The organism is Pseudomonas sp. EA_65y_Pfl2_P78, from assembly GCF_963970495.1.
Classification (GTDB): Bacteria; Pseudomonadota; Gammaproteobacteria; order Pseudomonadales; family Pseudomonadaceae; genus Aquipseudomonas; species Aquipseudomonas baetica_A.
Genome location: NZ_CAXAON010000020.1, coordinates 1 through 57,671, shown reverse-complemented (window position 1 = coordinate 57,671; position 57,671 = coordinate 1). Strand labels below are relative to the sequence as shown.

Below are 57,671 nucleotides of genomic sequence, written 5' to 3'. Positions count from 1 at the left end.
TTCACCGCGTGATGCACGAAATTAAACGTCGCAAATTGCAAGTGCTACGGGTGGTCAACCTGACCCCGCGCATGCGCCGCATCACCCTGGGCGGGCCGGAACTGGCCGGGTTTATCAGCCTGGGCACGGACGACCACGTCAAACTGTTGTTCCCCCAGACCGCCGAACAAGCAGCGGCGCTGGAAACCCTGGAACTCGGCGCCGGCAAGGACAACGGCCCGATGCCCGAGATGCGCGACTACACCCCGCGCCGCTATGACCCCGACACACTGGAACTGGACATCGACTTCGTCCTGCACGGCGACGGCCCTGCCTCGACCTGGGCCGAACAGGCTGTACCCGGGCAGTACCTGCACATCGGCGGGCCGCGCGGTTCGATGATCGTGCCGGACATCTTCGACAGCTACCTGCTGATCGGCGACGAAACCGCCCTGCCCGCCATCGCCCGCCGCCTAGAAGGCCTGGCAGCCAATCGCAAGGCGCTGGTGGTGATCGAAGTGGAAAACGGCAGTGAGCAACAAGTGCTGGAAAGCCCCGCGCAGGTCAATGTGATCTGGGTACTGCGTGAGGGCGGCAAGGACAACCTGATAACCACCGTCCAGCAATTGCAGGTGCCCAAGGGCAATCTGTATGCGTGGGTAGCGACGCAGAACAAGGTCTCAAGGCAGATCCGCCGGGTGCTGCTTGATGAGCACGGGCTGGACGAGAAGCTGGTGAAAGCCGTCGGCTACTGGCGCGCCGAGGGTTCTGAAGAAGAGTGACATCGCCCTGTGTGGGGCTTGCCCGCTAAGGCGCAGCGTCAGTCAATAACAGTGACTGATTCACCGCGATCGCGAGCAGGCTCGCACCTACCGTGCTCGCCAGCGGTCGATGCCGATCACCGCCAACCCAGTCACCACAAACCCCACCAAAATCCCCCCGGCATTGAGGAACACCTGTGGATAACCCAACACCGCGACATCAATGAACGGGTACGCATACGCGCCCAGCAAATGCCCGCGCAGCAAGGCGTAAATGAAATACACCAGCGGGTAAATCAGCCACAACGGCAGATGCCACAAACGCAACGTGCCCTTCGGCACGCAAAACCACCAATAGCCCAGAAACACCAGCGGCATGACGTCGTGGAGCAATTCGTCAGCGATCAATTGCCAACCTTCGGGGTGCCATAAATGCCGCAGCAACAGGCTGTAGGCAAGGCCAACCACGGCGATGCTCACTGCCACTGCGCTACTCACCCAGGGTTGCAGAAACCAGCGACGCGCGGCGCCGTCACGCGGCGTGACGGCACAGGTCAGCACCGTCGCCACCAGCGTGTTGGTCAGCACCGTGAAATAGCTGAAGAAACTCACCAGCCCACCCAGCAAACCGGCATCGACGCTCAAACGGGCGAAGAAAATCAGATAGAGCTGAAGGCCCAACCCCGTCCAGCCGAGGATGGCAGCGAAAATGATCAGACGTCGCTGCAACGAGGCGTTCATCTCAGAGCGGTCGCTTGGTACGCGCAAGCTTGACGTACAGGCGCTCGACCTTCTCTCGGGCCCACGGTGTTTTACGCAAAAACGTCAGGCTCGACTTGATGCTCGGATCGCTTTTGAAACAACGAATGTCGATGCGTTCGGCCAGCCCCGGCCATTCGTAGTGGGCCACCAGCGCCGTGAGGATGTGTTCGAGGGTCACGCCGTGCAGCGGATCGGGGGAGTGTTCGTTCATGCCAGGCCTTTGGACGAAGTGAATATGCAGAAGCCGCGCACCTTAGCCGAGGGGGTGTTCGGGTGGAAGGGCTTGCTTCAAATGTAGGCCAACCCGAGAAGATCGCAGCCTGTGACCTGACTCGCCATGCGCCCGTTTGACGCACTGTTACCGAATCGGAAACGATCCATGTCAACAAAACCCCTTTGTCTTTTTGTTACAGATCATTATCCTGCCGCCCTTCCGCTGAATCGCTTCACTGCCTGCGTCAAATCGTAGCGCTCAGCTCATCCCCCAAAAAAGATCAAGAAAGACCCCTTTATGCCCGATTTTCCGTTTTTCCGAGACAGCGCTATCTCATCCCTGCGCCTGATCGGCGGCTGCACGGCCCTTGGCCTCGCCACCTGCGCCCAAGCGGCTCCCGCGTTCGACAGTGAATCACCTTACATGCTCGGTGACTGGAACGGCACGCGCACAGAACTCTCGGAAAAAGGCTACGACTTCAAGCTCGATTACACCGGTGAAATGGGCAGCAACCTGCACGGCGGCTACGACCACGACCGTACCGCGCGCTACAGCGATCAGTTCGGCTTGGGCACGCACCTGGACCTGCAAAAAATCCTCGGCTGGGACGACGCCGAGTTTCAGCTGACCATTACCAAACGCAACGGCAACAACATCAGCAACGACCGCATCAACGATCCACGTGTCGGTGGCTTCACCTCGGCTCAGGAAGTCTGGGGCCGTGGCCAGACCACGCGCCTGACGCAGATGTGGTATCAGCAGAAATTCTTCGATCAGAAACTCGACATCAAGATCGGTCGTTTCGGCGAAGGCGAAGACTTCAACAGCTTCCCGTGCGACTTCCAGAACCTGGCGTTCTGCGGCTCGCAGGTCGGCAACTGGGTCGGCGGCATCTGGTACAACTGGCCGGTCAGCCAGTGGGCATTGCGCGTCAAATATCACCTGACGCCGGAGCTGTACGCACAGGTCGGCGCCTACGAGCAGAACCCGTCGAACCTCGACCGCGGCAACGGCTTCAAACTCAGCGGCAGCGGCACCCAAGGCGCGATCCTGCCGATTGAACTGGTGTGGACGCCGAAACTCAACGGCCTGCCGGGCGAATACCGCGCCGGTTACTACTACAGCAACGCCAACGCCACCGACGTCTACAAAGACAACCATGGCCAACCGGCGGCCCTCAGCGGCCAAGCCTACCGCAGCGCGTCGAGCAAACACGGCGTGTGGCTGGGTGTTCAACAGCAAATCACCAGCATGGCCAGCGATAACAGCCGCGGCTTGAGCGTGTTCGCCAACGGCACGATGCACGACAAGAAAACCAACGCCATCGACAACTACGTGCAGGCCGGCCTCACCTACAAAGGCCCGTTCGATGCGCGCGCCAAGGATGACATCGGTTTCGCCCTCGCCCGCGTACACGTCAACCCGGCCTTGCGTAAAAACGCCGAAGCAAGCAACCGCGCCAACGCCGTCTACGACTACGACGACCCGTCGTTCCTGCCGCCGCAGGACACCGAATACAGCGCCGAACTGTATTACGGCGTGCATGTAACGAACTGGCTGACCGTACGCCCGAACCTGCAATACATCCGCCACCCGGGTGGCGTGGACAAGGTCGATGACGCCCTGATCGGCGGAATCAAGATCCAGTCCTCGTTCTAACCGACACCGCTGTACCCCTGTGGGAGGGGTTTTGCTCCCACAGAAAAAAATAGTTAGCCAGACAAGTTTTTATCTGAACCATGCCCACGTCCAATCGTCATCTAAAGTGACTACAGCGCGGGACTACATAAACGTCACGGAGATTCACACTATGAGCACCGAAAGTGCTTCGAGTCGAGGCCGTCTGCTACCGAGCCTGCTCGGCATTCTGCTTCTACTGATGGGCCTGGCCATGCTGGCCGGGGGAGTCAAACTGAGCATGCTGGGCGGCTCGCTTTACTACCTGCTGGCCGGTATCGGCATCGCCCTGACCGGCATTCTGATGCTGCTGCGACGTCGCGCAGCGCTGGGCCTGTACGCCATCGTGCTGTTCGCCAGCACTGTTTGGGCCTTGTGGGAAGTCGGTCTGGACTGGTGGCAACTGGTGCCGCGCCTGGCGCTGTGGTTTGTTCTGGGCTTCGTCATGCTGCTGCCGTGGTTGCGTCGTCCATTGCTGCTCGCAGGCCCTGCGCCGATGGGCACCGGCGGTTTGACCGTGGCCGTGGTTCTGGCCGGCGTCACCGCTCTGGCCAGCCTGTTCACCCACCCGGGCGAAACCTTCGGCGAACTGGGCCGCGACACTGCCGACATGACCAGCACCGCGCCAGCCATGCCTGATGGCGACTGGCAGGCCTACGGCCGCAGCGAATTCGGTGATCGTTACTCGCCGTTGAAGCAGATCACCCCGGCCAACGTCGGCAAGCTGCAAGAAGCCTGGCGCATCCAGACCGGCGACCTGCCGACCGCTGATGACCCGGTTGAGCTGACCAACGAAAACACCCCGCTCAAAGCCAACGGCATGATCTATGCCTGCACCGCGCACAGCAAAGTGCTGGCACTGGATCCGGACACCGGCAAGGAACTGTGGCGCTTCGACCCGCAGATCAAGAGCCCGGTCGGCTTCAAAGGCTTCGCTCACATGACTTGCCGTGGCGTGTCGTACTACGACGAAGCCGCTTACGCCAAGTCTGAAAACGCAGCCTCGGCGGTGATTTCCGAAGCCGGCAAAGCCGTTGCCCAGGCCTGCCCGCGTCGTCTGTACCTGCCAACCGCTGATGCGCGCCTGATCGCGCTGAACGCCGACACCGGCAAAATCTGCGAAGGCTTCGGTAACAAAGGTGTGGTCGACCTGACCCAAGGCATCGGCCCGTTCACCGCGGGTGGCTACTACTCCACCTCGCCTGCCGCGATTACCCGTGATCTGGTGATCATGGGCGGTCACGTCACCGACAACGAGTCGACCAACGAGCCATCGGGCGTGATCCGCGCCTTCGACGTGCGCGACGGGCACCTGGTGTGGAACTGGGACAGCGACAAGCCAGACGCCACCGAACCTTTGGCACCAGGCGAAACCTACAGCCGCAACTCGGCCAACATGTGGTCGCTGGCCAGTGTCGACGAAAAACTCGGCATGGTTTACCTGCCACTGGGCAACCAGACTCCAGACCAATGGGGCGCTGACCGCACCCCGGGCGCCGAGAAATTCAGCGCCGGTGTCGTTGCTCTGGACCTGGCCACCGGTAAAGTGCGCTGGAACTACCAGTTCACCCACCATGACCTGTGGGACATGGACGTTGGCAGCCAGCCAACCCTGCTCGACATGAAAACCGCCGACGGCGTGAAACCGGCGCTGATCGCTCCGACCAAACAAGGCAGCCTGTACGTCCTCGACCGTCGTGACGGCACGCCGATCATCCCGATCCGCGAAATCCCGGTACCGCAAGGCGCCGTGAAAGGCGACCACACCGCACCGACCCAGGCCCGTTCGGACCTCAACCTGCTGGCCCCGGAACTGACCGAAAAAGCCATGTGGGGCGCCAGCCCGTTCGACCAGATGCTGTGCCGCATCCAGTTCAAGGAACTGCGTTATGAAGGCCAGTACACCCCGCCGTCCGAACAGGGCAGCCTGATCTACCCGGGTAACGTCGGTGTGTTCAACTGGGGCGGCGTGTCGGTCGATCCGGTTCGCCAGATGCTCTTCACCAGCCCGAACTACATGGCCTTCGTTTCGAAAATGGTGCCACGCGCGCAAGTCGCCGCCGGCAGCAAACGCGAGAGCGAAACCGCCGGCGTGCAACCGAACACCGGCGCGCCTTACGCGGTGATCATGCACCCGTTCATGTCGCCACTCGGCGTACCGTGCCAGGCCCCGGCCTGGGGCTACGTCGCCGGTATCGACCTGACCACCGGCAAAGTCGTGTGGAAACGCAAGAACGGCACCAGCCGCGACAGCTCGCCCATCCCGATCGGCTTCACCCTCGGCGTGCCCAGCATGGGCGGCTCGATCGTGACGGCCGGCGGCGTCGGCTTCCTCAGCGGCACCCTCGACCAGTACCTGCGCGCCTACGACGTCAACTCCGGTAAAGAGTTGTGGAAAGCGCGTCTGCCGGCTGGCGGCCAAGCGACCCCGATGACCTACACCGGCAAGGACGGCAAGCAATACGTGCTGCTCGTTGTCGGCGGCCACGGCTCGCTGGGCACCAAAATGGGTGACTACGTGATTGCGTACAAACTGCCGGAATAAGATCTAGCGGCGGTAAAGAAAAGGCGATGTCCCAAACGGGGCATCGCCTTTTTCGTGCGTGCAATTTCTGAGCTCACCGGAGAAGCCTGGGCCGTCGGATCCGGGTTCAGAATATTTCGTATGGCTTTTCAGAAACGCCCTACAGCGTACCTGAAGCCCTTGCAATAGGATGTTCCGCTGACTACAAGGAGTATCACTTATGGCTAACCATGGTTACATGACCATCACCGGTAAGGCTCAAGGATTGATTTCGGCGGGTTGTTCAGCCCAGGATTCTATTGGCAACAAGTGCACAAAATGATCGTGTGGATTTTTCCGATCTTGGCTGTTGGCGGTATTTTTTTCGCGTACCTTTTAAAAATACGTCTCTCGGGAAATAACTTAAATAGCATTAAGTTTTTCTTCTGCCTGATATTCAATGGTTTCTTTGTTGTTCCTTATATAGATATCATTGAAAACAATGACTTTCTGTTTTTAGGACATAGACCAGAAATAATTGCAGAACACCCATTTATTGGCTGGATTGCGTTTTCTTGCATATTCATTCATTCACTTTCACTACCGGTTAAGCGGAAAATCAAGTGGTTATTTTCACGAAAGTGAACTCACACCCATTCAATACCCATAAACGCTTTTTCAAAACTGCGTCCTGGTAATCCTCACAGCCATCGTCTGAATTAAGCACTGGCCGCTCAGCGATCAGTTCGAACTTGACCGTCTGGCGGGCAAGTCCGTTGAGCTTGCCGTAAACCGCGTCCGGATGTGCACGCCAGGACCTGGTACCGCCAACGTGGACAGAAGTGATAAACAAGCAGACGGAACAATCCGAACACCTCATCACCGTAGGCGTCGGTATCGGTCACGATTTGTGTTGGCTGCAAATCGGCCTGCTGTGCCAGCACGACCGTGAGTAATACCATGCTGTAGGAACTGTGCTCGTCCTACAGATGCTGGTGATTGCGCGGAGATTTCCGACAAGTTGTGTCGGTTGTGCGTCGGAAGTCGGGTGGATAGGCTCGGAGGGTCGCTGCAAATACAGCGAACGGGCGTCGCGGCCCGATAACTGATGCATAATCGCCAACCTCACGGCACCTCGGTGCCTGTTGTTTGTCATGGCGGCTGTGCGCGGGATACCTTCTTGGAGGTATGCCGATTTCTCAGTTATCGGTCCGCGAACCCGCGTACAGCTGCCACCTCAGATTGCGTCGCGGCAATCGAAGGTAGCTCCACTTTCACCAACTGAGTATTCATCATGAAAAAACCGACACCGAATCCGCCCGAACCAAACAACACCTCGCCCTACGAATCCCCCGATTCGAAGAAATTCCACGAAGCCGCCGAACGCGCCCTCGACCACTACCTCAAACCTAACGTCGCCACCCTCAGATTCCACAAACCCAGCACCATGTTCCAGGTCGCGCCCGATCAGGACAGCGAAAGCCTGCTGGTGCATGCCTGCGAATCACTGGCACAAGCCAGCCTCATGACCAGCGACATCGCCGCCTACATCGACCTGCCGCAACGGCGGACGATTATGGCGATCCAACAGATCATCATGCTCGCCGAACTGGCGGTGAACCGCGTACTGGATAACCACGAAATCCCCCAACCTCCCGCACAAAACTGATCTCCCGTGGGAGCGAGCCTGCTCGCGAAGGCGTCAGCGCATTCAATATTTATGGTGCCTGACCCACCGCTTTCGCGAGCAGGCTCGCTCCCACAGTAGGATTTAGTGCATCCAGCAAGAGAATGGTCGGCTGCCCCGCCGCCATCGCTGGCAAGCCAGACTCCCACAGGGATTGAGTACTACCGATAGAGAATGGTCGGCTGCCCCGCCGCCATCGCTGGCAAGCCAGACTCCCACAAGGATTGAGTACTACCGATAGCGAATGGTCGGCTGCCCCGCCGCCATCGCTGGCAAGCCAGACTCCCACAGGGATTGAGTACTACCGATAGAGAATGGTCGGCTGTCAGCCCGCCAGCTTCAGCAGACTGGCCCCCACAGCGACCGAGTCAACCACTAGGCCGAGTGTCAGCTCGCCTGCTTTTGATCTTGATCCTCGGGCGACGTCGGAAGGCTGAGCGGAGGGATTGATCCGGGGGTGGGAGCGCAGCGACCGTTTGGCGCAGCCAAACACATCGAGAGGAGGTGCAGCGAAGCAAACCGTAGGCGATGCCCCCGGATCAATCCCGCAGCGAAGGAACCCCGAGCCCCAGCGAGTGGGCCGCACGTAGGAGCAAGCGTTTTTTGCTTACTTTTTTAGGCGCTTGTAAAAAAGTGAGTCGCCGTAAGGGCGAAACCCTAAGCCGCCGTTACCGAAGAAACGGATATACACACAAAACAACCACAACATGGTCGGCCCAAAGGCCGCCAAGTCAAAAAAGCCAACCCTGTCAAAACCCTGAACACACAAGCAGAAACACCAGCCCCCATTGAAACCACCCAAGCCCTGCCCCATCTAAGACCCATACCCCATTGCGCAGGTGCCCCATGAGCGACCAGCAAGAATTCCCGGACATCCCAGAAGACTTCACCGAAACCGACAACATCGAACACCACGCCGCCGGCAAAGGCCTGGCCCTGCCCGGCCAGAACCTGCCGGACAAGGTCTACATCATCCCGATCCACAACCGCCCGTTCTTCCCGGCCCAAGTCCTGCCGGTCATCGTCAACGAAGAACCCTGGGCCGAAACCCTCGAACTGGTCAGCAAATCCGAACATCACTCCCTGGCCCTGTTCTTCATGGACTCCCCCCAGGAAGACCCGCGCCACTTCAACACCCAGGCCCTCCCCGAGTACGGCACGCTGGTCAAGGTGCACCACGCCAGCCGTGAAAACGGCAAACTCCAGTTCGTCGCCCAAGGCCTGAGCCGTGTGCGCATCAAAACCTGGCTCAAACACCACCGCCCGCCGTACCTGGTCGAAGTCGAATACCCGCATCAGCCCACCGAGCCGACCGACGAGGTCAAGGCCTACGGCATGGCGCTGATCAACGCGATCAAGGAACTGCTGCCGCTCAACCCGCTGTACAGCGAAGAGCTGAAAAACTACCTCAACCGCTTCAGCCCCAACGATCCGTCGCCACTGACCGACTTCGCCGCCGCCCTGACCTCGGCCACCGGCCCCGAACTGCAAGAAGTGCTCGACTGCGTGCCCATGCTCAAGCGCATGGAAAAAGTCCTGCCGATGCTGCGCAAGGAAGTCGAAGTCGCGCGCCTGCAAAAAGAAATCTCGGCGGAAGTTAACCGCAAGATCGGCGAACATCAGCGCGAGTTCTTCCTCAAGGAACAACTCAAGGTCATCCAGCAGGAACTGGGCCTGACCAAGGACGACCGCAGCGCCGACCTCGAACAGTTCGAGCAACGCCTGGAAGGCAAAGTCCTGCCGGCGCAGGTGCAGAAACGCCTCGAAGAAGAAATGCACAAACTGTCGATCCTCGAAACCGGCTCGCCTGAGTACGCGGTCACCCGCAACTACCTCGACTGGGCGACCTCGGTGCCTTGGGGTGTGTACGGCGAGGACAAACTCGACCTCAAGCACGCGCGCAAAGTCCTCGACAAACACCATGCCGGCCTCGACGACATCAAGGATCGCATCCTCGAGTTTCTCGCGGTCGGTGCTTATAAAGGCGAGATCAGCGGCTCCATCGTGCTGCTGGTCGGCCCGCCGGGTGTGGGTAAAACCAGCGTCGGCAAATCCATCGCCGAATCCCTCGGCCGACCGTTCTACCGCTTCAGCCTCGGCGGCATGCGCGACGAAGCCGAGATCAAGGGCCACCGCCGCACCTACATCGGCGCGCAGCCGGGCAAACTGGTGCAGGCGCTCAAAGACGTCGAAGTGATGAATCCGGTGATCATGCTCGACGAGATCGACAAGATGGGCCAGAGCTACCAGGGCGACCCGGCCTCGGCGCTGCTGGAAACCCTCGACCCTGAGCAGAACGTCGAATTCCTCGACCACTACCTCGACCTGCGCATGGACCTGTCGAAAGTCCTGTTCGTCTGCACTGCCAACACCCTCGACTCGATTCCCGGCCCGCTGCTCGACCGGATGGAAGTGATTCGCCTGTCGGGCTACATCACCGAAGAAAAAGTCGCCATCGCCAAGCGTCACCTGTGGCCGAAACTGCTGGAGAAGGCTGGCGTGTCCAAGGGCAGCCTGAGCATCAGCGACAGCGCGCTCAAGGCCTTGATCGACGGTTACGCTCGTGAAGCCGGGGTGCGTCAGTTGGAAAAACAACTGGGCAAACTGGTGCGCAAAGCGGTGATGAAGCTGATCGAAGACCCCAAAGCGGTAATCAAGCTCGGGCCCAAAGACCTGGAAGCCTCGCTCGGTCATCCGGTGTTCCGTAATGAGCAGGTGCTGTCGGGCACCGGTGTCATCACCGGCCTGGCGTGGACCAGCATGGGCGGCGCCACATTGCCGATCGAAGCCACGCGAATTCACACGCTCAATCGCGGCTTCAAACTCACCGGGCAACTGGGCGATGTGATGAAGGAGTCGGCGCAAATCGCCTACAGCTACGTCAGTTCGCACCTGAAGTCGTTTGGCGGCGATCCGAAATTCTTCGACGAAGCCTTCGTCCACCTGCACGTACCGGAAGGCGCCACACCGAAGGACGGCCCGAGCGCCGGCGTGACCATGGCCAGCGCCCTGCTCTCGCTCGCACGCAATCAAGCGCCGAAAAAAGGCGTGGCGATGACCGGTGAACTGACCCTGACCGGGCACGTCCTGCCGATTGGCGGAGTACGCGAGAAGGTAATTGCGGCAAGAAGACAGAAGATTTTCGAACTGATCTTGCCGGAGCCGAACCGTGGCAACTTCGAGGAACTGCCGGACTACTTGAAGGAAGGCATCACCGTGCACTTCGCCAAGCGGTTTGCGGATGTGGCGAAGGTGCTCTTCTGATAGTTCTTTAGAGCCCGAAATTCCCCTTTCGCGAGCAAGCCCGCGCCCACAGGGTTGGGTGATGACCACAAGGTTTGTGATCACCACCGGCCATTGTGGGCGCGGGCTTGCTCGCGAAAGCGTCGGCACAGTCGAAACCCGCCCCGACCGTCACACTTTGTCTCATCTTCAGTTATGCTCGCCGTTCGTCGCCAACGCCGGAGCCGCCGATCTTATGTCCCCCACTCGCCTGTTTGTCCCCCTCGCCCTTTCCTTGCTGGCCGCTTGCGCCACGCAGCCGAAACATAACGTGACCGTGGAAAAACAAAGCGAATGCCCCGTGCGGCTCACCATCGGGCAAAACCTTATCGTGATGCTGCCAAGCAACCCGACCACCGGTTATCGCTGGGCCATTCAGGATTCGGCCGGTGGCGTGTTACGCGCGCTCAGCCCCGAGGTTTACAGCAACCCCGAAGATGCCGGCGTCGTCGGTGCCGCCGGGCTTTCCACTTGGCGCTTCCAGGCGTTCGCTGCCGGCACCGGGCGCCTGCGCCTGACGTCGCAACAGCCTTGGGCACCAGAAGTGTTGCCGGTGGAAACCTTTGACTGTGCGATATCGGTGAACTGATCGTGGGCTGGCTGATTCTGGCGCTGATGGGCGCGGTGACCTTTCTCTATGGCCTGAGCACCCATGCGGCGCTGCTCTGCCTGTTGGTCAAACCGTTACCGGTGCTGGCGCTGCTCGGCTGGCTGCACGACGCCCCACCCAGCGACTATCGGCGCTGGATCAGCCTCGGTCTGATTTTCTCTCTGCTCGGTGATGTGTTGCTGGCCTGGCCGGGTGATTTGTTTGTGTTCGGCCTCGGTGCATTTCTGGTCGCGCACCTGGCTTATCTCAAGGCTTACCTCAGCGACTGCAAACGTCTGGCGCTGTTGCCGTTGGTGCTCGCTGTCGCCGTCGGCGCGGTGCTGCTGGGGATTCTGATTTCCAGTGGGCTGGGGCCTTTGCTGGTGCCGGTGATTGTTTACGGCACCGCGATCAGCGCCATGCTCTGGCGCGCCCTCGCCCGCCTCGGCACCGATGTGCCCAAGCGCTCGGCATTGTTGGCCGCCGCCGGTGCCCTGGCGTTCGTGTTCTCCGACAGCGTGATCGGCATAGATCGCTTCGTGTCGCCATTTCACCCAGCCCCCTACGTGATCATCCTCAGCTACTGGTTGGGACAATGGTGTATTGCCGCCTCGGCGTTTAATACGAAGGACGGTTAAAGTAAAAATTTATATCTATAAACTCCGCAAATAATTCCAAACCGTTATAAACAACTGTCAGATCTGACAGTAGTTCGGATTTTCTCCTTTCCCCTAGTATTCAGTGGCCATCTCCGACCACCCGTTGAATACAAGGAAGCATCTCATGAGTTTTTTCAAACGCGCCACGGCTGCCAACGCTGAGGATACCGTCATCACAGTCAGCGCTGTAACAGTTGCCACGATTACTGACCGAGTCGAATTCAACAGCCAATTTGCTGAGTTCCACGCCAATCCTGCGAGTAGTCAGATTTCGCTGGTGACTCATGCAAACGCCGGGGGTCCCACCTATCAAAGTGCAAAAAGCATTGGGCTCACGTTCGATAGGAACATTGAGCCTGGCACCTACTCTGTTACTGATCCTGAGTTTCCTTTCCAGAAGGCCTATTACGGTGAAGCGGGGGTCATCTCTGGCGCGACTACCTCTTTCAACTACTATGCAAAAAGCGGAACTTTCACTGTAGAGGTCATGCAGGCTACTCCCGAGAAACTACATTACCGATTTAAGTTTAATTTCATGGGTGTCAATGCACGTAATCAGGAACTGAGAATCGCGGGCGACTCCACTTACATCGTATTACTGCGACCTGTGTAATCAGCTTTAAATAATGAATGACCAAACCATACGCTTCGGCCCCGGTCATACAGCCTTCCTCAAGGCGCTTTCCCACGGTTTATCAGACAACCCAAGCATCCCCCGCGCCACTTTGGCTAAAATGCCGGCCTTTTCCACCGACACCGCCGGAAACCGCCGTGAGCAAAGACCCCGATCGCATTTTCGCCCAGCCTTTGGCCCAGGTGCCTGACCTCGCCTTCAACGGATCGGCATTGATCGTTTCGTATCGCCCTTCCACGGGGCGCCGTACGTGATCATCATCAGTTATTGGTTGGGACAATGGGGTATTGCAGCCTCAGCGTTTGGCAAAACACGCCGACTATTCGGAACACCTTAACTAAAAAGTGCAATTTCTATCTCGAAACATTATAAAAACCTGTCAGATCTGACAGTGGTTTGTTTATTTGACCCATCCTAGCATTCCATGGCGTCCACAACTCACCGTTTAATACAAGGATGGATCCCATGAGCTTCTTCAAAAGCAAAAACTCAAATTCTGCCAACACTGCAGAACCCATCATCACAGTCAGTGCTGAAACATATGCAACGGTCTCAGACCGCGTAAAATTTGAGAGCCAAATTGTTCAATTTGAAGCCGACACCGCGAGCGACCTGATCGCTTTGGTGACTCGCGCAAATACTCAGGATTATTCAAATCGCACTAAAAAGGGTCTGGTGCTTATATTCGATAAGGCGATTAAATCCGGCACTTATCCAGTTGGCGATCCAGGCTTTCCTTTCGAACATTCCTATTATTTTGAAACCGGAACTATTCCTGGTTTCATTACCTCATACTCATATGTAGCGAAAAGCGGCACCTTCACGGTAGAAGCAATCGAAGTGACCTCAGAAAAACTGCATTACCAGATTGGCTTTGATTTCAAGGGTGTCAACAACCGTAATCAAGAGTTAAAAATTTCCGGCAAGTCCACTTACATCGTCTTACTGCAACCTCAGTAATCCGCATTAAATGATGAATGACCTCGCTCAATCCCAGAGCAGGGTCATTCAGCTTTCCTCAATGGCCTTTCCCGCGTTTCATCAGACAACCCAAGCATCCCCGCGCCACTTTGGCTAAAATGCCGGCCTTTTCCACCGACACCGCCGGAAACCGCCGTGAGCAAAGACCCCGATCGCATTTTCGCCCAGCCTTTGGCCCAGGTGCCTGACTTCGCCTTCAACGAGGACGTGGTGCGGGTGTTCCCGGACATGATCAAGCGCTCGGTGCCGGGTTACCCGACCATCGTCGAAAACCTCGGTGTGCTCGCCGCGCAATTTGCCCAACCGAACAGCGTGCTCTACGACCTCGGTGCTTCGCTCGGCGCCGTGACTCAGGCCTTGCGCCGTCACGTGCGCACCGATGGTTGCCGGGTGATCGCGGTGGATAACTCGGCGGCGATGGTTGAGCGTTGCCGCGAATACCTTAACGGTCAGGATTCGATGTTCCAGGAGTTGCTGCCAGTCGAAGTGATCGAAGGCGACATTCTCGCCCTCGACTTCCAGCCTGCTTCAGTAGTGGCGCTGAACTTCACCCTGCAATTCATCGCCCCGGATCAGCGCACGGCGTTGCTGTCGCGCATCCGCCAATCGCTGCTGCCGGGCGGGGCGTTGATTCTGTCGGAGAAGCTGCGCTTCAACGATGTTCAAGAGCACGAACTGCTCACCGATCTGCACGTCGCGTTCAAACGCGCCAACGGCTACAGCGAACTGGAAATCGCCCAGAAGCGCAGCGCCATCGAAAACGTCATGAAGCCCGACAGCCTTGAAGAACACCGCGAGCGCCTGTTGGCCGCCGGGTTCTCGAAAGTCGTGCCGTGGTTCCAGTGTCTTAACTTTGCCTCGTTGATTGCCTTGCCATGATTGATCTGTCCCCCCTCGCCCGCCGCTTGGCAGGTACTCCGCTGGCCGACTGGGCCAACACGCTGCAAGCACAACTCGACAAGAAAATGGAGAAGGGCCACGGCGATCTGGAGCGCTGGCAAAGTGCGCTGGACGCGCTGCCGAAGATCCAGCCGACCGACGTCGATTTGCTCAACGGCTTGAAGCTGGACACCGATTGCGACGATGCAACCCGCGCGCAAATGCACACCGCGCTGATGGGCTTGTCGCCATGGCGCAAGGGGCCGTTCGATCTGTTTGGCGTGCACGTCGACACCGAATGGCGTTCGGACTGGAAATGGTCGAGAGTCGCACCGCATCTGGATCTGAAAGGCAAACGCATCCTCGATGTCGGGTGCGGCAACGGTTATTACATGTGGCGCATGCTCGGTGCCGGTGCGGACAGCGTGATCGGCGTCGATCCGAACTGGCTGTTCTTCTGCCAGTTCCAGGCTGTGCAGCGTTACCTGTCGGAGCCGAATGCCTGGCACCTGCCGTTCCCGTTTGAAGACCTGCCACCGAACCTTGAAGGGTTCGACACGGTGTTTTCCATGGGCGTGTTCTATCACCGTCGCTCGCCGATCGAGCATTTGCTGGCGCTGAAGGACTGTCTGGTCAAGGGTGGCGAACTGGTGCTGGAAACCCTGGTGGTCGAAGGCGACAAGCACCAGGTGCTGGTGCCGGAAGACCGCTACGCGCAGATGCGCAACGTGTGGTTCCTGCCGTCGGTGCCGGCGCTGGAGTTGTGGCTGCGGCGTGCCGGGTTTACTGATATTCGGTGTGTCGACGTCAGCACCACAACGGTTGAGGAACAGCGCGGCACCGAGTGGATGAAGTATCAGTCGCTGAGCGACTTCCTCGATCCGGAAGATCACAGCAAAACCATCGAAGGCCTGCCGGCGCCGATGCGGGCAGTGATTGTCGCGAAGAAATAAACCGATCTACCCTACAAAGGAGATCCCCCCTGTGGGAGCGGGCTTGCTCGCGAAAGCGGTGTGTCAGGCAACATTTTAGTCGCCTGACACACCGCTTTCGCGAGCAAGCCCGTTCCCACTTTTGGGTTTGTGTTTATTCAGTGGGTTTGGCTCGGCGGGCCCGGAAGAATTCGGTCAGCACCGCGCCACACTCCTGCGCCAGCACCCCGCCTTCATACACCACCCGATGATTCAAAAAGCCCTGGGTAAAAAACTGCCCCTGGCTCTGCACAATCCCGGCCTTAGGCTCCAGTGCGCCATACACCACCCGCGCAATGCGCGAATGGACGATCAGCCCGGCGCACATACTGCACGGTTCCAGCGTCACGTACAGCGTACTGCCCGGCAGGCGATAGTTGTTCACCGCCTGAGCGGCGGCGCGGATCGCGACCATTTCTGCATGGGCACTCGGGTCACTGGCGCTGATCGGGCAATTGAAGCCGCGACCGATGATCTCGCCGTCCTGCACCAGCACCGCGCCCACCGGCACTTCGCCGAGGGCGGCGCCTTGCGCGGCGAGGGAAAGGGCTTCGCGCATGAAGTCCTGATCACGGCTGCGGTCGATGATCGCTGCGGGGCGAATCTGGCGCATCACTTCACCTCAATGGCGGCCATCAGGCCGGTTTCCATGTGGTCGATGACGTGGCAGTGGAACATCCACACACCCGGGTTATCCGCCACCAACGCCACTTGCGCACGCTCGTTCTTGCCCAGCAAATAGGTGTCGGTGAAATACGGAATGACCTTGTGCCGATTCGACGCAATCACCTTGAAGCTCATGCCGTGCAGGTGGATCGGGTGTTGATACTGGGTCATGTTCTTCAGCTCGAAAATATAGCTCTGCCCCAGTTTCAGGGTGGCAATCGGCCGATCCGCACAGGTCTTGTCAGTGATGTCCCAGGCTTTGCCGTTGATCTGCCACAGGCTCGGTGGCTTGCCGTTGTCGACGTTGACCGACACCGAACCGACCCATTCGAAATTGAAGTTGAGTTTTTCGGCATTGGCCAGGTCCGGCTCGGCCACCGGGTTGGCCGGCAAGGCCTTCGGCCACTCGGTCGGAGCATCAGTGTTGGCCACCGAGCGCAGGGTGCCCAGACGCACCGGACCGTTGCGCAGGGACAGCTCTTCACCGGCTGCGGGCGCCTTGATCGCCAGGCAGATTCGCATGCCCGGGCCAAGCCAGTATTCCTTGCCCAGCGGACGTGGCTCCACCGGGTTGCCGTCCAGCGCGTAGATCTGCGCTTCGACGCCGGGAATGTTGATGCGATAAGTCAGGGTATTGTCGAGGTTGAGCAGTCGCACCCGAGTGATCTGCCCTGCTGGCAATTCGATCACTGGCGTTGGCACGCCGTTGATGGTCGACAGGCGCCCGGCCGTGCCGCCACGCGCTGCTTCACGGGGAATGCTGAATTCGACGAAATTGCCTTCTTCGTCGATGTGCCAGTTCTTCAGGCTCAGGGTCTTTTCGTATTTGAACCCGGTCGGCTCGCGCTCTTCGATGATCAGCGGCCCGACCAGCCCGCGCCCCAGCTCTTCGCTGCTGCTGACGTGCGGGTGATACCAGTAGCTGCCGGCGTCCGGCACACGAAATTTGTAGTCGAAGTATTCACCCGGCAACACCGGCAACTGCGAAACGTACGGCACGCCGTCCATTTCCAGCGGCAGGCGAATGCCGTGCCAGTGAATGGTGGTCGCGACCGGCAAGTGGTTGATGAAACGCACCCGCAGCCATTCGCCCTGACGCACGCGCAATTCAGTGCCCGGCGCCGACGGGCCGAACGCCCAAGCCTCGGTCTTGTGCCCCGGCACCAGCTCCACGTCCAAAGGCGCGGCGATCAGCTCGTAGTCGTGACCCGCTTGAGCGTCAGCCATTTTGCCCAGCCAGTAACGCGACGCGCCCCCCGCTCCCACACCAACGACAACAAGACCGGCCAGGCCACCGAGGATTTGGCGACGGGTAAAGGACATGAACTCAACTACCTCACGTATCAGCGACAGACCCTGAAGGCCCGTAAAAGGCGAATACGATACACCTGCGGATGAGAAACAGTAAGGGTGACCTTAGGCCGCACATCATCTACAGCCCTATGGCCGCAGCCCCGTAATCAGGTGGATGACGCCGTCCTCCAGTTCCATGACGCCCGCAACACCGGCATTGCTCAGTGCCTCACGATCCATACGCGATACATCACGCAACGCCACACGCACCCGGGTCAACGCCGCTGGTTGCTGGGATTGGAGGTTATCCACTCCCCCCAGCGCCGCCACGATCTCTGTGCTCAGGCCGCCAACAGGTTCGGCCTGTACTGGCGGCTCGTCTGCCACCAGATCCGGGGTCAGTGCTTTCCAGAACGCCGTCTGCAATTTATCGAACATTTTCAATTCTCCAGTGCCCGTAAAGTATCGACCGTCGCCTCGTGATACAGACGCAGCGCCTCGCGCACGTCTTCAGCACTCTCAAGCCCCTGCACCTGCTCGGCAATGGCCTTGCAGTCGAGCAGATCCAACTCGCGCACTGCGGCTTTGATCGCCGGAATCTGCGGCACGCTCACTGACAGCTCATCCACGCCAAGTCCGAGCAACAACGGCACAGCCGAGCGTTCAGAAGCCATCGCACCACAGACGCCGACCCATTTGCCGTGGGCATGCGCAGCCTTCACGGTCATCGCAATCAGGCGCAATACCGAGGGATGGAAGCTGTCCGCCTGGCTGGCCAGACGAGGATGATCGCGATCCATGGCCAGCGTGTATTGCGTCAGATCGTTGGTGCCGATCGAAAAGAAGTCCACATGCGGCGCAAACACGTCGGCCATCAATGCTGCCGCCGGCACTTCGATCATGATTCCCAGCTTCGGCCGTTCAACGATGCCCAGCGCCAGCGCTTCCTGCTCCAGCATCTGCCGAGCCAGATGCAGCTCCGAGAGCTGCGCCACCATCGGCAACATGATGTGCAGACGCGTCAGATGGACACAGCCCAGGATGGCCCGGAACTGCTCGCGCAAAAGCTGCGGGCGCTCCAGACACAGGCGAATCCCGCGCAGCCCCAGGAACGGGTTGGTTTCGCTGTCCATCGGCACGTAGGCCAGCGGTTTGTCGCCGCCGACATCCAGCGTGCGCACCACCAGATTGTGCGATGGCCCCACAGCCCGGGCGATGGCGCTGTAAGTCGATACTTGTTCGTCGCGAGTGGGTGCGTGATTGCGATCCAGATAAAGAAACTCCGAACGTAAAAGCCCCACACCGGCGCCTCCCAGGGTCATCGCCTGCTCGGTCTCACTCAGCGAGGCAACGTTGGCCGTCACCTCGACGTGATGCCCGTCGCGGGTACAGGCTGCCTGCGTTGCGTTTGCGTGTTCGTGTTGATGGCGCTGGCGTTGTTGATCATGCCTGATCTGCCATTCATTGATCGCCACGGGATCCGGGTCTATGTGCAGCTCGCCCCGGTCGGCATCGAGCAACACGCGCGAGCCACTGACCAACGCCAGCATTTGCATGGGCATCCCGCAGATCGCCGGCAAGCCACAGGCGCGGGCGAGAATCGCGACGTGACTGGTCGCTCCACCGCCAACCGTGGCGAACCCCAATACTTTGTTTGTATCGAGCCCGGCGGTCTGGGACGGCGTCAGTTGATCGGCGATCAGAATGGTCCCCTCCGGCAGCTCCAGCGCATTCTCACGAACCCCGAGGATCAGCTTGAGGACGCGCAGGCCCACATCGACCAGATCCGCCGCCCTTTCGGCCAGCAACGGACTGCCGAGATGCTGGAAAAGTGTCGCTGTTGCCTGCGTGGCCGCGCGCCAGGCAAACGCTGCACTTTTGCCTTCGGCAATCAACGTTTGAGCCTGATCGAGCAGACCCGGGTCTTCGAGCAGTTCCTGATGAGCCTTGAAAATGTCTGCCTGCGCGTCACCCGTGGCGGTGTCGCGCAGGTGCTGCAAGGCCATATCCGCCTCGATCAATGCATTGGCGAGGGCTTCGCGCTCTAAATGCGCCCCGGCGCCGAACTCCTTCACGTCAAGCGTTGGCTCGACGATCTGCATCACCTGGCCCAATGCCGAACCGGGTGATGCGCAGACCCCACGCATGACCGTCAGGGCCTCAGGCTCGACCGCCTCGACCTGCACCGCATCAGGCTTCACATCCACCGCTTCACCACAGCCCTGGGCCAGTAATCGGGACAGCGTGTTGATCGCGGCTTCAGCGTCTTCGCCCACCGCACTCACCTGCACACGGTCACCCAAAGCGGTCTGCAACGCCATGATCGCCACCAATGACTTGGCGTTGGCTTCAGCCTGCTGTTTGTGCAGATAAATCCTTGCTGAAAAGCCTTTTGCCGCCTGAGCGAACACTGCCGCCGGACGCGCATGCAGGCCATTGAGATTGGGCAATGTCAGTGGTGCGCAGAAAAACCTTTCGCCTTCAGCAGCCGCCGGGGCCTCGCCGGTCGCCCCGCAAGTGGCGAGGCTCAACAACGGCTGGCCGGGGTCAACGAGACCGGTTGGCGCGGTCAGCCAGGTGAATGACTCGCCACTGACCACCAGCATCAGGGTCATCAGGCTGCGGGCGTGCAGCGCGATGTAATCGGCATCGAATTCGATCAGCGCCTGCCCGGCCTCAACCCTCTGGCCTTCCTCGACCAGGCGGGTAAACCCCTGGCCTGCAAGATTGACCGTATCGAGCCCGATGTGCAGCAACACTTGAACGCCGTTGTCATCGGTAATGCTCACGGCATGCCCGCTGGCCTGGACGTTGCTGACCACTCCAGCCAGCGGTGCGCAAAGGGTCGACGACGTCGGATCGATGCACAGACCGTCGCCGATCACCCGGCTGGAAAACACGTGGTCCGGCACTTGATCCAGCGGTATCAGCACGCCAGCCAAAGGCGCCAGCAGTTGTAATGGTTGGGATGTGGCCATGACGTCACCTGCGGTTTTGTTCTTTGAAGTGCCGATGGAGCGCGACGCCCCACCAGCATCGCTTATTTCCACCAGTATTCGACCTGCAATCCGACGTTCGCACCGTGGCGTGCACTGCCGAAGGCACCGGTGTCGGACAGCGCCGAACCTTGGGCCAGTTCATTGGCCGCACGTTTGGCGGCCTCGTTCCAGGTGGCGTACGTGTAATACAGACGCACCTCAGGGCGCGCCCAGAACTCCGGGCCCTTGGGTGACCAGGTCGGGGCAACGGTGAACTTGCTCAGCTTGCGCGTGCCGCCCGGCGCTTCGACTTGATCGTGGCCCAGTTCCGTCACCAGTTTGAACTGTTCGGTGAACGCATAAGTCGGGCGCACGCCCAGAGAAACCCAGTTCTGGTCAGCACCGTCCGGGCGAATGTCTTTCTGATACACCGCCTCGAACTGCCCGCCGAAACGCGGCGTTACCTGCCAGTCGAAAAACTCGACGATCCGATAACTTTTATTGCTGTCGTCCAGTTTGACGTTGCCGGTGTAGCCCAGCCCGGTGCCGGGGCCTTCACCATATTGCAGGGCCAGTTTGTTCTTGCCGCCCAGAAAGTCCTTCTGCACATGCTGAGTGGTGATTGCCCAACCACGGTGGGCGTCACGGCTATCGGGCTTGTCGATATAACTCAAGCCGAACTCAAGCTGACCGCCCGGGTTGGTATTGAAACCGGCCACGTTGAAGTCGTGCCGGTTGATGTAGTCCTTTTGGTACAGGTTGTCCTTGCGCGAAAAGGCGTAGCTGTATTTCAGGTCGCCGATCAACACATCCTCGATCCCGCCGCCCGTAGCGCTCTGGTTCCAGTAGTAGAAATCGGAAATGTGGATGTCATTACGCTTGTAGTAGCGGCGGCCCGCCCAGAGTGAACCGCCATTGAGCGCGGGCAGGTTCGACCACTGTGCGTAGGCCTGCGGCAGGCGAATCGAGCCGTTGTCGTCCTTGAACGTGGGCCGGCGGTCGTAGCGGTTGTACAGCGAGGCCATGCCATCAACGCTAAGCACCGAGCCGTCGTCGAGGGTGTACAAATCCTGGCGTAGCTCAAGCTCGCCATACTGTTCGCACTCGTTGCCCAAACGGTATTTGGTCTGCGCGCCCGGCAACTGGAAACACGATTGGCCACCGCCCTGGGTCGAGCTGCCGACGCCACTGCGCAAGTAACCGCCGAACTCCAGCGCTTGTGATGTTTGTGGTAACGCCAGGCAAAAACCTGCGACTGCAAGGCTACGATTTATTGTTGTTTTCATAAGCCACCCCATTATTTTTGTTGTGTGATTGCATGAAATCGGCGCGCAAAACTCTCCCGCGCAGGGTTCTGCGTGTTTTTTGAAACACTGTTTTTGGTTAGGTGTCAGGGTCGATCAGATGCAGGGCGAACGATTCGTAAGGTCGCAAACTCACCCGTCGATTGCGCAATGGACAGTGCGGATAATTACTTATCAACAACCGCTGGCTCAGCGACTCGTCGATCTCTATCGGCAGTTCGACGTCACACGGTGTGCCATAGAAATTGTTCACCACCAGCAGGCGCTCCCCCGTCCCTTCGCGCAGGTAGGCCCAGACCTGCTTGTGCTCGGGCAGCAACTGTCGATAGACGCCCTCTGAGATCAACGCCTCTGTGCGCCGTAACGCAATCAAATGGCGGTAGTGATGCAGCACCGACTCCGGGTCATCGCGCTGGTTGGCGACGTTGATGTGCGCGGCATTGGCCGGCACCCCGATCCACGGCTCGCCACGGCTGAAACCGGCATTGGGCTCGGCGTTCCAATGCATCGGCGTGCGCCCGTTGTCACGGGACTTCTGCATGATCGCCGCCATGTTCTCGACATCACTGGCTCCCGCTTCACGCTTGAGCCGGAAGATGTTCAGCGTTTCGACATCGCGGTACTGATCGATATGCTCGAAACCCGGATTGGTCATCCCCAGTTCTTCGCCCTGATACACGAACGGCGTGCCCTGCAGGCAGTGCAGCGCGGTGCCGAGCATCTTCGCCGAGAGTTCCCGATACTCGCCGTCGTCGCCGAAACGCGAAACCACGCGCGGCTGATCGTGGTTACACCAGAACAGCGCGTTCCAGCCACCACCGGCCTGCATGCCGGTCTGCCAGTCAGACAGAATCTGCTTGAGCTGCAGGAAATCGAATTCAGCGTGAACCCACTTTTGCAGGTTCGGATAATCGACTTTCAAGTGATGAAAGTTGAAGGTCATCGACAGTTCTTTTGATTGCGGATTCGAGTAACGAATGCAGTGTTCCAGGCGGGTGGACGACATCTCGCCGACGTTGATCAGGTCGTGCCCTTCGAAGACTTCGCGGTGCATCTGCTGCAAGTACTCGTGGACGTTCGGGCCATCGGTATAGAAGCGTCGGCCGTCGCTGTTGTCCTCGGGAAAATCTGCCGGTTTGGAGATCAGATTGATGACGTCCAGACGGAAACCACCCACGCCCTTGTCCCGCCAGAAGCGCATCATTTTGAACACTTCGGCGCGCACCTTGGGGTTATCCCAATTCAGATCAGCCTGGGTGTGGTCAAACAGGTGCAGGAAGTATTGGCCAGTCTGGGCTTCGTACTCCCAGGCAGAACCACCAAACTTGGACTCCCAGTTGTTCGGCTGATCGCGCCAGATATAGAAGTCGCGATAGGGATTGTCGAGACTGCTGCGCGCCTGCTGGAACCAGACGTGTTCGATCGAAGTGTGGTTGACCACGATATCGAGCATCAGCTTGATCCCGCGCTTGCCGGCTTCGGCGATCAGTAACTCGCAATCGGCCATGCTGCCGTAACTCGGGTCGATCGCGTAGTAATCGCTGATGTCGTAGCCGTTGTCCCGTTGCGGCGAGCGCAGGAATGGGGTGATCCACAAATAATCGACACCCAGCCAATGCAGGTAATCGAGCTTGGCCACGATCCCGAGCAAATCACCTGTCGGGTTGCCTGCGTGGCTGTAGAAACTCTTCGGGTAGATCTGGTAGATCACCGAACGTTGCCAGTCTTGCATGGCTCAATTCCTTCAATAAATGGAAGCGTCAGGCAACCCGATATCCAGGCCGGACAATCTTCATGCTCAGTGCACAGGTCAAAACAAACGGAACAACCATGGCGATGACCATCCCGATCACAAACATCGGGATGAACTGCGGAATGATCGAGATGAAACCGGGCAGGCCTCCGACGCCGATGGCCGATGCCTGAACCTTGTTCAGCGACAGGAAGATGCAGCCCATTGCCGACCCCGTCAGTGCGGCATAGAACGGAAACTTGTAGCGCAGATTGACCCCGAACATGGCCGGTTCAGTGATACCGAAATACGCGGAAATCGCCGAGGTCGACGCCATGCTCTTGTCCCGCGCGTTGCGCGTCATATAGAACACCGCCAGCGCAGCACTGCCTTGGGCGAGGTTCGACATGACGATCATCGGCCAGATGAAGGTGCCGCCTTGGGTCGAGATCAATTGCAGATCGACCGCGAGAAACATGTGGTGCATGCCGGTGATGACCAGTGGCGCGTACAGCAGTCCGAATATCGCCCCGCCGACCATCGGTGCCAGGTCAAACAGCATGACCACGCCTTCGGTGATGAGGATGCCGATGTGGCGCGTCACCGGGCCGATCACGGCCAGCGCCAGCACGCCGGTGACGACGATGGTGGTGATCGGCACCACCAGCAACTGCACCGCGTTGGGCACGCGCGCCCGCAGCCATTTTTCGATGACGCTCATGACATAGGCGGCCAGCAATATCGGCAGGATCTGCCCCTGATAGCCGACTTTCTCTATTTGAAAAAGACCAAGGATGTCGAAGTACGGCATTTGCTGGCCGTCCAGCCCGGCCACGGCCTTGCCGTAGTTCCAGGCGTTGAGCAGGTCCGGATGAACCAGCATCAGGCCGAGCACAATGCCGAGGATTTCACTGCCGCCAAAACGCTTGGCCGCCGACCAGCCCACCAGCGCCGGCAAAAACACAAACGAGGTGTTCGCCATCAGATTGATCAGGCTCCAGAGCCCGTCGAGTTTCGGGTAGGCATCCAGCAGGGTCTGCCCTTCGATGAACATGCCCTTGGCACCCAGCAGGTTGTTGATGCCCATCAGCAGACCGGCAATGATCAGCGCCGGAAGGATGGGCATGAACACATCGGAAAACACCCGCACCAGACGTTGCATGGCGTTGATCTTCTCGACACTTTTCTGTTTAACGTCGGCGATGGTCGCTGCGGCGAGACCGGTCTGTCGGCGCAATTCGGCGTAGACCTTTTCCACTTCACCCGGACCGATCACCACCTGATACAGGCCACCGGTGAAGAACGACCCTTTGACCAGATCGATCTGGTTGAGCGTGGCGCTGTCGACCAGGCCGGGATTCTTCAGGGCCAGACGCAAGCGCGTGACGCAATGCGCGGCTTGTTCGAGGTTGTCGCTGCCACCGAGGCTTTGCAGCAACTCGCTGGCGATGTTCGGATAGTCATGGCTCATGCTTGTTCTTCCACCGTGAATTGTTGTTATTGGCAGCACGCCGAAGCGAAAAATACTCGTCTGTACGAGTTAATGCAACAACTCGTACAGACGAGTTTGTTTTTGCATATTCCCGTCAGATCGGCAGCGAATTTTCCTACCCTACCCTTGGGTGATTTCCATTCCCCACATGGACAAAGCCCTACCCTGCCCTTAAGGTTCGACGTTTTGAGCACAGTCGGCACAGAGCAGCCTACCCATGAGCAAATACAACCGGATCTATAGCGATCTGCTGGCCAGCATCACGACTGAACGCCTGGAACGCGGCGCCCGTCTGCCTTCGGAAACCGAACTGATGGACAGCTATCAGGCCAGCCGCGGCACCGTACGCAAGGCCATCGAGCAACTTCAGGAGCGCGGTTTCGCCCAGAAGATCCATGGCAAAGGTACGTTCGTGCTGTCGACCAACCCGATCGAGTTCCAGCTCGGCGGCATCGTCAGCTTCCAGGAAACCTATCCGCGACTGGGCAACGACGTCAGCACCGAAGTCGTCGAACTGACGCAAATCACACTGGAAGGTGCTCTGCTCGAACACATCAACGCCGAGCCCGGCAGCCCCATCACGCGAGTCAAACGGGTGCGGCGCATCGACGGCAAACGGGTGATTCTCGACATCAACCATTTCGTTACCGAGGTGATTCCAGGCCTGTCCCTCGATATCGCCAAGCAGTCGATTTACGCCTACATCGAACAGACCTTGCAGCTGCAGATCGCCTACGCCCAACGCACCATCGAGGCGGTGCCGCGCAGCAAGGATGATCAGTTGCACCTTGATCTCGATGAGCAAAGCCATGTGATCGTGGTCAGCAACCAGACTTTCCTCCAGGACGGTCGGCAGTTCGAGTACACCGAGTCCCGGCACACGCTGGACAAGTTCTACTTCTCCGACGTGGCACGGCGCTGACCGCAGCACGTTTTCGACGGCAATGTGCGGTACATAGGTAGTGCACTCCCCTTGAGCGAATCGGCCATGCTCGGCCTTCGTTTCTCATGGATGGAGACAGCATGAACGCCCCCGTACAACGTCCTCAGCCCAATGCGGCAGATAAAGCGGCCCTCAAGGCAATGGCCACGGCCATCGTGCAAAATTGTCCGGGCCTGCACGACACGGCACATGAAGCCGCCCGTCATCTGTTACAAGAAAAAGGTCTAGCGAATCTTGACCCGGATCAGGTCTATTTTCATCGATTCAAGGCCGCCCAGAGCAGCACCCGGTCATTTACCGGCTGGGAGCACGTGCGCGAAAAACCCTACGAATCGATGACCCTCACCCAACTGGTGATTCATCGTTTTCGCGCCACCGACCAGGACAACGCCGATCTGCTGGATCTCTACGCCGGTTTCTACAAGGATGGGCCCCAGACCGAAAATTTCGACCACCGCAACGAAGTGCGTCTGCACGGCAACGAGGTGCTCAACACTTTTTGGGATATCGACTTCAGCACGCGATACAACGACAGGTTGACGGCTTTCTGGAACACGCACGCCGATGATTTCCGCACGCTGGCCAAGTGCAACTTCCTCAGCCGAGCCGTGCAGGCACTGGAAGTCGGGCAATTGACCGGTACGGATTTCCAGTGGATCGTCGATTCGGTGATCGGGCCTGTCACCTGGCCGATGAACCTCTCAACGCTACAAACGCCTCATGCGGCGGGCAATGAGGTGCGTGCGTTCGATATCGACGGCCATACGGCCAGCAACCTGCTGCGCATTGTCGATCCGGTTGGTCGGCAGATTCTCTATCTGCCCGGTGAGGTCCTGACGTTCGTAGTGCTGGAAACCTCAGCGGACATGCATTGGTGGGTTCTAGAGCAGATGAATCACGACACGCGACGCAAGAATCTGCTCAATCACTTTCCACTCGCCGAACGTCAGCAGATGACCGAGAACATCACCGATTTGATGAATCGTCTGGTCAGCACCTGGGGCCGTACCGATCACCACCTGATCAATCGGCACAACCTGGCGATCAGTGGTGATGCGTTCAGTTGGTTGCGTGATTCGACCCGCAACGCAATGTTTGCCGAAGCCAGCCTGTCCCTGACCTCCAATGGCGACCTGCGCAAAAAACTATGGATCGGGTATCTGAGCGCCGGCCTCAAGGTTTTTGGCCCGATGGCCGCTGTAGGCTGGCCGGTCGCAATGCCGGTCATTGGCGCCAGCATCGTCAGCATGGGGCTGAACATCGATCAGGCGGTCAACGGCACAACCGCCCGTGATCGTCACGCAGGCGTACTGGGTGCAGTGCTGAGCGGGATTGACGCGCTGTTCAACGTTCCCTTCCTCAAGGGCACCGGCTCGATGCTGGAGGTGGGAGCCGAGGTGGAAGCGGCCGAGGCAGCAGAAATGGCTGAGCTGACCGCGTCCACGTCGGCACCGGAGCTGACGGATCCGCGGGTCGAACAACAGGAACTCATCGTTGCGGTCGAGCCAGACGTTATTGCTCCTGGCCCTGAAGCATCCGGGTCGACCCCGGCGCAAAGCGCTCTAGCGCCGCCGATTCCTGACAAATACATGTGCAACGAACTGCTCGACGGCCTGGATATGCAGACCGAACCCGGACAGTTCCAAGGCATCTTTCGACTCGACAGCGATCCGCCTTACGCCATTCTGATAAATGACAACCCGTACTATGTGCGCTATTTCGGCGACTATAGCGAAGGCGGCTATTGGGCTATCGTGGACCCGGACAGACCCAATCAGTTTATTCATTCCTTGCCGGTACGTCTGAATGCCGCTGGCGAGTGGGAGCGAATGCAGTCGTTGCGCCTCAACGGCGGCGGCCAATGCATGGGAAAAACCTGCGTTCCCGATATTCCGCTCGCCCCCCTTGAACCGACCGGGCCTGAGGCAACCGCTCAACCGCAGGTCGAATCACATACTCCGGTATCACGCCCACTGCGCATAGTGAACTCTGCCTACGATATCGAACCGACTGTGCGCAGTTCGATAAGAGCCTGGGCACTGAACCTGACCGAAACCCATGCCCAACTGATGCCAAATGCCGACGGTAGCTTCAGCATGCACGACCCCTTTGAATTGTATGCCGTGGGCAAGCGCAAACTGCTGCAGGCCGGCGCGAGAAAATTTTTCAGCAATCTTCCGTGGATCACCCCGCCTCCCCGGCCCGCCATGACCGCCATCAGTACGCCGATTTCAATTTCAGAGTTCATTGATCGCATCTTTGAATCTGCACCCGGACTGGTAGTGGGTGAAACGCTGAACCGAATTGCCAGCATGCGCTTCATGATCGAACACATGCCAGCGCTGGCCAGGCACGCCAAAACCCTTTACCTGCGTGGCGTGCTCAGTGACTTCGCTCAAGTGGAATTGAACCGCTACTTCACATCCGGCAGCCTGTCGGCAGAGTTACGAACCTACCTGAGCAGCCTGGGCACCGATCCTACGGGGCGATTCAATGCGCTGGAACTGGTCAAGGCAGCCAAGGCCAACGGTGTGCGCATCCAGGGCATAGACTGCGCAGCGAGCTACAAAATGAAGTCACCGCTGTCGCCCTATGACGAACAAATGATGGGCACCTATCTGGCAAGCGACATCATGACGGGTGACACCTACCTCAACAGCCCGAAAAAATGGATCGCGCTGACCGGTGTGCAAAACACCAACACACTGAGAGGTCTGCCTGGTCTCAGCGAAATAAAGGGCGCTATCGGTTTGCGCATCGAGGAAGCCGGAATGGTTGACACCCTGCAAGTCGACGCCGACCCGGGTATCGAAGTGCGTCGAGGATCATTTTCAAATGGTGCAGCGACACAGACTGACGATGTTCTTCGCGCTGACTTTCGCCTGCGAATGCCAGCCGAACCGGTGGCCTGGAATGAGGAGACACTGGAGAACCTGCTGCACAGGCGTGGCATGTATATGATCCAGAAAACCGCAGACACTTACACCGTGTTGCACCGTAGCAAGCAAGGCATGCTCGTGCGTACGCCTGTGGCGAATCTGGCCGACGGCGGCATTTCCCTGCATCGTCCCGCATGGACTCGGGTGAACGACGTCAAGTTCGCCAACATCGAGGAAATGTCGCTACGACTGACAGAGATGGGGCTGGCGCTACAGAGCAGTCTCCCTGACTGACATCCACGTCAGAAACGAAAAACCCCTGGCCTGGGCCAGGGGTTTTCTGTCACTCAATGCAAGCATCGAAGTGCAGCAGGATCATTCCCACTCAATCGTCGCCGGCGGCTTGCTCGACACGTCGTAAGTAACGCGCGAAATACCTTCGATTTCATTGATGATGCGGCCGGAAACGGTTTCCAGCAGTTCGTAAGGCAGGTGTGCCCAACGCGCGGTCATGAAGTCGATGGTTTCCACGGCACGCAGGGCCACGACCCAGGCGTAACGACGGCCATCGCCGACCACGCCAACCGATTTCACGGGCTGGAACACCACGAACGCCTGGCTGACTTTGTGGTACCAGTCGGCCTTGCGCAGTTCTTCAATGAAGATGTGGTCGGCACGACGCAGCAGGTCGGCGTATTCCTTTTTCACTTCACCGAGGATGCGTACGCCAAGGCCCGGGCCCGGGAACGGGTGACGGTAGACCATGTCGTACGGCAGGCCCAGTTCCAGGCCCAGACGACGGACTTCGTCCTTGAACAGTTCGCGCAGTGGCTCGACCAGTTTCAGGTTCATCTCTTCCGGCAGACCGCCCACGTTGTGGTGCGACTTGATCACGTGCGCCTTGCCGCTTTTCGCGCCAGCCGACTCGATCACGTCCGGGTAGATGGTGCCCTGAGCGAGGTACTTGATGTTATCCAGCTTGCAGGATTCGGCATCAAATACATCAATGAACGTGCGACCGATGATCTTGCGCTTCTTCTCAGGATCCGCTTCGCCGGCCAGGTTGTTGAGGAACTGGTCCTCAGCATTGGCGCGGATCACTTTGACGCCCATGTTCTCGGCGAACATGGCCATCACTTGCTCGCCTTCGTGCAGACGCAGCAGGCCGTTGTCGACGAACACGCAGGTCAGCTGATCGCCGATGGCTTTGTGCAGCAGCGCCGCAACCACCGAGGAGTCAACACCGCCGGACAGCCCCAGCAGCACGTTGTCGGTGCCGACCTGTGCGCGGATGTTGGCGATGGCATCTTCAGCGATCTTCGATGGCGTCCACAGGGCTTCGCAACCGCAGATGTCGAGAACGAAACGCGACAGGATGCGGCCGCCCTGTTTGGTGTGGGTCACTTCCGGGTGGAACTGCACGCCATAGTAGCCACGGTCGTCGTTGAACATGCCGGCGATCGGGCAGCTCGGGGTGCTGGCCAGGATGTGGAAGTCTTCCGGCATCCTGGTGACCTTGTCACCGTGGCTCATCCATACGTCGAGGCCGAACAGGCCGTCGGCGTCGATGTGGTCTTCGATGCCGTCGAGCAGGCGGCTCTTGCCGACCACATCAACGCGGGCGTAACCGAACTCACGCAGTTCGGAACCTTCAACCTTGCCGCCCAGTTGCTCGGCCATGGTCTGCATGCCGTAGCAGATACCGAAGACCGGTACGCCCAGGTCAAACACAGCTTGTGGGCAGCGCGGGCTGTTGGCTTCGTGCACGGACTCGGGGCCGCCGGCGAGGATGACGCCTTTCGGAGCGAATTCGCGAATCGCATCCTCGTCCATGTCGAACGGGTGCAGTTCGCAGTACACACCGATCTCGCGCACGCGGCGGGCAATCAGTTGGGTATATTGCGAACCGAAGTCGAGGATCAGGATGCGGTGAGCGTGAATATCGAGGGCCATGATTCAGTCTCGTCTAAGTCATTCAGAAACAGTCGTGATTCAGAAACAACTCGGGGCTGAATAAAACAGCCCCGGTTGCTTAGCTTGTTGCTTGAAGGCTCAACCTACGCGGTAGTTTGGCGCTTCCTTGGTGATCTGCACGTCGTGAACGTGGGATTCGGCCATGCCAGCGCCGGTGATCCGCACGAACTCAGGCCTGGTACGCATCTCTTCGATGTTGGCGCTACCGGTGTAGCCCATCGAGGAACGCAGACCGCCCATCAACTGGTGAATGATCGCGCTCAAGGTGCCTTTGTAAGGAACCCGGCCTTCGATGCCTTCCGGAACGAGTTTCTCGGCGCCTGCCGAGGAGTCCTGGAAGTAACGGTCGGAGGAGCCCTGAGCCTGGGACATGGCGCCCAGCGACCCCATGCCACGATAAGCCTTGTACGAACGGCCCTGGAACAGTTCGATCTCGCCCGGCGCTTCTTCAGTACCGGCGAACATCGAGCCCATCATCACGCAGGAGGCACCGGCTACGATGGCCTTGGACAGGTCACCGGAGAAACGGATGCCGCCGTCGGCGATCAACGGTACGCCGGTGCCTTCAAGGGCTGCGGCAACGTTGGCGATGGCACTGATTTGCGGGACGCCGACACCGGCGACGATACGGGTGGTGCAGATCGAGCCAGGGCCGATACCGACCTTGACGGCGTCGGCACCCGCTTCGGCCAGGGCCTTGGCGGCTGCGCCGGTGGCGATGTTGCCGCCAATCACCTGCACTTCAGGGAAATTATCTTTGACCCAGCGAACGCGGTCGATCACGCCTTTGGAGTGACCGTGAGCGGTGTCGACCACTACCACGTCCACACCGGCATTGACCAGCGCAGCGACACGATCACCGGTGTCTTTACCGGTGCCGACAGCAGCACCAACGCGCAGACGACCTTGATCGTCCTTGCTGGCCAGCGGGTAGGCTTTGGCTTTTTCGATGTCGTTGACCGTCATCATGCCTTTGAGGGCAAATTTGTCGTCGACGATCAGTACGCGCTCAATGCGGTGTTTGTGCAGCAGTTCACGCACGTCGTTCTTGTCGGCGCCTTCCTTGACCGTGACCAGACGCTCTTTAGGCGTCATCACTTCGCGGACGGTGGCATCCAGGCGGTTTTCAAAGCGCACGTCACGGGAAGTGACGATGCCGACCAGGTCGCCATCGTGCAGTACCGGAACGCCGGAAATGTTGTGCATGCGGGTCAATTCAAACAGATCACGAACCGTGGCATCGGCCTCGATGGTGATTGGATCCTTGACGACGCCGGCTTCGAACTTCTTGACCTTGCGAACTTCGGCAGCTTGCTGCTCGATGGTCATGTTCTTGTGGATAATGCCGATGCCACCTTCCTGAGCCATGGCAATTGCCAGACGGGCTTCAGTGACGGTGTCCATGGCGGCAGAAACCAGAGGAATATTCAGCTCGATGCCACGGGTAAGGCGGGTCTTGAGACTGACTTCGTTAGGAAGCACCTCGGAATAACCAGGCACTAGTAGAATGTCGTCGAATGTCAGAGCTTCTTGGCTGATACGCAGCATCGCGGGGGCTCCCGAGCGGGAAAATGGAAGCGCGCCATTATAGTCAGACACCCCCCGCTGTTCAATGTAAAACTCCGCTTAATATCAATGTTGCTGATATACGGAGATCCCCGCCGCTACAGCTCCACCTTGACCCAAGAGACAGGTTGATCGAGCCAATCAGCAAACTCATCGATAAAGCTTTGCTTGAACCCTGCTTCCAGCCAGTTGTTGAAGATGAAACCAAGGTTGGAAAACGCACATTCCTGCAAATACAGGAAACCGTTGATGTCATCTTCATGGCCGCATTCCGGGCAGGTGAAGTTGTCGGTGCGCCCCGGCATCCAGTCTTCGAGGCTTTCGAACAACGCTTCGCCGACCTCACGACGGCACTCGGCGCAACCGGCCTCTTCGAGAAAGCCCTTGGCCGGGGTGTAGATGCAGCGTTTAGTGACAATCTCCAACCCGTTGATCGGCTCACCGAACGGCAACGCCTGCGGGTGCAACACCACGGCCCGCGCGCCATCGGCAATGGCGTAAGCCATGCGGTTACCGGTGCGGCCACAGGTCGTCAGTTCTTCCTTGATGATGTTCTTGCGCACCAGCCAGCGCACGATCGCCCGGGCCCGGGGTTCGTGGACCGGCAGGGTGGAGATTTTCGGGACAATGATGCTTTGCGAATTCATGGAAAAACCTGCGGTGTGGCTTCTGACGCCTGCGCCGGCAAGGTCGCTCCACAGAGGCCTCCATCGTTCACACATCGCGTGTACAGCAGAGATACCTTGAGGGAGCGGGTTGCCCGCGAAGACGCCCTAAAGGCCGGCAGCTTAAGCCCTGACGAAATCCGGTCAAGTGCCGAGTGGACATGTGGTGATTGGCAGGCGAATGCCTTTAAACTGCGCCCCATGATTAAAGACCCCTTTGCAAGACTCGGCCTGGACCGTGAAGTCCTGACTGTCAGCCAGCTCAACGGCCGCGCGCGGGTGTTGCTGGAAGACGTGTTCAGCAATATCTGGGTCGAAGGCGAAATTTCCAACCTCGCCCGCCCGGCGTCCGGCCACATCTATTTCACCCTCAAGGACAGTGGCGCGCAGGTGCGTTGCGCGCTGTTCCGGCAGAACGCGACGCGGGTGCGTCAAGCGTTGAAGGATGGCTTGGCAGTCAAGGTGCGCGGCAAGGTCTCGCTGTTCGAAGGCCGTGGCGACTATCAGTTGATTCTCGACACGGTTGAGCCGGCCGGTGACGGTGCACTGCGACTGGCCTTCGATGCGCTGAAAGAAAAACTCAGCGCCGAAGGCCTGTTCAGCGCTGAACGCAAAGTACCGCTGCCAGCGCATCCGCAACGCATCGGCATCATCAGTTCGCCGACCGGCGCGGTCATCCGCGACATTATCAGTGTGTTCCGCCGCCGTGCGCCGCAGGTCCAACTGACATTGATTCCCACCGCCGTGCAGGGTCGCGAAGCCACCGCGCAGATTGTCCGTGCTTTGAAAATGGCCGATGCCCGTGGTTTTGACGCACTGATCCTCGCTCGCGGCGGTGGTTCGCTGGAAGACCTCTGGTGCTTCAACGAAGAAGCCGTGGCCCGTGCGGTCGATGCCTGTGTCACACCGATTGTCAGCGCGGTCGGCCATGAAACCGACGTGTCGATCAGCGACTTTGTTGCCGACGTGCGGGCACCGACGCCGTCCGCGGCCGCCGAATTGCTCGCCCCCGATTCCAGCCATCTGATCCGTCAGGTCGAAAGCCTGCATCGCCGCTTGGTGATGCGTATGCGTGACCGTTTGATGCGTGATCGCCTGCGACTGGAAGGCATGGCGCGTCGCCTGCGCCATCCCGGCGAACGTCTGCGCCAGCAGGCTCAGCGCCTGGATGATCTGGACATGCGCCTGCGCCGGGCGTTCGAACGCAGCTTGAATACCCGTCGAGAACGCCTGATCCGCCTGCAAACCCGCCTCGCCGGGCAACATCCGGGGCGGCAACTGGCAATGTTGCGCCAGCGTCTCGATAGCCTCGCCGAGCGTCTGCCACGCGCGATGCGTGAAGGCCTGAAAAGCCGTCGCCTGCAACTGCACAGCCAAATGCAGACACTGCATGTGGTCAGCCCATTGGCGACCCTCGGCCGCGGTTACAGCATTTTGCTCGACGAGCGCGGCAACGCGATTCGCAACGCGGCGCAAACCCATACCGGCCAGCGCCTGAAAGCCAAACTGGGCGAAGGCGAACTGCAAGTGCGCGTCGAAGACAATCATCTGACGCCTGTCACCCTCTCTTTACTGGACTGATCCATGCCGCGTTTTCTGGCTCCACTGTTGCTCCTGTGCCTGACTTTCAATGCCCACGCCGACAGTTACATCACCCGGATGCTGAACAAACCGGTGCCGGGCGGCGTCGCCGTGGTTGATCTGGGCGTATCGAGCCAAGCGCCTAAAGCTACTTATCAAGGCAAACCGGTACTGGTGGTCAAGGAACAGAACAACTGGCTGGCGATCGTCGGTGTGCCGCTGACGGTCAAGCCCGGCGCGCAACAGATCAGCAGCGGCGGACGCAATCTGCCGTTCACGGTCGGAAACAAGAAATACCCGGAACAACGCATCACCCTGAAGAACACTCAGCAGGTCAATCCAAACCCGGCCAACCTCAAGCGCATACAGGGTGAACTGGCCGAACAGATCAAGGCTTACCGCCGCTTCAGCCCGAACACGCCGAGCAATCTGCTGCTGGACAAACCGGTCAACGGGCCACTGTCGAGCAAGTTCGGTGTGCGCCGCTTCTTTAATGGTGAAGAACGCAACCCCCACGCGGGCCTAGATTTTGCGGTGCCGGCAGGCACGCCGATCAAGACCCCGGCGGCAGGCAAGGTGATCCTGATCGGCAACTATTTCTTCAACGGCAACACCGTGTTTGTCGACCATGGGCAGGGCTTTATCAGCATGTTCTGCCATATGTCGAAAATTGATGTGAAGGTTGGCGATCAATTGGCCCGTGGCGGCGTGGTGGGCAAGGTGGGGGCGACCGGCCGGGCGACCGGGCCGCACATGCACTGGAATGTCAGCCTGAATGATGCGCGGGTCGATCCGGCGATCTTTATCGGCGCTTTCCAGCCCTGAGTCATGCGCTGAGGCCGCAGGCCTCTTCGCGAGCAAGCCCGCTCCCACACAGGTTGGTGGTGTTCACGAGATGCGTGTGCGACACGGACAATGCGGGAGCGGGCTTGCTCGTGAAGGCGTCGTGACTGCCACCGAAAAGCGATTGCGCCCGTATCGAACCTCGCGCAAACATCCATACGATTCCCGCCATAGCGCACAATAAAATCGTGCAAATCTGTACTTTTCGAGTATTCCTCTCAATTTTTTCCGACTGCTTGCCATCCTTCCCACCCGCGGTTAGGGTTGAGGGCATGAAAACCTCTCACACCCTCATTCAGCTTCGCCAGCACCGCAGCCTGTGCCTCGTCAGCGCACGACTGCGAGGCTGAATCGCTACGCCTCGTCCCACGCTTTTCCAAGAACATTCGTTCCACCGGCAGGCCGCCTCTTTTCGGCCCAGACAATAAGGAATTTCCCGATGAGCATGCTCAAAGATCCGTCTTCGAAGTACCGTGCGTTTCCCGTCATCAACCTGCCGGATCGCACCTGGCCGTCAAAAACCATCGATGTCGCGCCGATCTGGTGCAGCTCCGACCTGCGTGACGGCAACCAGTCGCTGATCGAGCCAATGGATGCGGTGAAAAAGCTGCGTTTCTGGAAAACCCTCGTTCAAGTGGGCGTGAAGGAAATCGAAGCCTCCTTCCCGGCCGCGTCGCAAACCGACTTCGACTTTGTGCGCACCCTGATCGAAGAAGGCCACATCCCGGACGACACCACCATTCAGGTGCTGACCCAGGGTCGTGAAGACCTGATCGAGCGCACCTTCGAATCCCTGCGCGGTGCGAAGAAAGCCATCGTTCACCTGTACAACGCCACCTCGCCGTCCTTCCGTCGCATCGTCTTCAATCAGGACAAGGACGGCATCAAGGCCATCGCGGTCAACGCCGCCAAGCTGTTCGTCAAATACGCCGCGATGCAGCCGGACACCGAGTGGACGTTCGAATACTCGCCGGAAACCTTCAGCGCCACTGAGCTGGAGTTCGCCAAGGAAGTCTGTGACGCGGTGATCGAGGTCTGGAACCCGACGCCCGAGCACAAGATGATTCTCAACCTGCCGGCCACCGTGGAATGCGCGACCCCGAACATCTACGCCGACCAGATCGAATGGTTCGGCCGCAACATCAACCGTCGTGACAGCGTGATCATCAGCCTGCACACCCACAACGACCGTGGCACCGGCGTGGCTGCGACCGAGCTGGGCCTGATGGCGGGCGCCGATCGTGTCGAAGGCTGCCTGTTCGGTAACGGCGAGCGTACCGGTAACGTCGACCTCGTCACCGTGGCACTGAACCTGTACACCCAGGGCGTCAACCCTGAGCTGGACTTCTCCGACATCGACGGCGTGCGCAAAGTCGTCGAAGAATGCAACCAGATTCAGGTTCATCCACGTCACCCGTACGTTGGCGACCTGGTTCACACCGCCTTCTCCGGCTCCCACCAGGATGCGATCCGCAAGGGTTTCGCCCAGCAGAAACCCGATGCCCTGTGGGAAGTCCCGTACCTGCCGATCGATCCGGCCGACATCGGCCGCAGCTACGAGGCGGTGATCCGCGTCAACAGCCAGTCGGGCAAGGGCGGCATCGCTTATTTGCTGGAACAGGAATATGGCATCAGCCTGCCACGCCGCATGCAGATCGAGTTCAGCCAGGTCGTGCAGCGTGAAACCGACCGTCTGGGCCTGGAGATGTCCGCCAAGCAGATCCACTCGCTGTTGATCAGCGAATACCTGCAAGCCAACACCCCTTATGCTCTGGTCAGCCATCGCCTGCAGGAAGAAAACGGCAACAGCTCGGTCGAAGTGGAGGTGGCAAGCCAAGGTCAGGGCGAAACCAACCTGCACTGGCGCGGCAAAGGCAATGGTGCGCTGGAAGCACTGGTCGCTGGCCTGCCGATTCCGGTGGAGATCATGGACTACAACGAGCACGCGATCGGCGCGGGCACCAATGCCAAAGCGGCGGCCTACATCGAGCTGCGCGTGAACGGCGAACGTGCGGTGCACGGTGTGGGTATCGATGAGAACATCACCACGGCCAGCTTCAAGGCACTGTTCAGCGCACTCAACCGTTCGCTGAGCCAGCCGGAAGCGAAAGCGGCTTAAGCCATCGCTGAAACGCACAAGGCCCCGGAGTGCGAACGCCGGGGCCTTTTTTTGCCTGATGGTTTTGTATTGCTCAATCTGGCCTCCCGCTCCCCCATTGGAACGCGGTCAACTGTGGGAGCGGGCTTGCTCGCGAAGATGGCCTGCCAGACACCGCAAATATCAGGTGAACTCGAAGGTATCGGCATCCAGATTCGCCGGAAAACGCTCACGGTAAGCAGCCAATGGCGCGGCCTCCAGCACAGCCCTGAACACCCCGTCAGCCTCCCCCGCCGCCAGCAAGGTTTCGCCCTGGAAATCCAGTACCTGACTGTCGCCGGTATACGCAAACCCCTTGCCGTCAGTGCCCACACGATTGACCGCCGCCACGTAGCACAGATTTTCGATGGCTCGCGCAGGCAGCAGGCGATTCCAGTGCAAACGCCGTGCACCCGGCCAATTAGCGGTGTACAGCAGCAGATCGGTGTCCTGCGCGTCACGACTCCACACCGGGAAGCGCAAGTCGTAGCAAATCAGCGGTCGAACCCTCCAGCCCTTGAGCTCGAACTGCACCTGACGTTCACCGGGGGTGTAGTGGTTGTGCTCGCCGGCCATGCGGAACAGGTGGCGCTTGTCGTAATGCCAGACTTCGCCGTCGGGCCTTGCCCACAACAAACGATTGCGGTGGCTACCGTCGGCGGCCTGAACGATCACGCTGCCGGTGATCACCGCATTGAGCTTGGCCGCCTGCACCCGCAGCCATTTGCTGGTAGGGCCATTCTCGGCTTCGGCGAGGGTTTCTGACTCCATGGAGAAGCCGGTGGTGAACATTTCCGGCAGGATGATCAGGTCCGCCCCACGCGCCTGCTCCAGTAACACCTCGAAATGCTCGAAGTTGGCCTGACGGTCATGCCATGCCAGGCAGGTCTGAATCAGTGCCAGATTGAGATCGGGTAACGCACTCAGATCGCGCATAGTTTGGCCGCCGCTTCGCGCAGCGTCTCCTCGCGTTTGGCGAAGCACAGGCGCACCAGGCGCTGGCCTTCGGGTGGTTTCTGGTAGAACACCGACACCGGAATACTCGCCACGCCATGCTCGCGGGTCATCCACATCGCCATCTCGACGTCGTTGAGGTCGGGACGTATCTGTGAGTAATCGACCAGTTGGAAGTAAGTACCGGTGACTCGGGTAAAGCTCAATCGCGACGGCGTCAGCAGATCACAGAACAGATCGCGCTTGGCCTGATAGAAACCTGGCAGCTCTTCGACGTGCTCAGGGTGTTGCGCCATGTAATCGGCCAAGGCGTATTGCAACGGCGTCACGCCGCAGAAACTGACGTACTGATGCACCTTGCGCAATTCAGCCGTCAGCGCGGGCGGTGCAACAACGTAACCGGTTTTCCAGCCCGTGACGTGGTAGGTCTTGCCAAACGAACTGACCACGAATGCGCGCTGATACAACGCTTCATGGGCCAGCACGCTGACATGTGGCGTGCCATCGAACACCAGATGTTCGTAGACTTCATCGCTGATCAAATAGATGTCACGATCGCGGATCAACGCCGCCAGTTGATCAAGCTCTGCGCGGCTGATCAGCGCTCCGCTCGGGTTATGCGGGGTGTTGAGGACGATCATTCGCGTGCGCGGACTCAGGGCAGCGGCAAGCTTGTCAAAATCGATGGAGAAATCGTCGGGCCTCAGTTGCACATGCACGCAGCGACCGCCGGCCAGTTCCGTCGCGGGTTCATAGCTGTCGTAGCACGGGTCGAAAACGATCACTTCGTCACCGCTGTGGATAACGGCCTGAATGGCACAGAAAATCGCCTGGGTTGCACCCGGCGTCACTGTCACTTCATTGTCGGCATCGACGCTCACGCCATAACTGCGGGCGATCTTCGCCGAAATCTGCTCACGCAGCGCTGGCAACCCGGTCATCGGCGAATACTGGTTATGGCCACTGGCAATATGCCGACCGACCGCATCGCGCAGGGACTGTGGGCCGTCGAAATCAGGAAAACCCTGGGACAGGTTGATGGCCCCGGTCTGCGCCGCGAGCTGAGACATCTGCGTGAAAATAGTGATGCCGACATTCGGCAGCTTACTGGTGATCATCCGGGTTCCCTGCTCTGCCCCCGGCTCTGACGACGGCGCGGGAGAGCCCGAGGATAGCCCATACGACGCCCATAAAAAAAGGGCGCCAACCGGCGCCCCCCTTTTTATCTTGATCGCACAAGAAGCGATGAATCACTTCTTGTCGCGGCGCTTCTTGTCGGCTTTCTTGTGGTGCGACATCAAACGACGCTTCTTGTTGACCTGACGGTCGGTCAGCGTGGTTTTGTTGCCTTCGTACGGGTTCTCGCCGCCCTTGAACTCGATGCGGATCGGCGTACCGACCAGCTTCAGCACACGGCGGTAAGTGTTCTCCAGATAGCGCACATACGACTTGGGCACTTTCTCGATCTGGTTACCGTGGATCACGATGATCGGCGGGTTGGCCCCCCCCAAGTGAGCGTAACGCAGCTTGATCCGGCGGTTGTTGACCATCGGTGGCGCGTGCTCGCCAACCGCGTCTTCCAGAATCTGGGTCAGGCGGTTGGTCGGCCAGCGGGTGACCGCCGACTTGAACGAGTTCTGTACGGACGCGTAAAGGTTGCCCACGCCCGTGCCGTGCAGAGCCGAGATGAAGTGGATATCGGCGTAATCAACGAAGAACAGTCGACGTTGCAGCTCGACCTTCACGAAGTCGCGCTCGCTCGGCGTCATGCCGTCCCACTTGTTGATGGCAATAACCAGCGCACGACCGGACTCAATGGCAAAACCCAAGAGGTTGAGGTCGTGATCGACCACGCCTTCGCGGGCGTCCATCACGAAGATCACCACGTTGGCGTCTTTGATCGCTTGCAGGGTTTTGACCACGGAGAACTTTTCGACTTCTTCATGGATCTTGCCGCGCTTGCGAACACCGGCTGTGTCGATCAGCGTGTACTTCTCTTCATTGCGTTCGAACGGAATGTAGATACTGTCGCGCGTGGTGCCGGGTTGGTCGTAGACGATTACCCGGTCTTCACCGAGCATGCGGTTGACCAGAGTCGACTTGCCGACGTTCGGACGGCCGATGATGGCGATCTTGATCCCGTCTTTTTCGCTCGGGCCAGGAATGCGCTTGGCTTCCTCGCCTTCGGCAACGACTTCTTCTTCGCCGTCCTCCGGCTCTTCTTCGTCTCTCGGGAAATCACCCAAGGCGATTTCCAGCATCTGAGTGATGCCACGGCCGTGAGCACCGGCGATCGGAATCGCGTGGCCCATACCCAACGGAGCAAATTCAGCGCGGGCCATTTCCGGGTCGATGTTGTCGACCTTGTTGGCAACCACGTAGGAGCGCTTGTTACGTTTGCGCAAGTGTTCGGCGATCATCTGGTCGGCGGCGGTAAAACCGGCCTTGGCATCTACCAGGAACAGCACAACATCAGCTTCTTCAATGGCCAGCAGCGACTGCTCGGCCATTTTTTCGTCCATACCGTGCTCGTCACCGGAGATACCACCGGTGTCGACCAGAATGTAGGAACGCCCTTGCCACTTGGCCTCACCGTACTGGCGATCACGGGTCAGACCGGACAAGTCGCCGACGATGGCGTCACGAGTCCTGGTCAGGCGGTTGAACAAGGTGGATTTGCCGACGTTCGGTCGGCCCACCAGGGCGATTACGGGAACCATGCGGCTCTCCACTTCGTTATTTCAGAAAATACAAAAGCCGCTGCGAGGCAGCGGCTGGTGCTCGGGGCAACACTGTGGGGGCGAACAGGTTCACTCCCACAAGTGAAGCTGCCTGGGGTGTTATCCCCAAGCATAGTTGTTACTTGATGGTCAGGGCTTCCAGTTTGCCGCTGTTGCCATACACATAAATCGTGTCACCCACCACCAGCGGACGGGCGCGAAGGCCGTCGCTGTCGATGCGCTCACGGCCGACGAATCGACCGTCCACCTGACTCAACAGGTGCAGGTAACCTTCCATGTCGCCGACTGCAACGTAGCTGGAGAACACTTCCGGCGCCGACAGTTGACGGCGAGCCAGCGAATCGTTGCTCCACAATGCAGTGGTGGAACGTTCGTCGACGCCTTCAACGGTGCCTGATGCCAAGCTGACATAGACGCTGCCGAAACCCTGGGCAATACCGGCGTAGCTCGACGCATCGCGCTGCCAGAGTTGACGACCGCTCTCCAGATCCAGTGCCGCAACACGGCCCTGATAGCTGGCAACGTAAAGCGTACCGCCGGAAAGCAGCAGACCGCCGTCGATGTCGACTACGCGCTCCAGTTCCGAACGACCCTGTGGAATCGCGATCCGTTGTTCCCAGACCGGCACACCGTTGGAAATGTCCACAGCAACCACTTTACCGGTCGACAAGCCAGCCACCGCGAGGCGGTTGGTCACGATCGGCGCACTGGTACCACGCAGTGTCAGTACGGCCGGCGTGCTGTCATACACCCAGCGTTGAGTACCTGTGGAGGCATCCAGGCCGACCAGACGATCGTCCTGAGTCTGCACCACGACCACGTCGCCGTTGTTGGCCGGCGGGGCGAGGACTTCGCTGTTCACGCGAGCATGCCACTTCTCTTCACCGGTGACGGTGTCCAGAGCAACGACTTCGCCTTGCAGCGTGCCAACCAGAACCAGACCGTAACCAACGCCTACGGCGCCGGAGACAGGCAGTTCAAGATCTTTTTTCCACTTCACGTCGCCGTTGCTGCGATCCATGGCCATCACGATGCCGGTTACATCGGCAGCGTAAATGGTGTCACCGTCAACCGCTGGCACCAGCATGTTGTAGGTTTCGCCCTGACCATCACCAATCGAACGACTCCACTGCTTTTGCAGAACCACTTCTTCTTTGAAGTCGGTCAGTTCAGCCGGTGGCAATTCTTTTTTGCTGTTGCTGCTGCAACCCGCGGCCAGAAGGGCCAGAGCCAGCAATGCTGCATGCTTCCAACGGATCACGTCACGCATCCCCTTTGGCCAGGTCGTCGAGTTTGATTTGAAGGCCACCGACTGCCGCTTCATCCGACAGTGCTGCCTTGGCTTTTTGATACGCCTTGTTCGCGTCATCGGTACGACCCAACTGCACCAGCAAGTCGCCCTTGAGCTCTTCGCGAGTGGCCAGGAACGCTTTATCGGCATCGCCGTCGAGCAGTTTCAGAGCGTCATCGGCCTTGTTCTGCGCACCCAGCACTTGCGCCAGACGCTGACGGGCGATTTCGCCGAGCGCCGGGTTGGCCGGTTTGTCGACAATGGCTTTCAGTTCCATCGCTGCGTCATCGAGCTTGCCGCTGTCGACTGCAACCTTGGCCACGAACAGGCTGCCGTACTGCGCGTAGGCAGTACCGCCGAATTCACTGTTGAGCTTGCCGGCCAGATCCGCAACGCGCGCAGTATCAGGCTTGCCGTCAGGCGTCAGTGTGGTTTCCAGCAGTTGCTGATAGAGCACCGAAGCGCCTTGCGACTGGTTGCTCTGATACTTGTGATAAGCCTGCCAGCCGAACACGATGACCAGCGCCAACAGGCCGCCGGTGACCAGAGGTTTGCCGTTGCGTGTCCACCAGTCCTTCAAATCCGCCAACTGTTCGTCTTCGGTACTCGACACCCCAATACTCCTTAATCGCTAAATCGGCTGTTTAGACAGCTTCAACCCTGCACGACGCAGGTGGCCAGGTGAGCGGCGAGCGCATCCCAGGCAATGCTTTGTTGTTCGCCCTGGCCACGCAGGGGTTTGAAACCTACCACTTGCTGGGCCATTTCGTCGTCACCCAGGATCAGTGCGTACAGTGCACCGCTCTTGTCGGCTTTCTTGAACTGGCTTTTGAAGCTACCGGCGCCGGCATTGACTTGCAGACGCAGGTTTGGAAGTTGATCGCGAACACGCTCGGCCAGCGCCAGAGCGGCCAACTCGGCCTCTTCACCGAAGGCACAGAGATAGACGTCGACCTGACGGGAGATTTCTTCCGGGATCTGTTCCAGGGTTTCGAGCATCAGCACCAGACGCTCGATGCCCATGGCGAAACCAACGCCTGTGGTCGGCTTGCCGCCCATCTGCTCAACCAGACCGTCGTAACGGCCGCCCGCGCACACGGTGCCTTGGGCACCGAGCTTGTCGGTGACCCATTCGAAAACGGTTTTGCTGTAGTAATCAAGGCCTCGAACCAGCTTGGGGTTGAGCACGTAAGGAATGCCAACGGCGTCCAGACGGGCCTTCAGGCCTTCGAAGTGGGCACGGGACTCGTCGTCCAGGTAGTCAGCCATTTTCGGCGCATCGACCAACACGGCTTGAGTGTCGGCATTTTTGGTGTCGAGCACCCGCAGCGGGTTGGTTTTCAAGCGACGCTGGCTGTCTTCGTCGAGCTTGTCGTGGTGCGCCGAGAGGTACTCGACCAGCGCTTCACGATAACGACCACGGGACTCGCTGGTACCCAGGCTGTTGAGTTCGAGTTTGACGGCGTCCCGAATACCCAGTTCGCCCCACAGGCGCCAGGTCATGATGATGAGTTCGGCGTCGATGTCCGGACCGTCGAGGTTGAACACCTCCAGACCGATCTGATGGAACTGGCGATAACGCCCCTTCTGCGGACGCTCGTGGCGGAACATCGGGCCGATGTACCAGAGTTTTTGTACCTGGCCGCCACCGGTGATGCCGTGCTCGAGCACTGCACGCACGCACGCTGCGGTACCTTCCGGACGCAAGGTCAGGGAGTCGCCGTTGCGGTCTTCGAAGGTGTACATCTCTTTTTCAACGATGTCGGTGACTTCACCGATCGAGCGCTTGAACAGCTCGGTGAACTCGACGATCGGCATGCGGATCTGCTTGTAACCGTAGTTATCCAGCAGACGCGCAACAGTGCTCTCGAAATAACGCCACAGCGGGGTCTGTTCGGGCAGGATGTCGTTCATGCCACGAATGGCTTGCAATGACTTGCTCACTTTAAATCCTTAAATTCGTTCGGCTCTACAGTCAGGCTCAACCGCGCGCGATAACCGCAGCGTCAGCTTCGACCTTCTCGGCCGCTTTCTGGCGGATCAGCTTTTCCAGCTCATCCACCAGATTGTCATTCGTCAGTTTCTGCGACGGTTTGCCGTCGATGTAAATCAGGTTTGGCGTGCCGCCGGTCAAGCCGATATGGGCTTCCTTGGCCTCGCCGGGGCCGTTGACCACGCAACCGATCACCGCGACATCCAGCGGCACCAGCAGGTCTTCAAGGCGCCCTTCCAGCTCGTTCATGGTCTTGACCACATCGAAGTTCTGCCGCGAGCAACTCGGGCAGGCGATGAAGTTGATTCCACGGGAACGCAGGTGCAAAGACTTGAGAATGTCGTAGCCGACCTTCACTTCCTCGACCGGGTCGGCCGCCAGCGAGATGCGGATAGTATCGCCAATCCCCTCGGCGAGCAGCATACCTAGGCCCACGGCGGATTTCACTGTACCCGAACGCAATCCACCCGCTTCGGTGATCCCCAGGTGCAGTGGCTGAACGATTTCTTTTGCCAGCAGACGGTAGGCCTCGACGGCCATGAATACGTCGGAGGCCTTCACGCTGACCTTGAAGTCCTGAAAATTCAGGCGTTCGAGGTGCTCGACGTGACGCAGCGCGGATTCAACCAGTGCAGCGGGGGTGGGCTCGCCGTATTTCTTTTGCAGGTCTTTTTCCAGGGAACCGGCGTTAACGCCGATGCGAATCGGGATCCCGCGGTCACGGGCGGCGTCAACCACCGCGCGCACGCGGTCTTCACGACCGATATTGCCCGGGTTGATACGCAGGCAGTCCACACCCAGTTCTGCCACGCGTAAAGCGATCTTGTAGTCGAAGTGGATGTCGGCAACCAGTGGCACCTTGACCAGTTGCTTGATCTTGCCGAACGCCTCGGCAGCGTCCATGTCTGGCACCGAGACGCGGACGATGTCGACGCCGGCAGCTTCAAGACGGTTGATTTGCGCAACGGTGGCCGCAACATCATTGGTGTCGCTGTTGGTCATGCTCTGCACAGCGATAGGCGCATCGCCGCCTACCGGTACGTTACCGACCCAGATCTTGCGCGAGACGCGACGTTTGATTGGTGATTCGCCGTGCATGACTTATTGACCCAACTTCAGGCGAGCAGTCTCGCCACTGGTGAACGGAGCGATATCGACCGGTTGGCCGTTGTAGCTGACCTGCGCGGCGCGGGCAACACCCAGGCGCACAGCAAGCGGCGGCTTGCCGGAAACAGATACGCTGTCGCCTTTATGCTTCAGACCACTGAACAGAACCTTGCCACGACCATCGGTCACTTGTGCCCAGCAATCGCCGGTGAACTGCAACTGCACCTGACCATCGCCGGCAACGGGGGCAGGCGTTTCCTGGGTCGGTGCAGGCGTTGCCAAGGCGACCGGTGCTGTGACAGTCGGCGCTGGCGTGGCCGGTACGCTGGGGGCCGGGGTCGCAACAACTGGCGCGGGCGCGGGCGCGGCCGGTTCAGTTGGAGCGGGTGCCGGGGCGGCGCCTTCAGGGCCGCTCGATTCGGCTGTGGTTTCCGACTGCGGTAGCGCCAGCGCGGTGGTGCCCTCGGCCTGACCTTGCGCAACAGCCTGGTCCTGCGGCTCGTCTATCGGGTGTATCTGGGTGGTGCCGTCGGCGCCTTCGACTTCAACGTGCTCCGATGCCAGGCTGGTCAATTCTTTGGTTCGCAGCGATGTCTGATCCTGCCACCAGACGAAACCACCGCCAATCACCGCGATCAGCAACAGCAGGCAGACGATACGCAAAATGGTGTGGGAAACCCGAACAGGCTCCTCGATACGGCCAAGGGCGTGTACGTTACTGCCTTGGGAGTCGGTGCCGGTGGACTGGTCGAATTGCTGGACCAGAACGGTCTGGTCCATGCCGAGCAATTTGGCATAAGCGCGAATGTAACCGCGTGCGAAGGTATGCCCCGGCAGCTTGTCGAAAGCGCCGGCTTCAAGATTGCTCAGGGAAGTCACAGTGAGGTTGAGCTTGAGGGCCACTTCGGCCAGCGACCAGCCATTGCTTTCGCGTGCCTGGCGCAGGGTCTCACCGGGGTTAACGCGATTCGCTGCTACAACTTCGGGATGCGCCGCTTTCATCATTGCTCCGACAGGTATTGCTGATATTCCGGCGTACCGGGATAGAGTCGTTTTAATTGCAGGCCGTAACTGGCTGCCTTGTCGCGATCTTCAAACACTTTAGCCAGCCGAACGCCAAGCAATAGACTACGTGCATTTTGATCGGTAAGCAGGCTGAAACGGTCGTAATAGTCACGTGCGGGCACATAATGCCTGTCTTCGAAGGACAACTCAGCCATTTCCAGCAATGCGCGCGGTTGTTGACGATTCAATCGCAGCGCCTTTTCCAAATGCTGCTGCGCCAGGTCACGCTCGCCGAGCTTCGATGCTGTCATGCCGAGGTTCTCGAACACACGCGAACGCTCAGGATACAGGGTATCGGCGGCTGCCTGTTCAAAACGCTCGTAGGCTTCTTTATATCGCTGCTCTTCGTAGAGAAAACTGCCGTAATTGTTGAGCGTTCGCGCATCACCCGGACGGGAGGACAACGCCTTGCGAAAATGCTCGTCAGCCAGTTTTGGCTCCATTTCAGCCTGAAATACCAGCCCGAGGGCAGCGTTGGCGTCAGGGTCCGAACTGTCGAGCTCCAGCGCTTTTTTCAGCGGCACTTTGGCCCGCTCGCTCATGCCTTGCTGCAAGTACCCCAACCCCAGTTGCACGTAGGCAGCTCGCGCTTCATCGCGGCCCTTGCTGGTCTTCATTGGGTTGTAGTCACCCGACAGGACACAACCAGCACACAGGCTGGCCAACAGCAACAGCAGCGCAAAGCGCAGGGACATAGAGATCCTCTCTTAGTTAGTGTTCGCGGCGTTCTGTGCCAGATCGCTGTCGGCGCTCAACTCACGCACGGCGATGTAACGTTCGCTGCGACGGGTGCGATCCAGCACCTGCCCTACCAATTGACCACATGCAGCGTCGATGTCTTCACCACGGGTGGTGCGGACAGTGACGTTGAAACCGGCCTGATGCAACTGATCCTGGAAGCGACGGATTGCGTTGTTGCTCGGCCGCTCGTACCCGGAATGCGGGAACGGGTTGAACGGAATCAGGTTGATCTTGCACGGAATGTTCTTCAGCAACTCGACCATCTCAACGGCGTGTTCAACCTTGTCGTTGATATCCTTGAGCAAGGTGTACTCGATGGTCAGCACACGCTTCTCGCCAAGGGCGGACATGTAGCGCTGGCACGACTCGAGCAGCATCTTAAGCGGATATTTCTTGTTGATCGGCACCAATTGGTTACGCAATGCGTCATTCGGTGCGTGCAGGGACAACGCCAGGGATACGTCGATGTGCTTGGCCAGCTCATCGATCATCGGCACCACACCCGACGTGGACAGGGTCACGCGGCGCTTGGAGATCCCGTAACCAAGGTCATCCATCATCAGATGCATGGCGGCGACGACGTTGTCGAAGTTCAACAGCGGCTCACCCATGCCCATCATCACCACGTTAGTGATGGCACGGTCGACGGTTGCCGGGACGCTGCCGAAAGATTTGTTGGCGATCCACACCTGGCCGATCACTTCGGCGGCGGTGAGGTTGCTGTTGAAGCCTTGCTTGCCGGTGGAGCAGAAACTGCAATCCAGGGCACAGCCTGCCTGGGACGAAACGCACAGAGTGCCGCGTTTGCCCTGGGGAATGTACACGGTCTCGACGCAGCTGCCGGACGCCACGCGCACCACCCACTTACGGGTGCCGTCGCTGGAGATATCCTCGCTGACCACTTCAGGACCACGGACTTCAGCAATAGCCTTGAGCTTGTCGCGCAAGGCCTTGCTGACGTTCGTCATGGCGTCGAAATCATCGACGCCAAAGTGGTGAATCCATTTCATTACCTGACCGGCACGGAAACGCTTCTCCCCGATTGAGTCGAAGAATTTTTCCATTTCCTGTTGAGTCAGACCCAGCAGGTTGGTTTTTACAGTCGATGTAGTCATGGATTCACCTTCACTCTTAAGCCAATGCTTAGCGAGTGGTTACTTCAGTAGCTGCGAAGAAGTACGAGATTTCACGAGCAGCTGCGGCTTCGGAGTCCGAACCGTGAACAGCGTTGGCGTCGATGGAATCAGCGAAGTCAGCGCGGATGGTACCGGCAGCAGCTTCTTTAGGGTTGGTAGCGCCCATCAGCTCACGGTTCAGAGCGATAGCGTTTTCGCCTTCCAGAACCTGAACAACAACCGGGCCGGAGATCATGAAAGCAACCAGGTCGCCGAAGAAACCACGAGCGCTGTGCTCAGCGTAGAAGCCTTCAGCTTCGGCTTTGGACAGTTGCTTCAGTTTCGAAGCTACAACGCGCAGGCCGGCTTTTTCGAAACGAGTGGTGATTTCGCCGATGACGTTTTTTGCAACAGCGTCAGGCTTGATGATGGAGAAAGTGCGTTGAACAGCCATGGTGTAACTCCAGAAACGGTAATTTGCGAAAAATTAAACCCGCGAATTATACGCGGGTTCTTGGGTATTGCCTAACCTGCGAGGACGATCAGTCTACTTCTTCGATCCAGAGCGCCTGAACCGCTTCCAACACCTTCTCGCCGACGCGGCCAGAGGTGTCGTCGAAGTCAGGCAATTCCTTGATCCATTGCTGCAGGTCGACGAAATTCACAGAAAGCGGATCTACATCCGGCTTGGCTTCGGCCAATTCTTCTGCAATGCGTTGAACATCATTCCAACCGTAGCTCATGACAGTCTTACCAGTCAGTGCGGCGCTTCGGCCGCATGGTTAAGCGAATATTTCGGAATCTCGACGGTGATGTCTTCTTCACCCACGATAGCCTGACAGGCCAGACGCGATTGCGCCTCCAGACCCCAGGCACGATCGAGGAAGTCCTCTTCCAGCTCGTCAGCCTCTTCCATCGAGTCAAAACCCTCGCGGATGATGCAGTGGCAAGTGGTGCAGGCGCAAACGCCGCCGCAGGCGCTTTCCATCTCGATATGGTGTTCGTGGGCCAGTTCGAGAATCGATGTGCCGGGCGCAGCCTCGACCACCATGCCTTCAGGGCAGAACTTCTCGTGGGGCAGAAAAATGACCTGCGGCATCAGATATCCTCGATTTCATTCAGGTTGCGCCCCGACAGAGCGGCTTTCACCGTCAAATCCATCCGGCGGGCAGCAAAGGCGTCGGTCACTTGCGACAGACGCTTGGTCTGCTGCTCGATGGCGTAACCATCGGTGCCTTTCATCAGTTCGGCCAGCTCCTGCACCTGCAGGTCGATGACCATGCGCTCTTCGGCGTCGAGCAAACGCTCGCCATCCACCTCAAGAGCGCCCTGCACAGCCTCGATCAGGCGCTGGGCATCCACCTGTTGCTCGCGCAGAACGCGGGCGACCTTATCGTCATTGGCGTGCTGGAACGAATCCTTGAGCATCTTGGCGATTTCGCCGTCGGTCAGACCGTAGGACGGCTTGACCTGAATGCTCGCTTCAACGCCCGACCCCAGTTCACGGGCAGAAACGCTGAGCAGTCCGTCGGCATCGACCTGGAAGGTCACGCGAATCTTCGCCGCACCGGCCACCATCGCCGGAATGCCGCGCAATTCGAAGCGCGCCAAGGAGCGGCAGTCGCTGATCAGCTCACGCTCACCCTGCAGCACATGGATCGCCATGGCCGACTGGCCGTCTTTATAAGTGGTGAAATCCTGTGCGCGTGCGACGGGGATGGTGGTGTTGCGCGGGATTACCTTCTCCATCAAGCCACCCATGGTTTCCAGCCCCAGGGACAGCGGAATCACGTCAAGCAGCAGCAGTTCGCCGCCATCGCGCTTGTTGCCAGCCAGGGTGTCGGCCTGGATCGCGGCACCAATGGCCACCACTTGATCCGGGTCGATTTGCGTCAATGGCTGACGACCGAAAGCTTCGGCGACCGCTTCGCGAACGCGTGGAACACGGGTCGAGCCACCGACCATGACCACGGCGTGTACGTCTTCCAGCTCAACACCGGAATCACGAACGGCGCGGCGGCATGCTTTCAGGCTGCGAGCGACCATCGGCTCGATCAGCGCATCGAAAGCTTCGCGGGTCAGCGGCGCTTTCCAGCCAGCGTAAGCCACTTCAACAGTCGCCGAGTCGGTCAGGGCTTCTTTGGCTGCGCAAGCAGTTTGCAGCAGATTACGTTGCGCGCCCGGATCGAGATCAGCGGACAAACCCGCACTCTCGATGATCCAGCCGGCAATCGCGTGATCGAAGTCGTCACCGCCCAGCGCGCTGTCGCCGCCAGTGGCCAAGACTTCGAAAACACCGCCGGTCAGACGCAAAATGGAAATATCGAAGGTGCCGCCGCCCAAGTCATAAATCGCGACCAGGCCCTCGGCGTGCTGATCCAGACCGTAAGCCACAGCGGCTGCGGTTGGCTCATTAAGCAGGCGCAGCACATTGAGGCCGGCGAGTTTCGCCGCATCCTTGGTGGCCTGACGCTGAGCATCATCGAAATACGCTGGCACGGTGATCACCGCCCCGACCAACTCGCCACCCAAGGTCGCTTCCGCACGCTGACGCAGCACCTTGAGGATATCGGCCGAGACCTCGACCGGGCTTTTCGGGCCTTGTACGGTATCGATGAACGGCATGTGCGATTCGCCGCCGACAAAGCGATAGGGCAGTTGCTCGCCCAATTGCTTGACGTCGGACAGACCACGCCCCATCAAGCGCTTGACCGACAGCACAGTGTTCAGGGGATCGGAGGCGGCGGCCAATTTGGCCGACTCGCCGACTTCGACGCGATCGGCGTGATAACGCACGGCGGACGGCAGGATGACCTGCCCGTCAGCGTCGGCCAGCGGCTCGGAAAGACCACTGCGCAACGCAGCGACCAGCGAATTGGTAGTGCCCAAGTCAATCCCCACAGCCAGACGACGCTGGTGCGGTTGAGGACTTTGGCCGGGTTCGGCGATCTGCAGTAGGGCCATCGTGATCAGGACTTATCTGTATATCAGGCGTGCGACCGGAGCGGCACTGGGTTAATCGTCGAGGCGCTCTTCTAACTGGCGCACTTCGTAGGTGAGCTTGTCGAGGAACTGCATGCGCCGCATCAGGCGTTCGGCCTGTTCGCGTTGCGCTGCATCATCCCAACAGGCTGCGAAGCTTTCATTGAGTTCTTCCTGAGCCACTTTCAGGCGACGCTTGAATACGGCGACACCGTCCAGGTCGGCGCTGTCCTGAAGGTCTTCGAGCTCTTCGCGCCATTGCATCTGCTGCAAAAGAAACTCGGGGTCGTGGACCGTGACCTCCATCGGCACTTCATGCCCACTGATGGTCAGCAGGTAGCGCGCACGCTGGGCCGGGCTCTTGAGCGTCTGATAAGCGTCATTCAGACGCGCAGACTGCTCAAGAGCCGACCGCTGCTCGCGCTCTGAAGCGTCGGCAAAGCGGTCAGGATGAACGCCGCGCGCCAACTCACGATAGCGCGTGGCCAACTGCTCGAGATCCAGACGGAAACTCGGTTGCAGCTCGAATAAAGCGAAATGACAAGGAATACCCACGACAAGCCTCAGATGTTGAAGCTTTCGCCGCAGCCACACTCGCCGCGCACGTTGGGGTTGTTGAACTTGAAGCCTTCGTTCAACCCTTCCTTGACGAAATCGAGCTCGGTGCCGTCCAGGTAGGCCAGGCTTTTGGGGTCGATAATCACTTTTTCACCGTGACTTTCGAACACCTGATCCTCTGCAACCACCTCGTCGACAAACTCCAGCACGTAGGCAAGGCCGGAACAACCTGTGGTGCGAACACCCAGACGAATCCCTTCACCTTTGCCGCGCCCGTCGAGGGAGCGCCGCACGTGTCGAGCAGCCGCTTCTGTCATGCTGATAGCCATCGGTGACTCCTTACTCGTCGCCAAATCCTGAAAGTCAGATCAAGCCTTTCTTCTGCTTGTAATCGCGAACGGCCGCTTTGATAGCGTCTTCAGCGAGTACCGAGCAGTGAATTTTCACTGGCGGCAGGGCCAGTTCTTCGGCCAACTGAGTGTTTTTGATGGTTTCCGCTTCGTCCAGGGTCTTGCCCTTCATCCACTCGGTAGCGAGGGAGCTGGAAGCGATGGCCGAACCGCAGCCATAGGTCTTGAACTTGGCGTCTTCAATCACACCCTGATCGTTGACCTTGATCTGCAGACGCATCACGTCGCCGCACGCCGGTGCGCCGACCATGCCAGTGCCGACATCCGGGTCTTCGGCATTCATCTTGCCGACGTTACGCGGGTTTTCGTAGTGGTCGATGACCTTTTCGCTGTAAGCCATGATTCTTAATCCTCACTCATCAGAGAGTCGCTCTTTATGCCCCACAACCTGAGTTGACAGGGCCGGTTCGCGGCGACTTGAAATCAGTGTGCCGCCCACTCGATTTTCGAAATGTCGACACCGTCTTTGTACATGTCCCACAGCGGCGACAGAGCGCGCAGCTTGGTAACGGCCTCGCAGACTTTCTGCGCGGCGTAGTCGATTTCTTCTTCGGTGGTGAAACGGCCGAAGGTGAAGCGGATCGAGCTGTGCGCCAGTTCGTCGTTGCGGCCCAGAGCGCGCAGTACGTACGAAGGCTCAAGCGATGCCGAGGTGCAGGCCGAACCGGACGAAACCGCCAGATCCTTGAGCGCCATGATCAGCGATTCGCCTTCAACGTAGTTGAAGCTCAGGTTCAGGTTGTGCGGAACGCGGGCAGTCAGACTGCCGTTTACGTACAGCTCTTCCAGATGCTCGACCTGCTTGTAGAAACGATCGCTCAAGGCTTTGATACGAACGTTTTCAGCAACCATGTCTTCCTTGGCCACACGGAACGCTTCGCCCATGCCGACGATCTGGTGAGTCGCCAGAGTGCCGGAACGCATGCCGCGCTCGTGACCGCCGCCGTGCATGGTCGCTTCGATGCGCACACGCGGCTTGCGGCTGACGTACAGCGCGCCAATGCCTTTAGGGCCATAGGTTTTGTGGGCCGAGAACGACATCATGTCGACTTTCAGCTTCTGCAGGTCGATCTCGACCTTGCCAGTGGACTGAGCGGCGTCAACGTGGAACAGGATGCCTTTCGAACGAAGCAGTTCGCCGATGGCAGCGATGTCGTTGACGGTGCCGATTTCGTTGTTTACGTGCATGATCGACACGAGGATGGTGTCTTCGCGCAGCGCGGCGTCGATCATCTCAGGAGTGATCAGACCGTCAGTCTGAGGATCGAGGTAGGTCACTTCGAAACCTTCACGCTCCAGTTGGCGCATGGTGTCGAGGACAGCCTTGTGCTCAATTTTGGAGGTGATCAGGTGCTTGCCCTTGGAGGCGTAGAAATGTGCCGCGCCCTTGATTGCCAGGTTATCGGACTCGGTAGCACCGGAAGTCCAGACGATTTCGCGCGGGTCGGCGTTGACCAGGTCGGCCACCTGACGACGGGCATTTTCGACGGACTCTTCAGCCTTCCAGCCGAACACATGGGAACGGGACGCCGGGTTACCGAAGTTTCCGTCGACCAGCAGGCATTCACTCATCTTTTGCGCAACGCGCGGATCGACCGGGGTGGTCGCAGAGTAATCAAGGTAAATCGGCAATTTCATGGACTATCTCCTAAATCAGGCTGGCTGGCGTGCCGCTAGCTCTTTGGCTGTCATTCGACGGCGGACGCTTCAATCTTGTCCAGGTGCTGCGCCTTGCCATTGCAACGACGCTGATCCTGACGCTGGGCTACTTCTTGCACCTCACGGCGAGTCACAAGGTCAGCCAAGCTGATACCGCTCAGAAACTCGTGAATCTGCAGGCTCAGGTCGCACCACAGATGATGGGTCAGACAGGTGTCACCGGAATGGCAATCGCCCTGGCCCTGGCACTTGGTAGCATCGACCGACTCGTTCACCGCATCGATCACCTGAGCAACCTGAATGCCCTGCATGTCGCGGGACAACTGGTAGCCACCGCCCGGACCGCGAACACTGGAAACCAGGTTACTGCGGCGCAGCTTGGCAAAAAGCTGTTCGAGGTAGGACAGGGAGATGCCTTGGCGCTCGGAGATATCGGCCAGAGACACGGGCCCGTGCTGCGCGTGCAACGCCAGGTCGAGCATGGCGGTCACGGCGTATCGGCCTTTTGTAGTCAGTCGCATGGACAGTTACCACGGAGTTCAGAATGGGCGGGAGTATGCAATTCCCGAGCATTTAAGTCAACTATAAGACCTAGTGCTTTAGTCGGGTTTACCCGCAAAAGAGCGCGCGCATCATAGCAAAGGCTGGTGGCGCACAGCCAGACATACCGCGTTATCGTTCTTCGCGAGCGAGACCACCCCCACAAGGGAATGCATTCCAATGCTGGCCTGCTCGCGAAGAATACGACGCGGTTTAGCTCGCCTGACTCTGATCCTTGCCTTTGACGCAGGCAAAGTCTTCTTCACGCAGCTCAGGCAGATCTTTCGCACAGTAACTACTGCCCAGATCCTTCAGCGCGCCGCACATCCCCTCCAGTCGCCCATCCACCGCTTGCAGGTGATCAAGCAACTGACCGATGGCACGCGCCACCGGGTCAGGCATGTCCTCACTGACACCATAGGCATCGAAGCCGATCTTCTCGGCCATGGCCTTGCGTTTGGCGTCCTGCTCCTCATCGGATTTGACGATGATTCGCCCAGGAATCCCCACAACCGTGGCGCCCGGCGGCACTTCTTTGGTTACCACGGCATTGGAGCCGACCTTGGCACCAGCGCCGACCGTGAATGGACCAAGCACCTTGGCGCCTGCCCCCACCACAACGCCATCACCCAACGTCGGATGGCGCTTGCCTTTATTCCAACTGGTGCCACCCAGGGTCACGCCCTGATAAATGGTCACGTCATCGCCAATCTCGGCGGTTTCACCGATGACAATGCCCATGCCGTGATCGATAAAGAAGCGTCGACCGACTTTCGCCCCCGGATGAATCTCGATCCCGGTCAACCAGCGACCAAAGTTCGACACCAGACGCGCCAGCCATTTCAGATCATGGCGCCAGAGCATCCCGGCCAATCGGTGAATCCAGATCGCATGCATCCCGGGGTAGCAGGTCAGGACTTCAAAAGCGTTACGCGCCGCCGGGTCTCGATGGAACACACTTTGGATATCTTCACGCAAACGCTCAAACATCATTTAGTCCTTCCGCTTAAGAAGCTCACCACGGGCCGCTTTTTGGGTTTCCGTGAAAATGCCACGCAAAATATTCATTTCCGCCCGGCTGACCGAGCTGCGTCCGTACAACCGGCGCAGGCGCGCCATCAAGTGCCGTGGTTTTTCCGGATCAAGGAATTCGATGGCGACCAGCGTCTGTTCCAGATGCTCATAGAATCGCTCCAACTCATCCATGGTCGCCAGTTCGGCACTTTTCACCGAGGCCACTTCTTCTTTCTCGATCTTGCTCGGCTGACCCTGTGCGGCCAGCCAGGCCATGCGCACTTCATAACTCAACACCTGCACCGCCGCGCCGAGGTTCAGCGAACTGAACTCCGGATCGGAGGGGATGTGCACGTGAAAGTGACATCGCTGCAACTCTTCATTGGTCAGGCCGGAATCTTCACGACCGAACACCAGAGCGATTTCGGCACCCTGCCCGGCCTCCTCAACCACTTTGGTGCCGCATTCGCGCGGATCCAGCAGTGGCCACGGAATGCGTCGATCACGAGCACTGGTGCCGAGCACCAGATTGCAGCCGACCAAGGCATCTTCCAAAGTGGCGACGACTTGCGCGTTTTCAAGAATGTCACCGGCACCGGAAGCACGAGCATCGGCTTCGTGGTGCGGGAACAGCCGCGGCTCAACCAGCACCAATCGCGACAGACCCATGTTTTTCATGGCGCGCGCAGCCCCGCCGATGTTGCCGGGGTGGCTGGTATTGACCAGGACGACACGAATGTTCTGCAGCAAGGGAGGCGCTCTCGGACACAGGGAAGGGGTGCAAATCTTACAGAACAGCCTACCGTTAAGCTATGAAAGCGAACAGCGTCCTTCACCTGAAGAAAAGTTCTGATAGAATGCGCGGCTTTCTTTAACAACCTTAGGTGACACATCCATGCAGCCCATGCTGAATATCGCGCTGCGCGCCGCCCGCAGCGCCAGTGAACTGATCTTCCGCTCCATCGAGCGCCTGGATACCATCAAGGTCGACGAAAAAGACGCCAAGGATTATGTATCTGAGGTTGACCGTGCCGCCGAACAGAAAATCATCGACGCCCTGCGCAAGGCTTACCCGAATCACTCGATCCAGGGTGAAGAAACTGGCCTGCACGCCGGCACCGGCATCGAAGGCGAAGAATACCTGTGGATCATTGACCCACTGGACGGCACCACCAACTTCCTGCGCGGCATTCCTCACTTTGCCGTCAGCATCGCCTGCAAATATCGCGGTCGCCTGGAACACGCAGTGGTTCTGGACCCGGTTCGCCAGGAAGAATTCACCGCCAGCCGTGGTCGCGGCGCTCAACTGAACGGTCGTCGCCTGCGCGTCAGCGGTCGTACCAGCCTCGACGGCGCCCTGCTGGGCACCGGCTTCCCGTTCCGGGACGACCAGATGGACAACCTCGACAACTACCTGGGCATGTTCCGCGCTCTGGTGGGTCAAACTGCCGGCATCCGCCGCGCTGGTTCGGCGAGCCTGGACCTGGCTTACGTCGCTGCCGGTCGTTTCGATGCATTCTGGGAGTCGGGCCTGTCCGAGTGGGACATGGCTGCAGGCGCCCTGCTGATTCAAGAAGCCGGCGGTTTGGTGAGCGACTTCACCGGCGGTCACGATTTCCTTGAAAAAGGCCACATCGTTGCCGGCAACACCAAGTGCTTCAAGGCAGTTCTGACGGCGATCCAGCCGCACCTGCCGGCTTCGCTGAAGCGCTAAGCTTTTAGCGAAACGCAAAAAGCACCCTTCGCAGACTGTGTGAAAACCTAGCAATCTGCGCAGCGCTCAATGAAAATGCTCCGTATCGAAAGATACGGAGCATTTTTCGTTATGGCTTACATCCAAGGAGAGTCTCGCAGCCAGACCAGCCTGTTT

The 57,671-nt window shown here is 59.0% G+C and carries 51 protein-coding genes and 3 pseudogenes (1 of these 54 running past the window's edge); 20 read left to right on the top strand and 34 right to left on the bottom strand.

What is annotated here, in order from left to right; genetic code table 11:
• Positions 1–761, top strand: the 3' portion of a protein-coding gene (locus tag AACY02_RS16490) for a siderophore-interacting protein (protein WP_339432861.1). It extends 25 nt beyond the left edge of the window; the window shows 761 of its 786 coding nt (coding positions 26–786); its start codon lies beyond the left edge, outside the window; it ends in the stop codon at positions 759–761.
• 87 nt (positions 762–848) lie between these two features.
• On the opposite strand, the gene AACY02_RS16485 is transcribed toward AACY02_RS16490, so the two are convergent.
• Both AACY02_RS16485 and AACY02_RS16480 read right to left on the bottom strand, forming a co-directional pair.
• Entirely contained in the window at positions 849–1,481 is a 633-nt protein-coding gene (locus tag AACY02_RS16485; RefSeq protein WP_339432860.1) for a Pr6Pr family membrane protein, read from the bottom strand.
• A 1-nt stretch (position 1,482) separates the two neighbouring features.
• Entirely contained in the window at positions 1,483–1,713 is a 231-nt protein-coding gene (locus AACY02_RS16480; RefSeq protein WP_339432859.1) for a VF530 family protein, read from the bottom strand.
• A gap of 300 nt (positions 1,714–2,013) precedes the next feature.
• On the opposite strand from AACY02_RS16480, the gene AACY02_RS16475 reads away from it, so the two are divergent.
• From AACY02_RS16475 to AACY02_RS16465, 3 genes and pseudogenes are all read left to right on the top strand, one after another.
• Complete coding sequence (locus AACY02_RS16475; protein ID WP_339432858.1) at positions 2,014–3,375, top strand: carbohydrate porin; 1,362 nt, start codon at positions 2,014–2,016, stop codon at positions 3,373–3,375.
• 151 nt (positions 3,376–3,526) lie between these two features.
• A complete protein-coding gene (locus tag AACY02_RS16470; RefSeq protein ID WP_339432857.1) occupies positions 3,527–5,938 on the top strand; it encodes a glucose/quinate/shikimate family membrane-bound PQQ-dependent dehydrogenase in 2,412 nt (803 codons plus the stop codon).
• 199 nt (positions 5,939–6,137) lie between these two features.
• Positions 6,138–6,230: pseudogene (locus AACY02_RS16465) on the top strand (type VI secretion system tube protein Hcp); the annotation flags it as partial.
• A gap of 400 nt (positions 6,231–6,630) precedes the next feature.
• On the opposite strand, the gene AACY02_RS16460 reads toward AACY02_RS16465, so the two are convergent.
• Positions 6,631–6,858, bottom strand: a complete 228-nt coding sequence (locus AACY02_RS16460) for a Tn3 family transposase (protein WP_445262000.1) — start codon at positions 6,856–6,858, stop codon at positions 6,631–6,633.
• A gap of 332 nt (positions 6,859–7,190) precedes the next feature.
• Between AACY02_RS16460 and AACY02_RS16455 the strand changes: the two genes are divergently transcribed.
• The 10 genes and pseudogenes from AACY02_RS16455 to cmoB all read left to right on the top strand — a co-directional run bounded on the left by AACY02_RS16455 (position 7,191) and on the right by cmoB (position 15,560).
• Positions 7,191–7,565 carry a DUF6124 family protein gene (locus AACY02_RS16455; protein ID WP_339432856.1) on the top strand — a complete coding sequence of 125 codons (375 nt, stop codon included), beginning with the start codon at positions 7,191–7,193 and terminating at the stop codon, positions 7,563–7,565.
• Positions 7,566–8,429: 864 nt separating this feature from the next.
• Entirely contained in the window at positions 8,430–10,847 is a 2,418-nt protein-coding gene (lon, locus tag AACY02_RS16450) for an endopeptidase La (RefSeq protein WP_339432855.1), read from the top strand.
• 214 nt (positions 10,848–11,061) lie between these two features.
• Complete coding sequence (locus tag AACY02_RS16445) at positions 11,062–11,454, top strand: protease inhibitor I42 family protein (protein WP_339432854.1); 393 nt, start codon at positions 11,062–11,064, stop codon at positions 11,452–11,454.
• A gap of 2 nt (positions 11,455–11,456) precedes the next feature.
• Positions 11,457–12,092, top strand: a complete 636-nt coding sequence (locus tag AACY02_RS16440; RefSeq protein ID WP_339432853.1) for a lysoplasmalogenase — start codon at positions 11,457–11,459, stop codon at positions 12,090–12,092.
• Between the two features lie 145 nt (positions 12,093–12,237).
• Positions 12,238–12,726 carry a hypothetical protein gene (locus AACY02_RS16435; protein WP_339432852.1) on the top strand — a complete coding sequence of 163 codons (489 nt, stop codon included), beginning with the start codon at positions 12,238–12,240 and terminating at the stop codon, positions 12,724–12,726.
• A 121-nt stretch (positions 12,727–12,847) separates the two neighbouring features.
• Positions 12,848–12,950: pseudogene (locus AACY02_RS26050) on the top strand (carboxy-S-adenosyl-L-methionine synthase CmoA); the annotation flags it as partial.
• Between the two features lie 2 nt (positions 12,951–12,952).
• Positions 12,953–13,084: pseudogene (locus AACY02_RS16430) on the top strand (lysoplasmalogenase); the annotation flags it as partial.
• Between the two features lie 128 nt (positions 13,085–13,212).
• Entirely contained in the window at positions 13,213–13,707 is a 495-nt protein-coding gene (locus AACY02_RS16425; protein ID WP_339432851.1) for a hypothetical protein, read from the top strand.
• A 156-nt stretch (positions 13,708–13,863) separates the two neighbouring features.
• Entirely contained in the window at positions 13,864–14,607 is a 744-nt protein-coding gene (gene cmoA / locus AACY02_RS16420; RefSeq protein ID WP_339432850.1) for a carboxy-S-adenosyl-L-methionine synthase CmoA, read from the top strand.
• Positions 14,604–15,560 carry a tRNA 5-methoxyuridine(34)/uridine 5-oxyacetic acid(34) synthase CmoB gene (cmoB, locus tag AACY02_RS16415; RefSeq protein ID WP_339432849.1) on the top strand — a complete coding sequence of 319 codons (957 nt, stop codon included), beginning with the start codon at positions 14,604–14,606 and terminating at the stop codon, positions 15,558–15,560. The genes cmoA and cmoB overlap by 4 nt, the downstream gene beginning before the upstream one ends.
• A 133-nt stretch (positions 15,561–15,693) precedes the next feature.
• On the opposite strand, the gene tadA is transcribed toward cmoB, so the two are convergent.
• The 7 genes from tadA to treP all read right to left on the bottom strand — a co-directional run bounded on the left by tadA (position 15,694) and on the right by treP (position 25,022).
• Positions 15,694–16,191 carry a tRNA adenosine(34) deaminase TadA gene (gene tadA / locus AACY02_RS16410; RefSeq protein WP_339432848.1) on the bottom strand — a complete coding sequence of 166 codons (498 nt, stop codon included), beginning with the start codon at positions 16,189–16,191 and terminating at the stop codon, positions 15,694–15,696.
• Positions 16,191–17,567, bottom strand: a complete 1,377-nt coding sequence (locus AACY02_RS16405) for a multicopper oxidase family protein (protein WP_339432847.1) — start codon at positions 17,565–17,567, stop codon at positions 16,191–16,193. The genes tadA and AACY02_RS16405 overlap by 1 nt, the downstream gene beginning before the upstream one ends.
• 117 nt (positions 17,568–17,684) lie before the next feature.
• Positions 17,685–17,975 carry a PTS glucose transporter subunit IIB gene (locus tag AACY02_RS16400; RefSeq protein WP_339432846.1) on the bottom strand — a complete coding sequence of 97 codons (291 nt, stop codon included), beginning with the start codon at positions 17,973–17,975 and terminating at the stop codon, positions 17,685–17,687.
• Between the two features lie 2 nt (positions 17,976–17,977).
• The gene (gene ptsP / locus AACY02_RS16395) at positions 17,978–20,515 is read right to left on the bottom strand and encodes a phosphoenolpyruvate--protein phosphotransferase (RefSeq protein ID WP_339432845.1); all 2,538 of its coding nucleotides are present in this window, start codon (positions 20,513–20,515) and stop codon (positions 17,978–17,980) included.
• A gap of 62 nt (positions 20,516–20,577) precedes the next feature.
• The gene (locus AACY02_RS16390; protein WP_339432844.1) at positions 20,578–21,801 is read right to left on the bottom strand and encodes a maltoporin; all 1,224 of its coding nucleotides are present in this window, start codon (positions 21,799–21,801) and stop codon (positions 20,578–20,580) included.
• 97 nt (positions 21,802–21,898) lie between these two features.
• Positions 21,899–23,551, bottom strand: a complete 1,653-nt coding sequence (treC, locus tag AACY02_RS16385) for an alpha,alpha-phosphotrehalase (RefSeq protein WP_339432843.1) — start codon at positions 23,549–23,551, stop codon at positions 21,899–21,901.
• Between the two features lie 28 nt (positions 23,552–23,579).
• A complete protein-coding gene (treP, locus tag AACY02_RS16380) occupies positions 23,580–25,022 on the bottom strand; it encodes a PTS system trehalose-specific EIIBC component (RefSeq protein ID WP_339432842.1) in 1,443 nt (480 codons plus the stop codon).
• 238 nt (positions 25,023–25,260) lie between these two features.
• Here treP and treR point away from each other — a divergent pair, with 238 nt between their 5' ends.
• Together treR and AACY02_RS16370 are read left to right on the top strand one after the other, a co-directional pair.
• On the top strand, positions 25,261–25,965 hold the full coding sequence (gene treR, locus AACY02_RS16375; RefSeq protein WP_339432841.1) for a trehalose operon repressor: 705 nt from the start codon (positions 25,261–25,263) through the stop codon (positions 25,963–25,965).
• A gap of 101 nt (positions 25,966–26,066) precedes the next feature.
• Entirely contained in the window at positions 26,067–29,159 is a 3,093-nt protein-coding gene (locus AACY02_RS16370; RefSeq protein WP_339432840.1) for a membrane-targeted effector domain-containing toxin, read from the top strand.
• 81 nt (positions 29,160–29,240) lie between these two features.
• Here the strand turns inward: AACY02_RS16370 and guaA are convergent, their stop codons facing one another.
• The 3 genes from guaA to AACY02_RS16355 all read right to left on the bottom strand — a co-directional run bounded on the left by guaA (position 29,241) and on the right by AACY02_RS16355 (position 33,052).
• Positions 29,241–30,818 (bottom strand): glutamine-hydrolyzing GMP synthase, encoded by a 1,578-nt coding sequence (gene guaA / locus AACY02_RS16365; RefSeq protein WP_339432839.1) that lies wholly within the window; start codon positions 30,816–30,818, stop codon positions 29,241–29,243.
• A gap of 99 nt (positions 30,819–30,917) precedes the next feature.
• Positions 30,918–32,387, bottom strand: coding sequence for an IMP dehydrogenase (gene guaB / locus AACY02_RS16360; protein ID WP_339432838.1), 1,470 nt, complete (start codon positions 32,385–32,387; stop codon positions 30,918–30,920).
• Positions 32,388–32,503: 116 nt separating this feature from the next.
• Entirely contained in the window at positions 32,504–33,052 is a 549-nt protein-coding gene (locus AACY02_RS16355; protein ID WP_339432837.1) for a sugar ABC transporter ATPase, read from the bottom strand.
• A gap of 219 nt (positions 33,053–33,271) precedes the next feature.
• Here AACY02_RS16355 and xseA point away from each other — a divergent pair, with 219 nt between their 5' ends.
• The 3 genes from xseA to leuA all read left to right on the top strand — a co-directional run bounded on the left by xseA (position 33,272) and on the right by leuA (position 37,613).
• The gene (xseA, locus tag AACY02_RS16350; protein WP_339432836.1) at positions 33,272–34,651 is read left to right on the top strand and encodes an exodeoxyribonuclease VII large subunit; all 1,380 of its coding nucleotides are present in this window, start codon (positions 33,272–33,274) and stop codon (positions 34,649–34,651) included.
• 3 nt (positions 34,652–34,654) lie between these two features.
• Positions 34,655–35,476, top strand: coding sequence for a peptidoglycan DD-metalloendopeptidase family protein (locus AACY02_RS16345; protein WP_339432835.1), 822 nt, complete (start codon positions 34,655–34,657; stop codon positions 35,474–35,476).
• Between the two features lie 457 nt (positions 35,477–35,933).
• The gene (gene leuA, locus AACY02_RS16340) at positions 35,934–37,613 is read left to right on the top strand and encodes a 2-isopropylmalate synthase (protein WP_339432834.1); all 1,680 of its coding nucleotides are present in this window, start codon (positions 35,934–35,936) and stop codon (positions 37,611–37,613) included.
• 162 nt (positions 37,614–37,775) lie between these two features.
• Here the strand turns inward: leuA and AACY02_RS16335 are convergent, their stop codons facing one another.
• The 21 genes from AACY02_RS16335 to trmJ form a co-directional block, all read right to left on the bottom strand.
• Positions 37,776–38,567 (bottom strand): amidohydrolase, encoded by a 792-nt coding sequence (locus tag AACY02_RS16335; RefSeq protein WP_339432833.1) that lies wholly within the window; start codon positions 38,565–38,567, stop codon positions 37,776–37,778.
• Positions 38,555–39,703: a pyridoxal phosphate-dependent aminotransferase gene (locus AACY02_RS16330; RefSeq protein ID WP_339432832.1), complete on the bottom strand. Its 1,149-nt coding sequence runs from the start codon at positions 39,701–39,703 to the stop codon at positions 38,555–38,557. The genes AACY02_RS16335 and AACY02_RS16330 overlap by 13 nt, the downstream gene beginning before the upstream one ends.
• Before the next feature lie 132 nt (positions 39,704–39,835).
• The gene (gene der, locus AACY02_RS16325; RefSeq protein ID WP_339432831.1) at positions 39,836–41,305 is read right to left on the bottom strand and encodes a ribosome biogenesis GTPase Der; all 1,470 of its coding nucleotides are present in this window, start codon (positions 41,303–41,305) and stop codon (positions 39,836–39,838) included.
• 139 nt (positions 41,306–41,444) lie between these two features.
• Positions 41,445–42,596, bottom strand: a complete 1,152-nt coding sequence (bamB, locus tag AACY02_RS16320) for an outer membrane protein assembly factor BamB (protein WP_221733379.1) — start codon at positions 42,594–42,596, stop codon at positions 41,445–41,447.
• Positions 42,589–43,230, bottom strand: coding sequence for a tetratricopeptide repeat protein (locus AACY02_RS16315; RefSeq protein ID WP_221733378.1), 642 nt, complete (start codon positions 43,228–43,230; stop codon positions 42,589–42,591). The genes bamB and AACY02_RS16315 overlap by 8 nt, the downstream gene beginning before the upstream one ends.
• 41 nt (positions 43,231–43,271) lie before the next feature.
• Positions 43,272–44,561, bottom strand: a complete 1,290-nt coding sequence (hisS, locus tag AACY02_RS16310; RefSeq protein ID WP_339432830.1) for a histidine--tRNA ligase — start codon at positions 44,559–44,561, stop codon at positions 43,272–43,274.
• A gap of 37 nt (positions 44,562–44,598) precedes the next feature.
• Complete coding sequence (gene ispG / locus AACY02_RS16305; RefSeq protein WP_003227888.1) at positions 44,599–45,708, bottom strand: flavodoxin-dependent (E)-4-hydroxy-3-methylbut-2-enyl-diphosphate synthase; 1,110 nt, start codon at positions 45,706–45,708, stop codon at positions 44,599–44,601.
• Between the two features lie 3 nt (positions 45,709–45,711).
• Positions 45,712–46,719 carry a RodZ family helix-turn-helix domain-containing protein gene (locus tag AACY02_RS16300; protein ID WP_339432829.1) on the bottom strand — a complete coding sequence of 336 codons (1,008 nt, stop codon included), beginning with the start codon at positions 46,717–46,719 and terminating at the stop codon, positions 45,712–45,714.
• Positions 46,719–47,477: a type IV pilus biogenesis/stability protein PilW gene (gene pilW / locus AACY02_RS16295; protein WP_339432828.1), complete on the bottom strand. Its 759-nt coding sequence runs from the start codon at positions 47,475–47,477 to the stop codon at positions 46,719–46,721. The genes AACY02_RS16300 and pilW overlap by 1 nt, the downstream gene beginning before the upstream one ends.
• Before the next feature lie 12 nt (positions 47,478–47,489).
• Positions 47,490–48,638, bottom strand: coding sequence for a 23S rRNA (adenine(2503)-C(2))-methyltransferase RlmN (gene rlmN / locus AACY02_RS16290; protein WP_339432827.1), 1,149 nt, complete (start codon positions 48,636–48,638; stop codon positions 47,490–47,492).
• A gap of 28 nt (positions 48,639–48,666) precedes the next feature.
• Positions 48,667–49,092 (bottom strand): nucleoside-diphosphate kinase, encoded by a 426-nt coding sequence (ndk, locus tag AACY02_RS16285; RefSeq protein WP_007916882.1) that lies wholly within the window; start codon positions 49,090–49,092, stop codon positions 48,667–48,669.
• Between the two features lie 88 nt (positions 49,093–49,180).
• The gene (gene iscX, locus AACY02_RS16280; protein WP_339432826.1) at positions 49,181–49,381 is read right to left on the bottom strand and encodes a Fe-S cluster assembly protein IscX; all 201 of its coding nucleotides are present in this window, start codon (positions 49,379–49,381) and stop codon (positions 49,181–49,183) included.
• Between the two features lie 14 nt (positions 49,382–49,395).
• Positions 49,396–49,737 carry an ISC system 2Fe-2S type ferredoxin gene (gene fdx / locus AACY02_RS16275; protein WP_007916885.1) on the bottom strand — a complete coding sequence of 114 codons (342 nt, stop codon included), beginning with the start codon at positions 49,735–49,737 and terminating at the stop codon, positions 49,396–49,398.
• Positions 49,737–51,602, bottom strand: coding sequence for a Fe-S protein assembly chaperone HscA (gene hscA / locus AACY02_RS16270; protein ID WP_339432825.1), 1,866 nt, complete (start codon positions 51,600–51,602; stop codon positions 49,737–49,739). The genes fdx and hscA overlap by 1 nt, the downstream gene beginning before the upstream one ends.
• A 51-nt stretch (positions 51,603–51,653) precedes the next feature.
• On the bottom strand, positions 51,654–52,175 hold the full coding sequence (hscB, locus tag AACY02_RS16265; protein ID WP_008084660.1) for a co-chaperone HscB: 522 nt from the start codon (positions 52,173–52,175) through the stop codon (positions 51,654–51,656).
• Positions 52,176–52,183: 8 nt separating this feature from the next.
• Complete coding sequence (gene iscA / locus AACY02_RS16260) at positions 52,184–52,507, bottom strand: iron-sulfur cluster assembly protein IscA (RefSeq protein ID WP_003227904.1); 324 nt, start codon at positions 52,505–52,507, stop codon at positions 52,184–52,186.
• Positions 52,508–52,541: 34 nt separating this feature from the next.
• Entirely contained in the window at positions 52,542–52,928 is a 387-nt protein-coding gene (gene iscU, locus AACY02_RS16255; protein WP_003227907.1) for a Fe-S cluster assembly scaffold IscU, read from the bottom strand.
• Positions 52,929–53,011: 83 nt separating this feature from the next.
• Entirely contained in the window at positions 53,012–54,226 is a 1,215-nt protein-coding gene (locus AACY02_RS16250) for an IscS subfamily cysteine desulfurase (protein WP_221733371.1), read from the bottom strand.
• A gap of 50 nt (positions 54,227–54,276) precedes the next feature.
• On the bottom strand, positions 54,277–54,768 hold the full coding sequence (gene iscR, locus AACY02_RS16245) for a Fe-S cluster assembly transcriptional regulator IscR (protein ID WP_009045442.1): 492 nt from the start codon (positions 54,766–54,768) through the stop codon (positions 54,277–54,279).
• A gap of 232 nt (positions 54,769–55,000) precedes the next feature.
• Positions 55,001–55,777 (bottom strand): serine O-acetyltransferase, encoded by a 777-nt coding sequence (cysE, locus tag AACY02_RS16240; protein WP_339432824.1) that lies wholly within the window; start codon positions 55,775–55,777, stop codon positions 55,001–55,003.
• A gap of 3 nt (positions 55,778–55,780) precedes the next feature.
• Positions 55,781–56,551, bottom strand: a complete 771-nt coding sequence (gene trmJ / locus AACY02_RS16235) for a tRNA (cytosine(32)/uridine(32)-2'-O)-methyltransferase TrmJ (RefSeq protein ID WP_339432823.1) — start codon at positions 56,549–56,551, stop codon at positions 55,781–55,783.
• Positions 56,552–56,696: 145 nt separating this feature from the next.
• On the opposite strand from trmJ, the gene suhB reads away from it, so the two are divergent.
• On the top strand, positions 56,697–57,515 hold the full coding sequence (gene suhB, locus AACY02_RS16230; protein WP_016773320.1) for a type III secretion system regulator SuhB: 819 nt from the start codon (positions 56,697–56,699) through the stop codon (positions 57,513–57,515).
• Positions 57,516–57,671 lie beyond the last annotated feature (156 nt).

Excerpts from the sequence above, each read along its gene's own strand:
- AACY02_RS16485 (WP_339432860.1), bottom strand. The coding sequence starts at position 1,481 with ATGAACGCCTCGTTGCAGCGACGTCTGATCATTTTCGCTGCCATCCTC.
- AACY02_RS16480 (WP_339432859.1), bottom strand. The coding sequence starts at position 1,713 with ATGAACGAACACTCCCCCGATCCGCTGCACGGCGTGACCCTCGAACAC.
- AACY02_RS16475 (WP_339432858.1), top strand. The coding sequence starts at position 2,014 with ATGCCCGATTTTCCGTTTTTCCGAGACAGCGCTATCTCATCCCTGCGC.
- AACY02_RS16470 (WP_339432857.1), top strand. The coding sequence starts at position 3,527 with ATGAGCACCGAAAGTGCTTCGAGTCGAGGCCGTCTGCTACCGAGCCTG.
- AACY02_RS16460 (WP_445262000.1), bottom strand. The coding sequence starts at position 6,858 with ATGGTATTACTCACGGTCGTGCTGGCACAGCAGGCCGATTTGCAGCCA.
- AACY02_RS16455 (WP_339432856.1), top strand. The coding sequence starts at position 7,191 with ATGAAAAAACCGACACCGAATCCGCCCGAACCAAACAACACCTCGCCC.
- lon (WP_339432855.1), top strand. The coding sequence starts at position 8,430 with ATGAGCGACCAGCAAGAATTCCCGGACATCCCAGAAGACTTCACCGAA.
- AACY02_RS16445 (WP_339432854.1), top strand. The coding sequence starts at position 11,062 with ATGTCCCCCACTCGCCTGTTTGTCCCCCTCGCCCTTTCCTTGCTGGCC.
- AACY02_RS16435 (WP_339432852.1), top strand. The coding sequence starts at position 12,238 with ATGAGTTTTTTCAAACGCGCCACGGCTGCCAACGCTGAGGATACCGTC.
- AACY02_RS16425 (WP_339432851.1), top strand. The coding sequence starts at position 13,213 with ATGAGCTTCTTCAAAAGCAAAAACTCAAATTCTGCCAACACTGCAGAA.
- cmoB (WP_339432849.1), top strand. The coding sequence starts at position 14,604 with ATGATTGATCTGTCCCCCCTCGCCCGCCGCTTGGCAGGTACTCCGCTG.
- tadA (WP_339432848.1), bottom strand. The coding sequence starts at position 16,191 with ATGCGCCAGATTCGCCCCGCAGCGATCATCGACCGCAGCCGTGATCAG.
- AACY02_RS16405 (WP_339432847.1), bottom strand. The coding sequence starts at position 17,567 with ATGTCCTTTACCCGTCGCCAAATCCTCGGTGGCCTGGCCGGTCTTGTT.
- AACY02_RS16400 (WP_339432846.1), bottom strand. The coding sequence starts at position 17,975 with ATGTTCGATAAATTGCAGACGGCGTTCTGGAAAGCACTGACCCCGGAT.
- ptsP (WP_339432845.1), bottom strand. The coding sequence starts at position 20,515 with ATGGCCACATCCCAACCATTACAACTGCTGGCGCCTTTGGCTGGCGTG.
- AACY02_RS16390 (WP_339432844.1), bottom strand. The coding sequence starts at position 21,801 with ATGAAAACAACAATAAATCGTAGCCTTGCAGTCGCAGGTTTTTGCCTG.
- treC (WP_339432843.1), bottom strand. The coding sequence starts at position 23,551 with ATGCAAGACTGGCAACGTTCGGTGATCTACCAGATCTACCCGAAGAGT.
- treP (WP_339432842.1), bottom strand. The coding sequence starts at position 25,022 with ATGAGCCATGACTATCCGAACATCGCCAGCGAGTTGCTGCAAAGCCTC.
- treR (WP_339432841.1), top strand. The coding sequence starts at position 25,261 with ATGAGCAAATACAACCGGATCTATAGCGATCTGCTGGCCAGCATCACG.
- AACY02_RS16370 (WP_339432840.1), top strand. The coding sequence starts at position 26,067 with ATGAACGCCCCCGTACAACGTCCTCAGCCCAATGCGGCAGATAAAGCG.
- guaA (WP_339432839.1), bottom strand. The coding sequence starts at position 30,818 with ATGGCCCTCGATATTCACGCTCACCGCATCCTGATCCTCGACTTCGGT.
- guaB (WP_339432838.1), bottom strand. The coding sequence starts at position 32,387 with ATGCTGCGTATCAGCCAAGAAGCTCTGACATTCGACGACATTCTACTA.
- AACY02_RS16355 (WP_339432837.1), bottom strand. The coding sequence starts at position 33,052 with ATGAATTCGCAAAGCATCATTGTCCCGAAAATCTCCACCCTGCCGGTC.
- xseA (WP_339432836.1), top strand. The coding sequence starts at position 33,272 with ATGATTAAAGACCCCTTTGCAAGACTCGGCCTGGACCGTGAAGTCCTG.
- AACY02_RS16345 (WP_339432835.1), top strand. The coding sequence starts at position 34,655 with ATGCCGCGTTTTCTGGCTCCACTGTTGCTCCTGTGCCTGACTTTCAAT.
- leuA (WP_339432834.1), top strand. The coding sequence starts at position 35,934 with ATGAGCATGCTCAAAGATCCGTCTTCGAAGTACCGTGCGTTTCCCGTC.
- AACY02_RS16335 (WP_339432833.1), bottom strand. The coding sequence starts at position 38,567 with ATGCGCGATCTGAGTGCGTTACCCGATCTCAATCTGGCACTGATTCAG.
- AACY02_RS16330 (WP_339432832.1), bottom strand. The coding sequence starts at position 39,703 with ATGATCACCAGTAAGCTGCCGAATGTCGGCATCACTATTTTCACGCAG.
- der (WP_339432831.1), bottom strand. The coding sequence starts at position 41,305 with ATGGTTCCCGTAATCGCCCTGGTGGGCCGACCGAACGTCGGCAAATCC.
- bamB (WP_221733379.1), bottom strand. The coding sequence starts at position 42,596 with ATGCGTGACGTGATCCGTTGGAAGCATGCAGCATTGCTGGCTCTGGCC.
- ispG (WP_003227888.1), bottom strand. The coding sequence starts at position 45,708 with ATGCACGGCGAATCACCAATCAAACGTCGCGTCTCGCGCAAGATCTGG.
- AACY02_RS16300 (WP_339432829.1), bottom strand. The coding sequence starts at position 46,719 with ATGAAAGCGGCGCATCCCGAAGTTGTAGCAGCGAATCGCGTTAACCCC.
- pilW (WP_339432828.1), bottom strand. The coding sequence starts at position 47,477 with ATGTCCCTGCGCTTTGCGCTGCTGTTGCTGTTGGCCAGCCTGTGTGCT.
- rlmN (WP_339432827.1), bottom strand. The coding sequence starts at position 48,638 with ATGACTACATCGACTGTAAAAACCAACCTGCTGGGTCTGACTCAACAG.
- ndk (WP_007916882.1), bottom strand. The coding sequence starts at position 49,092 with ATGGCTGTTCAACGCACTTTCTCCATCATCAAGCCTGACGCTGTTGCA.
- iscX (WP_339432826.1), bottom strand. The coding sequence starts at position 49,381 with ATGAGCTACGGTTGGAATGATGTTCAACGCATTGCAGAAGAATTGGCC.
- fdx (WP_007916885.1), bottom strand. The coding sequence starts at position 49,737 with ATGCCGCAGGTCATTTTTCTGCCCCACGAGAAGTTCTGCCCTGAAGGC.
- hscA (WP_339432825.1), bottom strand. The coding sequence starts at position 51,602 with ATGGCCCTACTGCAGATCGCCGAACCCGGCCAAAGTCCTCAACCGCAC.
- iscA (WP_003227904.1), bottom strand. The coding sequence starts at position 52,507 with ATGGCTATCAGCATGACAGAAGCGGCTGCTCGACACGTGCGGCGCTCC.
- iscU (WP_003227907.1), bottom strand. The coding sequence starts at position 52,928 with ATGGCTTACAGCGAAAAGGTCATCGACCACTACGAAAACCCGCGTAAC.
- AACY02_RS16250 (WP_221733371.1), bottom strand. The coding sequence starts at position 54,226 with ATGAAATTGCCGATTTACCTTGATTACTCTGCGACCACCCCGGTCGAT.
- iscR (WP_009045442.1), bottom strand. The coding sequence starts at position 54,768 with ATGCGACTGACTACAAAAGGCCGATACGCCGTGACCGCCATGCTCGAC.
- cysE (WP_339432824.1), bottom strand. The coding sequence starts at position 55,777 with ATGTTTGAGCGTTTGCGTGAAGATATCCAAAGTGTGTTCCATCGAGAC.
- suhB (WP_016773320.1), top strand. The coding sequence starts at position 56,697 with ATGCAGCCCATGCTGAATATCGCGCTGCGCGCCGCCCGCAGCGCCAGT.